58 protein-coding genes and 2 pseudogenes (1 of these 60 only partly in view) are annotated in these 57,519 nt (G+C 52.1%); 23 read left to right on the top strand and 37 right to left on the bottom strand.

Annotation, left to right across the window (positions count from 1 at the left end):
• Positions 1-1,505 carry the 3' portion of a putative virulence factor gene (locus BIY29_RS11930; protein WP_121575345.1) on the top strand. The gene continues 961 nt to the left of window position 1, outside the view, so only the last 1,505 of its 2,466 coding nucleotides appear in the window; its start codon lies beyond the left edge, outside the window; the stop codon is at positions 1,503-1,505.
• A gap of 127 nt (positions 1,506-1,632) precedes the next feature.
• On the opposite strand, the gene xopAK is transcribed toward BIY29_RS11930, so the two are convergent.
• Entirely contained in the window at positions 1,633-2,322 is a 690-nt protein-coding gene (gene xopAK, locus BIY29_RS11925) for a XopAK family type III secretion system effector (RefSeq protein WP_121575344.1), read from the bottom strand.
• A 413-nt stretch (positions 2,323-2,735) separates the two neighbouring features.
• Here xopAK and BIY29_RS11920 point away from each other — a divergent pair, with 413 nt between their 5' ends.
• Together BIY29_RS11920 and uspE are read left to right on the top strand one after the other, a co-directional pair.
• Complete coding sequence (locus BIY29_RS11920) at positions 2,736-3,488, top strand: FNR family transcription factor (protein WP_121575343.1); 753 nt, start codon at positions 2,736-2,738, stop codon at positions 3,486-3,488.
• Positions 3,489-3,611: 123 nt separating this feature from the next.
• Positions 3,612-4,568: a universal stress protein UspE gene (gene uspE / locus BIY29_RS11915; protein WP_121575342.1), complete on the top strand. Its 957-nt coding sequence runs from the start codon at positions 3,612-3,614 to the stop codon at positions 4,566-4,568.
• Between the two features lie 66 nt (positions 4,569-4,634).
• Here uspE and pntB read toward each other — a convergent pair whose 3' ends face one another.
• On the bottom strand, positions 4,635-6,023 hold the full coding sequence (pntB, locus tag BIY29_RS11910; RefSeq protein ID WP_121575341.1) for a Re/Si-specific NAD(P)(+) transhydrogenase subunit beta: 1,389 nt from the start codon (positions 6,021-6,023) through the stop codon (positions 4,635-4,637).
• Between the two features lie 10 nt (positions 6,024-6,033).
• On the bottom strand, positions 6,034-7,563 hold the full coding sequence (gene pntA / locus BIY29_RS11905) for a Re/Si-specific NAD(P)(+) transhydrogenase subunit alpha (protein WP_121575340.1): 1,530 nt from the start codon (positions 7,561-7,563) through the stop codon (positions 6,034-6,036).
• A 632-nt stretch (positions 7,564-8,195) separates the two neighbouring features.
• Here pntA and ydgH point away from each other — a divergent pair.
• Entirely contained in the window at positions 8,196-9,146 is a 951-nt protein-coding gene (ydgH, locus tag BIY29_RS11900; RefSeq protein ID WP_121575339.1) for a DUF1471 family protein YdgH, read from the top strand.
• An 83-nt stretch (positions 9,147-9,229) separates the two neighbouring features.
• Here ydgH and kdsA read toward each other — a convergent pair whose 3' ends face one another.
• From kdsA to hemA, 6 genes are read right to left on the bottom strand one after another with little or no spacing between them, the layout of a single operon-like run.
• Positions 9,230-10,084 (bottom strand): 3-deoxy-8-phosphooctulonate synthase, encoded by an 855-nt coding sequence (gene kdsA / locus BIY29_RS11895; RefSeq protein WP_121575338.1) that lies wholly within the window; start codon positions 10,082-10,084, stop codon positions 9,230-9,232.
• 50 nt (positions 10,085-10,134) lie between these two features.
• Positions 10,135-10,944 (bottom strand): invasion regulator SirB1, encoded by an 810-nt coding sequence (sirB1, locus tag BIY29_RS11890; RefSeq protein ID WP_121575337.1) that lies wholly within the window; start codon positions 10,942-10,944, stop codon positions 10,135-10,137.
• A gap of 2 nt (positions 10,945-10,946) precedes the next feature.
• On the bottom strand, positions 10,947-11,363 hold the full coding sequence (locus BIY29_RS11885; protein WP_121575336.1) for a SirB2 family protein: 417 nt from the start codon (positions 11,361-11,363) through the stop codon (positions 10,947-10,949).
• Positions 11,360-12,205 carry a peptide chain release factor N(5)-glutamine methyltransferase gene (gene prmC, locus BIY29_RS11880; protein WP_121575335.1) on the bottom strand — a complete coding sequence of 282 codons (846 nt, stop codon included), beginning with the start codon at positions 12,203-12,205 and terminating at the stop codon, positions 11,360-11,362. The genes BIY29_RS11885 and prmC overlap by 4 nt, the downstream gene beginning before the upstream one ends.
• Positions 12,205-13,287 (bottom strand): peptide chain release factor 1, encoded by a 1,083-nt coding sequence (gene prfA / locus BIY29_RS11875; protein WP_121575334.1) that lies wholly within the window; start codon positions 13,285-13,287, stop codon positions 12,205-12,207. Before prfA ends, prmC begins: the two co-directional genes overlap by 1 nt.
• Positions 13,288-13,321: 34 nt before the next feature.
• Positions 13,322-14,578: a glutamyl-tRNA reductase gene (gene hemA, locus BIY29_RS11870; protein ID WP_121575333.1), complete on the bottom strand. Its 1,257-nt coding sequence runs from the start codon at positions 14,576-14,578 to the stop codon at positions 13,322-13,324.
• Positions 14,579-14,791: 213 nt separating this feature from the next.
• Here hemA and lolB point away from each other — a divergent pair, with 213 nt between their 5' ends.
• From lolB to prs, 3 genes are all read left to right on the top strand, one after another.
• Complete coding sequence (gene lolB, locus BIY29_RS11865; RefSeq protein WP_121575332.1) at positions 14,792-15,415, top strand: lipoprotein insertase outer membrane protein LolB; 624 nt, start codon at positions 14,792-14,794, stop codon at positions 15,413-15,415.
• 3 nt (positions 15,416-15,418) lie between these two features.
• Positions 15,419-16,291 (top strand): 4-(cytidine 5'-diphospho)-2-C-methyl-D-erythritol kinase, encoded by an 873-nt coding sequence (ispE, locus tag BIY29_RS11860; protein WP_121575331.1) that lies wholly within the window; start codon positions 15,419-15,421, stop codon positions 16,289-16,291.
• A gap of 148 nt (positions 16,292-16,439) precedes the next feature.
• Positions 16,440-17,387, top strand: a complete 948-nt coding sequence (prs, locus tag BIY29_RS11855) for a ribose-phosphate diphosphokinase (protein ID WP_009112736.1) — start codon at positions 16,440-16,442, stop codon at positions 17,385-17,387.
• A gap of 153 nt (positions 17,388-17,540) precedes the next feature.
• Here prs and ychH read toward each other — a convergent pair whose 3' ends face one another.
• Entirely contained in the window at positions 17,541-17,810 is a 270-nt protein-coding gene (gene ychH / locus BIY29_RS11850) for a stress-induced protein YchH (RefSeq protein WP_121575330.1), read from the bottom strand.
• A gap of 319 nt (positions 17,811-18,129) precedes the next feature.
• On the opposite strand from ychH, the gene pth reads away from it, so the two are divergent.
• Together pth and ychF are read left to right on the top strand one after the other, a co-directional pair.
• Positions 18,130-18,717 carry an aminoacyl-tRNA hydrolase gene (gene pth / locus BIY29_RS11845; protein ID WP_121575329.1) on the top strand — a complete coding sequence of 196 codons (588 nt, stop codon included), beginning with the start codon at positions 18,130-18,132 and terminating at the stop codon, positions 18,715-18,717.
• A gap of 130 nt (positions 18,718-18,847) precedes the next feature.
• Positions 18,848-19,939, top strand: a complete 1,092-nt coding sequence (gene ychF / locus BIY29_RS11840; protein WP_121575328.1) for a redox-regulated ATPase YchF — start codon at positions 18,848-18,850, stop codon at positions 19,937-19,939.
• A 76-nt stretch (positions 19,940-20,015) separates the two neighbouring features.
• On the opposite strand, the gene BIY29_RS11835 is transcribed toward ychF, so the two are convergent.
• Positions 20,016-21,149: an MFS transporter gene (locus BIY29_RS11835; RefSeq protein WP_240630111.1), complete on the bottom strand. Its 1,134-nt coding sequence runs from the start codon at positions 21,147-21,149 to the stop codon at positions 20,016-20,018.
• Positions 21,150-21,208: 59 nt separating this feature from the next.
• Positions 21,209-21,337 (bottom strand): hypothetical protein, encoded by a 129-nt coding sequence (locus BIY29_RS20860; RefSeq protein WP_276310290.1) that lies wholly within the window; start codon positions 21,335-21,337, stop codon positions 21,209-21,211.
• A gap of 74 nt (positions 21,338-21,411) precedes the next feature.
• Here BIY29_RS20860 and BIY29_RS11830 point away from each other — a divergent pair, with 74 nt between their 5' ends.
• The gene (locus tag BIY29_RS11830) at positions 21,412-21,801 is read left to right on the top strand and encodes an ArsR/SmtB family transcription factor (protein WP_121575326.1); all 390 of its coding nucleotides are present in this window, start codon (positions 21,412-21,414) and stop codon (positions 21,799-21,801) included.
• Between the two features lie 103 nt (positions 21,802-21,904).
• Here the strand turns inward: BIY29_RS11830 and BIY29_RS11825 are convergent, their stop codons facing one another.
• From BIY29_RS11825 to nifL, 4 genes are all read right to left on the bottom strand, one after another.
• Positions 21,905-22,429, bottom strand: a complete 525-nt coding sequence (locus tag BIY29_RS11825) for a nitrogen fixation protein NifQ (protein WP_121575325.1) — start codon at positions 22,427-22,429, stop codon at positions 21,905-21,907.
• Positions 22,429-23,826 carry a nitrogenase cofactor biosynthesis protein NifB gene (gene nifB, locus BIY29_RS11820; RefSeq protein ID WP_121575324.1) on the bottom strand — a complete coding sequence of 466 codons (1,398 nt, stop codon included), beginning with the start codon at positions 23,824-23,826 and terminating at the stop codon, positions 22,429-22,431. Before nifB ends, BIY29_RS11825 begins: the two co-directional genes overlap by 1 nt.
• 152 nt (positions 23,827-23,978) lie before the next feature.
• Complete coding sequence (gene nifA / locus BIY29_RS11815) at positions 23,979-25,565, bottom strand: nif-specific transcriptional activator NifA (RefSeq protein ID WP_121575323.1); 1,587 nt, start codon at positions 25,563-25,565, stop codon at positions 23,979-23,981.
• 4 nt (positions 25,566-25,569) lie between these two features.
• Positions 25,570-27,054, bottom strand: coding sequence for a nitrogen fixation negative regulator NifL (gene nifL, locus BIY29_RS11810; RefSeq protein ID WP_121575322.1), 1,485 nt, complete (start codon positions 27,052-27,054; stop codon positions 25,570-25,572).
• A 333-nt stretch (positions 27,055-27,387) separates the two neighbouring features.
• Between nifL and rsxA the strand changes: the two genes are divergently transcribed.
• The 8 genes from rsxA to BIY29_RS11770 are packed head-to-tail and all read left to right on the top strand — an operon-like array spanning position 27,388 to position 33,121.
• Positions 27,388-27,966 carry an electron transport complex subunit RsxA gene (gene rsxA, locus BIY29_RS11805; RefSeq protein WP_121575321.1) on the top strand — a complete coding sequence of 193 codons (579 nt, stop codon included), beginning with the start codon at positions 27,388-27,390 and terminating at the stop codon, positions 27,964-27,966.
• A gap of 9 nt (positions 27,967-27,975) precedes the next feature.
• A complete protein-coding gene (locus BIY29_RS11800; protein ID WP_121575320.1) occupies positions 27,976-28,518 on the top strand; it encodes an RnfABCDGE type electron transport complex subunit B in 543 nt (180 codons plus the stop codon).
• Complete coding sequence (gene rsxC / locus BIY29_RS11795) at positions 28,511-29,956, top strand: electron transport complex subunit RsxC (RefSeq protein WP_121575319.1); 1,446 nt, start codon at positions 28,511-28,513, stop codon at positions 29,954-29,956. Before BIY29_RS11800 ends, rsxC begins: the two co-directional genes overlap by 8 nt.
• Positions 29,950-30,921, top strand: a complete 972-nt coding sequence (locus BIY29_RS11790) for an RnfABCDGE type electron transport complex subunit D (RefSeq protein WP_121575318.1) — start codon at positions 29,950-29,952, stop codon at positions 30,919-30,921. Before rsxC ends, BIY29_RS11790 begins: the two co-directional genes overlap by 7 nt.
• Position 30,922: 1 nt before the next feature.
• Positions 30,923-31,573 carry an electron transport complex subunit RsxG gene (gene rsxG / locus BIY29_RS11785; RefSeq protein WP_121575317.1) on the top strand — a complete coding sequence of 217 codons (651 nt, stop codon included), beginning with the start codon at positions 30,923-30,925 and terminating at the stop codon, positions 31,571-31,573.
• On the top strand, positions 31,566-32,306 hold the full coding sequence (locus BIY29_RS11780; protein WP_121575316.1) for an electron transport complex subunit E: 741 nt from the start codon (positions 31,566-31,568) through the stop codon (positions 32,304-32,306). The genes rsxG and BIY29_RS11780 overlap by 8 nt, the downstream gene beginning before the upstream one ends.
• Positions 32,303-32,563: an RnfH family protein gene (locus tag BIY29_RS11775; protein WP_121575315.1), complete on the top strand. Its 261-nt coding sequence runs from the start codon at positions 32,303-32,305 to the stop codon at positions 32,561-32,563. Before BIY29_RS11780 ends, BIY29_RS11775 begins: the two co-directional genes overlap by 4 nt.
• Positions 32,564-32,593: 30 nt before the next feature.
• Positions 32,594-33,121, top strand: coding sequence for a flavodoxin (locus tag BIY29_RS11770; RefSeq protein WP_121575314.1), 528 nt, complete (start codon positions 32,594-32,596; stop codon positions 33,119-33,121).
• A gap of 488 nt (positions 33,122-33,609) precedes the next feature.
• Here BIY29_RS11770 and nifM read toward each other — a convergent pair whose 3' ends face one another.
• From nifM to nifH, 16 genes are all read right to left on the bottom strand, one after another.
• Positions 33,610-34,470 carry a nitrogen fixation protein NifM gene (nifM, locus tag BIY29_RS11760; protein WP_170158926.1) on the bottom strand — a complete coding sequence of 287 codons (861 nt, stop codon included), beginning with the start codon at positions 34,468-34,470 and terminating at the stop codon, positions 33,610-33,612.
• Entirely contained in the window at positions 34,454-34,900 is a 447-nt protein-coding gene (locus BIY29_RS11755; RefSeq protein WP_121575311.1) for a nitrogen fixation protein NifZ, read from the bottom strand. The genes nifM and BIY29_RS11755 overlap by 17 nt, the downstream gene beginning before the upstream one ends.
• Positions 34,897-35,244, bottom strand: coding sequence for a nitrogenase-stabilizing/protective protein NifW (locus BIY29_RS11750; protein ID WP_121575310.1), 348 nt, complete (start codon positions 35,242-35,244; stop codon positions 34,897-34,899). The genes BIY29_RS11755 and BIY29_RS11750 overlap by 4 nt, the downstream gene beginning before the upstream one ends.
• Positions 35,245-35,258: 14 nt before the next feature.
• A complete protein-coding gene (nifV, locus tag BIY29_RS11745) occupies positions 35,259-36,404 on the bottom strand; it encodes a homocitrate synthase (RefSeq protein WP_121575309.1) in 1,146 nt (381 codons plus the stop codon).
• A gap of 17 nt (positions 36,405-36,421) precedes the next feature.
• The gene (nifS, locus tag BIY29_RS11740; RefSeq protein ID WP_121575308.1) at positions 36,422-37,612 is read right to left on the bottom strand and encodes a cysteine desulfurase NifS; all 1,191 of its coding nucleotides are present in this window, start codon (positions 37,610-37,612) and stop codon (positions 36,422-36,424) included.
• Between the two features lie 11 nt (positions 37,613-37,623).
• Positions 37,624-38,496: a Fe-S cluster assembly protein NifU gene (gene nifU, locus BIY29_RS11735; protein ID WP_121575307.1), complete on the bottom strand. Its 873-nt coding sequence runs from the start codon at positions 38,494-38,496 to the stop codon at positions 37,624-37,626.
• A 35-nt stretch (positions 38,497-38,531) separates the two neighbouring features.
• Positions 38,532-38,849, bottom strand: coding sequence for a hypothetical protein (locus BIY29_RS11730; RefSeq protein WP_121575306.1), 318 nt, complete (start codon positions 38,847-38,849; stop codon positions 38,532-38,534).
• A 150-nt stretch (positions 38,850-38,999) separates the two neighbouring features.
• Positions 39,000-39,458 (bottom strand): NifB/NifX family molybdenum-iron cluster-binding protein, encoded by a 459-nt coding sequence (locus BIY29_RS11725; protein ID WP_121575305.1) that lies wholly within the window; start codon positions 39,456-39,458, stop codon positions 39,000-39,002.
• Positions 39,446-40,846 carry a nitrogenase iron-molybdenum cofactor biosynthesis protein NifN gene (nifN, locus tag BIY29_RS11720; RefSeq protein WP_121575304.1) on the bottom strand — a complete coding sequence of 467 codons (1,401 nt, stop codon included), beginning with the start codon at positions 40,844-40,846 and terminating at the stop codon, positions 39,446-39,448. Before nifN ends, BIY29_RS11725 begins: the two co-directional genes overlap by 13 nt.
• Positions 40,847-40,861: 15 nt before the next feature.
• Complete coding sequence (gene nifE, locus BIY29_RS11715; protein WP_121575303.1) at positions 40,862-42,238, bottom strand: nitrogenase iron-molybdenum cofactor biosynthesis protein NifE; 1,377 nt, start codon at positions 42,236-42,238, stop codon at positions 40,862-40,864.
• Between the two features lie 184 nt (positions 42,239-42,422).
• A complete protein-coding gene (locus BIY29_RS11710) occupies positions 42,423-43,748 on the bottom strand; it encodes a Fic family protein (RefSeq protein ID WP_121575302.1) in 1,326 nt (441 codons plus the stop codon).
• A 102-nt stretch (positions 43,749-43,850) separates the two neighbouring features.
• Complete coding sequence (locus BIY29_RS11705; protein WP_170158927.1) at positions 43,851-44,516, bottom strand: NifB/NifX family molybdenum-iron cluster-binding protein; 666 nt, start codon at positions 44,514-44,516, stop codon at positions 43,851-43,853.
• 30 nt (positions 44,517-44,546) lie between these two features.
• A complete protein-coding gene (gene nifT / locus BIY29_RS11700) occupies positions 44,547-44,768 on the bottom strand; it encodes a putative nitrogen fixation protein NifT (RefSeq protein WP_121575300.1) in 222 nt (73 codons plus the stop codon).
• A gap of 58 nt (positions 44,769-44,826) precedes the next feature.
• Positions 44,827-46,392, bottom strand: a complete 1,566-nt coding sequence (gene nifK, locus BIY29_RS11695; RefSeq protein ID WP_121575299.1) for a nitrogenase molybdenum-iron protein subunit beta — start codon at positions 46,390-46,392, stop codon at positions 44,827-44,829.
• A 59-nt stretch (positions 46,393-46,451) separates the two neighbouring features.
• On the bottom strand, positions 46,452-47,900 hold the full coding sequence (gene nifD / locus BIY29_RS11690; protein WP_121575298.1) for a nitrogenase molybdenum-iron protein alpha chain: 1,449 nt from the start codon (positions 47,898-47,900) through the stop codon (positions 46,452-46,454).
• Between the two features lie 10 nt (positions 47,901-47,910).
• Positions 47,911-48,795 (bottom strand): nitrogenase iron protein, encoded by an 885-nt coding sequence (nifH, locus tag BIY29_RS11685; RefSeq protein ID WP_121575297.1) that lies wholly within the window; start codon positions 48,793-48,795, stop codon positions 47,911-47,913.
• A gap of 307 nt (positions 48,796-49,102) precedes the next feature.
• Between nifH and BIY29_RS11680 the strand changes: the two genes are divergently transcribed.
• The 3 genes and pseudogenes from BIY29_RS11680 to BIY29_RS11675 all read left to right on the top strand — a co-directional run.
• A complete protein-coding gene (locus BIY29_RS11680) occupies positions 49,103-50,323 on the top strand; it encodes a M20 peptidase aminoacylase family protein (RefSeq protein ID WP_121575296.1) in 1,221 nt (406 codons plus the stop codon).
• Positions 50,324-50,360: 37 nt separating this feature from the next.
• The gene (locus tag BIY29_RS20225) at positions 50,361-50,531 is read left to right on the top strand and encodes a hypothetical protein (RefSeq protein ID WP_170158925.1); all 171 of its coding nucleotides are present in this window, start codon (positions 50,361-50,363) and stop codon (positions 50,529-50,531) included.
• A gap of 11 nt (positions 50,532-50,542) precedes the next feature.
• Positions 50,543-50,821 (top strand): annotated as a pseudogene (locus BIY29_RS11675) (serine hydrolase domain-containing protein); the annotation flags it as partial.
• Here BIY29_RS11675 and BIY29_RS11670 read toward each other — a convergent pair.
• A pseudogene (locus BIY29_RS11670) lies at positions 50,809-51,138 on the bottom strand (POTRA domain-containing protein); the annotation flags it as partial. The pseudogenes BIY29_RS11675 and BIY29_RS11670 overlap by 13 nt on opposite strands.
• Positions 51,139-51,283: 145 nt before the next feature.
• On the opposite strand from BIY29_RS11670, the gene BIY29_RS11665 reads away from it, so the two are divergent.
• A complete protein-coding gene (locus tag BIY29_RS11665) occupies positions 51,284-51,955 on the top strand; it encodes a GntR family transcriptional regulator (RefSeq protein ID WP_121575295.1) in 672 nt (223 codons plus the stop codon).
• Between the two features lie 98 nt (positions 51,956-52,053).
• Here BIY29_RS11665 and BIY29_RS11660 read toward each other — a convergent pair whose 3' ends face one another.
• Complete coding sequence (locus BIY29_RS11660) at positions 52,054-52,980, bottom strand: LysR family transcriptional regulator (RefSeq protein WP_121575294.1); 927 nt, start codon at positions 52,978-52,980, stop codon at positions 52,054-52,056.
• 143 nt (positions 52,981-53,123) lie between these two features.
• Here BIY29_RS11660 and BIY29_RS11655 point away from each other — a divergent pair, with 143 nt between their 5' ends.
• Entirely contained in the window at positions 53,124-54,500 is a 1,377-nt protein-coding gene (locus tag BIY29_RS11655) for a M20 family metallopeptidase (RefSeq protein WP_121575293.1), read from the top strand.
• Positions 54,501-54,596: 96 nt separating this feature from the next.
• Here BIY29_RS11655 and BIY29_RS11650 read toward each other — a convergent pair whose 3' ends face one another.
• The 3 genes from BIY29_RS11650 to BIY29_RS11640 form a co-directional block, all read right to left on the bottom strand.
• Positions 54,597-55,418 (bottom strand): MetQ/NlpA family ABC transporter substrate-binding protein, encoded by an 822-nt coding sequence (locus BIY29_RS11650; RefSeq protein WP_121575292.1) that lies wholly within the window; start codon positions 55,416-55,418, stop codon positions 54,597-54,599.
• Positions 55,419-55,543: 125 nt separating this feature from the next.
• Positions 55,544-56,656 carry an o-succinylbenzoate synthase gene (gene menC / locus BIY29_RS11645; RefSeq protein ID WP_121575291.1) on the bottom strand — a complete coding sequence of 371 codons (1,113 nt, stop codon included), beginning with the start codon at positions 56,654-56,656 and terminating at the stop codon, positions 55,544-55,546.
• Between the two features lie 255 nt (positions 56,657-56,911).
• On the bottom strand, positions 56,912-57,519 hold a 608-nt coding region (locus BIY29_RS11640), incomplete at its 5' end, for an aminotransferase class III-fold pyridoxal phosphate-dependent enzyme (RefSeq protein ID WP_121575290.1).

Raw genomic sequence — 57,519 nt, 5'->3', positions numbered from 1 at the left:
AGGCTGAACTGACGATGCTGGCTGCCGAATTGCTGATCCCTTTGCATTCTCCTACTCGTGAAGCGCTGTTTGAGCAGGTCGATATTCTGGATTTTCCCGGTTTCGGTGATACGCCAGAGTTAGCAGACCAACAGCAGACGGAACAACAAGGGAAAATTGATATTCATCCCCTGGCGCATACGCTCTTGCGGGCAAAGCGCGCTTATCTGCTGGAACGTTACACCGATAATCAGGAAATGAATTTGCTGATGGTGTGTACCGCCGCAGGCAAACGCTCCGATGTAAAGGCCGTAGGCAAGGCATTGGATTACTGGGTTAAACAAACTCAGGGCGAAAACGCACAGGTTCGCAGCCGTCGTAAACCGGGATTGATCTGGGCTGTAACCAAGTTTGATCGACGCATTACGCACGGGCAAAACCACGACGCCGCTGTGCAGCGTTATGTCGGCAACCCCGGTGATGCTTGGGGCACAATGCTGGCAATGGATAAACGGGGCGTAAGTCGTATGGCGGCCTGGCTGGGTACGGAAGTTCACCGCGAAGTGAAACTTGGGCGTATCAGCGAACAACTGAGCGAAATCCAGCGTGAACTGGGTGATAACCTGCTGGGCAATTGGTATCAGCCAGCGGGTACAGATGATCCGGCAAAAAAACAGCGTATCGCTGAAACCCTGCTTAAATCATTGCAAACCCGCACCGGCGTACATGGTGAGTTGCTTGAACGCTTATTGCCTTCACGCGACGAACTGCGCCGCCTCTATCTGAAACAGCAGGTTAAACCAGGTTATGGCAATTACCATCAGGATGCAGACGAACTTGGCGCGCCGTTAACCGGTTCTGAAACTTTTGGCATTGGGATCGAAATCGATCTGTTTGCTGACGAGCCGATCGAGCTCGATCAGCCCACCTCGCCTGTTCAGGCGCTCGATCATGGTTATGAAGCGGAATATGCCCACAATGTTTATCGATATTGGATAAACCATCTGCGCAGCCTGCCGGAAAACGCGCCGTTGGTAGATCTATTGGGAGTAGCTAAAGCAACCATTGAAACGCTGGTGGAAGAACTTATTACCGCGAGTATTCGGTTGAATATAGAAGACGCGCTGGTCGGTATGTTGGTGGATACTGAACAGTTGGGCGTACATCGTGAAAGTAAAGCAGACCGTCAGGTGTCGCGTGTTCTCACTGTGCTGGGGGACTTTGTAGCCTGGCTGGGATTTCAGCAGAGAGATGAAGCGCTGCGCCCTGCCAGCCGCATCAATCGTGGTCACAAAATTTTCGCCAAGCCTGAAAAACAGGCCGTGAATTGGGGTGCATCACAGCGGCTAACCAAACTGGCGCTCACGCCGACCAACAACACGGCCTTTTATATTTATGACTGGCTGGTCGGTCTGAATGAAATGATTGTACAAAATGCGGGATATTCTGCCGGACGTGAAGTCAGTACAGCGCAACGTGAACAATTGGCCGTCATATTGAATTTGATTAAGCCTGCCGAAAAATGAAACCCGGTATTCTCCGGTTGAAAACCGGAGAATACCCTGGCAAAAACCATACTTTGTTTTCGATAATTCACTGTGTTTATTGGGGAACAGCCCATCAGATGTGCTACCACTCTTCGAACTACTCTCCTCAATCCGAGTCGAAAAGCCCCTCAGTGCTGAAATAAATGTGATCTGGCGTCATCAGCAAATTGACATGGTCATCAGCATTGATATCCTCGCAAATATTAGGGTGCAACCGCACACCCTGGATATTAAATTCATGACGTAGCGAGAGCATAATTCTTTCTTTTTCCGCAGTGCTTAGTTGGGGATCTGCTGACATTGCGCCGCCGATAAGATACATTTTTGAACAACGAGCCCCTTGCGCATCCATTTTATTCCTTAATTCCTGTAAGGCTTCAGCAGGCTCTTTGTCAATTCCCGTATAGTGGCTGACACCCAGGATTATTTCATTCTGTCCAGTCATCCCTCTGGCGCATATCCCGATGCACGTGGAGAGTCCTTGTGTCCCGATCCAATCGAAACCATCACGCGAGGTGTTGATTACTTCACATTCATCCAGATCGACACTCTTAATCTTTTTTCCTTGTATATTAGGTAATTGTGATTCATCGACTTCCTGTATTTCACGGGATGAGAAAAGATCTACATACTGCCTTTCCAATTGACGAAAAGGTTCGGTATCTCGTTGGGTCAGTCGTGATGAATCAGAATAGTTTCCACTACACGGTTCCGCATCGGAGTGATCACTCTTTCCATCAACGGAATCATAAGCGGTATTTCTCAAACTATCAGAAATAGTGAGATTAACGGGCATGTTGCAATATCCTCATATTAGATAACTATCTCCCGTGGCAGAGATAATGTTAATTTAGTCGGCATAGAGCATTTAAAAAATGCTGTAGTGGCTAATAGTTTTAGTGAACAGAACAACCTCATGGAACAGGTTTGGCTGGAAACTATCAATGGATAAGTTGGTTTTATAAAAAATTGGTTCCAGTAAAAAACTGAGGAATTGGCACGAGTGCCGTTCCATGAATCTGCGCCAGAAAAAGCCTGTAACGCTAGTTGCGGATGATTTAATTGTTAAAACGTACATTTATTCAGGAATGACGCAAAAGCTATAATTAGCTCACTATTTATTGGTGTGTTAGAAGGCTTACCGGACTTATCACGAGCGATAAAAGCTGTTAAAATTGACCAATATCAATTATCGCCTGAGCAAAGTTTATGATACCGGAAAAGCGAATTATCCGACGCATCCAGTCCGGCGGTTGTGCGATCCACTGCCAGGATTGCAGCATCAGTCAACTCTGTATCCCATTTACTTTAAATGAGCACGAGCTTGATCAGCTCGATAATATCATTGAAAGGAAAAAGCCTATCCAGAAGGGACAAGCTCTGTTCAAAGCTGGCGACGAATTGAAATCTTTATACGCTATCCGCTCCGGTACGATTAAGAGTTATACCATCACCGAACAGGGTGATGAGCAGATAACCGGCTTTCATTTAGCAGGTGATCTGGTCGGCTTTGATGCCATTGGCAATGCACAACATCCCAGCTTTGCTCAGGCGTTAGAAACATCAATGGTGTGTGAAATTCCATTTGAAACGCTGGACGACCTTTCCGGGAAAATGCCAAATCTGCGTCAGCAAATGATGCGCCTGATGAGTGGTGAAATTCGTAGCGATCAGGATATGATCCTGCTGTTGTCGAAGAAGAATGCAGAGGAACGTCTGGCGGCGTTCGTTTATAACCTGTCCCGCCGTTTTGCCGAGCGTGGTTTTTCTCCCCGCGAATTCCGATTAACCATGACCCGTGGTGATATTGGTAACTATCTGGGGTTAACGGTAGAAACCATCAGCCGTTTGCTTGGCCGTTTTCAGAAAAGCGGGATGCTTGCCGTGAAAGGTAAATACATCACCATTGAAAATGTTAACGCGCTCTCCGAACTTGCTGGCGCCTCTGTGAATAAATCCTAATCTGTTGCCGGATCGGTGAATATCTTATTTTATCAATCCGGCCTTCATCATCTGTTGTCCAAAGCGATTCCATTGGGTACTCTTAATTTACAGACTGTGAATTAACAGCTGTTTGGAGGACCTATGGCAAAGTATCAGAACTTACTTGTAGCTATTGACCCGAATCAGGATGACCAACCAGCGCTGCGTCGGGCGGTTTATCTGGTTCAGCGACTGGGCGGTCGTATCAAGGCATTTCTGCCTATTTATGATTTTTCTTATGAAATGACCACCCTGCTGTCTCCAGACGAACGGACGGAGATGCGTCAGGGCGTAATTCAGCAGCGTACCGAATGGATTACGGAACAATGCAAATATTACCTTGATGCGGGCGTATCGATAGACATTAAAGTGGTCTGGCACAATAAGCCATTTGAAGCCATCATCCAGGAGGTCATCGCCGGGCAGCATGACCTTTTACTGAAAATGGCGCATCAGCATGATCGATTGGAAGCGGTTATTTTCACGCCCACCGACTGGCAGCTATTACGTAAATGCCCTTGTCCAGTGTGGATGGTCAAAGATCAGCCCTGGCCGGAAGAGAGCCGTGCGCTGGTTGCCGTCAACCTGTCCAGTGAAGATCCTTATCACGACCCCCTTAATATCAAGCTGGTATCAGAAACGCTGGAGTTGGCTGAACAGGTTAATCAAACTGAAGTTCATCTTGTCGGGGCTTATCCGGTCACCCCGATTAATATCGCGATTGAACTGCCTGATTTTGACCCCGGCGTCTACAACGACGCGATTCGCGGGCAGCACCTTATTGCCATGAAAGCATTGCGCCAGAAATTCAATCTGGATGAACGTGTAACGCATGTAGAGAAAGGGTTGCCGGAAGAAGTTATTCCCGACCTGGCGGAACATTTACAGGCGGGAGTCGTGGTGTTAGGGTCACTTGGCCGAACCGGTCTTTCTGCCGCATTTATCGGTAATACGGTGGAGCATGTGATTGACCACCTGAAGTGCGATCTGCTGGCGGTTAAACCGGATGATTTTGTCTCTCCTATTATTCTGGAAGAGGAAGACGATGATAAAAAATAGTATTAGCCTCTGAATAAACAAAGGGGCGACAATCGCCCCTTTGTTTCGTTGGTATCAAACCCGGTATTACAGTGCTTTCAGAATCGCTTCTACGCTATCTTTGGCATCACCAAATAACATCTGCGTATTTTCTTTGAAGAATAAGGGGTTCTGAACACCGGCATAACCCGTATTCATAGAGCGCTTAAACACGATGACGTTCTGTGCTTTCCACACTTCCAGCACTGGCATCCCCGCAATCGGGCTGTGCGGATCTTCCTGCGCTGCCGGGTTCACTGTGTCATTCGCACCAATAACCAACACGGTATCGGTGTCGGTGAAATCATCATTGATTTCATCCATTTCCAGCACGATGTCGTAAGGCACTTTCGCTTCGGCCAGCAGAACATTCATATGGCCCGGCAAGCGGCCAGCGACCGGGTGGATGCCAAACCGGACATTAATACCTCGGGCACGCAGTTTAGCGGTGATATCATGTACCGGGTATTGAGCCTGCGCTACCGCCATGCCATAACCAGGAGTGATAATTACCGAAGTCGAGTTCTTGAGTAAGTCAGCGACCTCTTCTGCTGAAGCCTCGCGGTACTCGCCCATTTCCTCGCTTTCACCTGTGGAAGAACCATCAGTACCAAAACCACCGGCAATCACACTGATGAAAGAGCGGTTCATTGCCTTACACATGATGTAAGACAGAATCGCCCCGGAAGAACCCACTAACGCGCCGGTTACAATCAGCAGGTCATTGCTTAACATAAAGCCTGCGGCGGCGGCGGCCCAACCGGAATAGGAGTTCAGCATGGAAACCACAACCGGCATATCGGCTCCGCCGATGGAAGCGACCAAATGCCAGCCAAACACCAACGCAATCGCCGTCATTAACAGTAAAGCAATAGCCTGCAATGCCACACTGCCGGTATTAACAAACACCAGAAGCAGCAGGAAAGACACGAGCAGCGCCGCCAGATTCATTTTGTGGCGGTGAGGCAGCATCAGCGGCTTGGATGAAATGATGCCACGCAATTTGCCAAAGGCGACAATCGAACCGGTAAAGGTTACCGCACCAATGAAGATACCCAGAAAGACTTCCGTCAAATGGATATTCACCATCACCGGATCGGTAATTTCACCATGATCAAGAAAGCTGTTAAACCCGACCAGTACGGCGGCAAGCCCCACAAAACTATGGAGAATGGCAACCAGCTCTGGCATTTCAGTCATTTCGACTTTACGCGCCAGATAGACGCCGATCGTGCCGCCAATCACCATGGCAACGATAATCCAGCCAATGTTCCCGGCATCAGGCCCCAGGATTGTGGCGATCAGCGCAATCGCCATCCCGACAACGCCGAAAATATTCCCCTGACGGGAGGTTTCGTGCTTGGACAAACCCGCCAGACTAAAAATAAACAAAATCGCGGCAACAATGTATGCAGCTGTCACTAATCCACCAGACATATGTTACCCCTTAGTTTTTGCGGAACATTTTCAGCATACGCTGAGTGACGGTGAAACCACCGAAAATATTGATGCTGGCAATTAATACGGCAATAAAGGAAAAGAAAGATACCCAACCGCCGTGACCAATTTGCAACAATGCCCCTACAACGATAATGCCCGATATCGCATTGGTTACCGACATTAATGGCGTATGCAACGCATGACTGACATTCCACACCACGTAGTAACCCACCACGCAAGCCAGAGCGAACACGGTAAAGTGTGACAGAAACTCTTTAGGCGCAACATTTGCCAACCATCCAAACAGCAGGATCGCAATCGCAAGGAAAACATATTTCTTCCACGGCGAAGCAGGCTTGGCCTCTTCTTTAGCCGCAGCAGCGGCAGGTTTTGCCTGTTGTGGTTGGGCAGAAACCTGAATCGGCGGCGCAGGCCAGGTTATTTCACCATTCTTGATTACCGTTACGCCGCGAATGACGTTGTCTTCAAAGTCAACGTCAATCTCGCCATTCTTCTCTTTGCATAACAACTTCAGCAGATTAACCAGGTTGGTTCCGTAAAGTTGGGAAGACTGGGTTGGCAGGCGGCTGGGTAGATCAGTGTAACCGATAATTTTGACGCCGTTTTCCGTTACCGTAACCTGATCGGCAACGGTTAGCTCACAGTTACCCCCCGTTTGCGCGGCCAGGTCGACAATCACGCTACCGGATTTCATGCTCAAAACCATATCTTCGGTAATCAGACGCGGCGCGGGTTTTCCCGGAATAAGCGCAGTGGTAACAATGATATCCACTTCTTTTGCCTGTGCGGCAAACAATTCCATTTCCGCTTTGATGAACGCTTCTGACATGACTTTGGCGTAGCCATCACCGCTGCCGGCTTCTTCTTCAAAATCAAGCTCCAGGAACTCGGCGCCCATACTTTTGACCTGCTCCTTAACTTCAGGGCGAGTATCAAAAGCACGCACAATAGCACCCAAACTTCCGGCCGCGCCGATAGCGGCCAGACCGGCAACACCGGCACCAATAATCATGACTTTGGCAGGCGGTACTTTACCGGCCGCCGTAATCTGTCCGGTGAAGAAACGGCCAAACTCATGGGCGGCTTCTACAATGGCACGATAACCCGCAATGTTTGCCATTGAGCTGAGTGCATCCATGGACTGGGCACGGGAGATACGAGGAACCGAGTCCATCGCCAGTACCGTAACCTGACGGGCCGCCAGTTTTTCCAGTAACTCAGGGTTTTGCGCAGGCCAGATAAAGCTGACGATTGTACTCCCCGCTCGGGTAAGCTCAATTTCATCTTCGAGCGGCGCATTGACCTTCAGGACAATGTCCGATTGCCAGACTTCTGTGCCCTCTGCAATTGACGCTCCAACCTCTGTATAAGCCGCATCGTCAAAACTGGCAAGTTTCCCCGCCCCACTTTCTATCGAGACCTCAAAGCCAAGTTTCAGCAACTGTTCAACCGTTTTCGGCGTTGCTGCAACCCGTGCTTCATTGGTCAACCGTTCTCTTGGAACACCAATTCGCATACTGATTCCCTTTTTCGCTTATTTTTAACGAAGGTTATTATAGTCACCCCACCGGTAATATGAATCAGCCGAGACTTATTGCACCCTTATTTGTTCCCGACGAATTTGTCACTCGGTTGCCGCGTTACAAGGCTCATTAATGAGCCTTGCCCGTAAAGGGCCAACGCTTTGGGTTGTTCATGTCCTACAACGAACTATTTCGGGTATATCTCTTTAAGCAAATTCACATATAACCTACTGAAAATGTGATCGATGATCCATACATAAAACGAATTTCATATAAAAGCCGAGTTATCATAGGCATTACGCGCTCTTTTTGGTCAGAAATCACGCTTACCTTGCTCTTTTGTAGCATTATTATTGAAGTATTATTCTGGGCTATTTCACAAAAATCATGTGTTACGGGCTTGTTAATACACACAACCTATATAAATATCCCTTATAAAGGCTAAATAATCATTAACCGTTATTATTAGCGGTTTTCCTTATCCCCTCAGCGAAAATAACTTCGGCGTATATTTTAAAATGCTAAAGCGTGAAGGTTTATTCCGTGCGATAATCGGCGGCTATTCTGTTACATCTTGATTGCTAAGTACGTTGTAAAACATATGCGTCAGGCGAAAGGATTTATTATGAAGCTGAAAACCACTGTTATTGCCTCCACGTTACTTTCATTAGCTGCATTTTCAGCACAGGCAGCGCAGGAACTCACGCCAGAGCAGGCTGAATCATTACAGCCATTTGAGCGTATTACCATTATGGGCCTTTTTAACACCATCAGCGACGCGGTCGCCGCAGCGTCAAAGCGTGCGGATAAACACGGTGCTGACGCTTTTTATATTCAGGGAATGACAGATGTGAACTCCCGCGGCAACCTGAACGTCACCGTCGATCTCTATCATAAAGATGCGCCTAAAGTGAGCAAAGAGATCAAATACCGCACCTTTCGTGGCATTAAAGAACTACCGAAAGATGTCGCCCACAGTCTGGAGCCATTCGATACGGTTACCGTAGGGGGGCTCTTCCGCAGCCAACCAGACCTGAATGATGCCATTGCCAAAGCGGCAAAAGAGAAAAATGCAGACGCTTTCTACATTGTACGTCAGGTTGATACTAATTCCGATGGCGGCAATCAAACGGCAACGGCCTATATCTACAAAGCCGATGCGCCAAAACGTCAGGTTCAAAGTACCGACCTTATTCCTGCCGATTCTGATGCCGGCAGAGCTGCCTTAGCCGCAGGCGGCGCCGAAGCGGCCAAGGTTGAAATTCCTGGTGTTGCCAATTCAGGCAGCCCAAGCCGCAATATCGGTAATTTCTTTGAAACACAGTCATCAAAAGGTGGCCGCTACACCATTACGCTATCGGATGGCACTAAAATCGAGGAATTAAATAACGCGACTGCTGCGCAGATGGTGCCATTTGATTCGATCACCTTCCGCGGAAATTACACCAATATGACCGAGGTATCTGAAGCCGTCGCCAAACGTGCCGGAAAAAAAGGCGCCAAGTATTATCACATCACCAGGCAGTGGCAAGACAAAGGCACCAACATGACCATCAGTGCTGACTTGTACAAATAACGGTAACGATAAAGACAAAAAACCCGCGATATGCGGGTTTTTTTACAGCGATGATAAACTGATATCCGCCTGGTATTTATCGCTTAGTTGCTGGTATCCAGTTCAGGGAAACTTTTTACCAGCGAGTCAATGGCTTTAATCTGTTTCAGGAACGGTTCCAGCTTATCCAACGGCAGTGCGGAAGGGCCATCACATTTCGCATTAGCCGGATCGGGATGCGCTTCAATAAATAACCCCGCCAGCCCTACCGCCATACCCGATCTTGCTAACTCTGCCACCTGAGCACGACGGCCTCCAGACGCTGCGCCAAAAGGATCGCGACATTGCAACGCATGAGTGACATCGAAAATTACCGGCGAACCGTTAGAAACCTGTTTCATGACATTAAAGCCAAGCATATCCACAACCAGGTTATCGTAGCCAAAGTTGCTGCCGCGATCGCACAGAATCACCTGATCATTGCCGCCTTCGATAAATTTATCGACGATATTGCCTATCTGCCCCGGACTGACAAATTGTGGCTTTTTCACATTAATCACCGCGCCGGTTTTCGCCATGGCTTCAACCAGATCGGTTTGACGAGCCAAAAAGGCGGGTAACTGAATCACATCAACGACATCAGCAACCGGCTGTGCCTGATGTGCTTCATGCACGTCAGTAATGATTTTTACACCAAAGGCCTGCTTCAATTCCTGAAAAATCTTCATCCCTTCTTCCAGGCCAGGTCCACGGTAAGAATGAATGGAAGAGCGGTTGGCTTTGTCAAACGAAGCCTTGAACACATATGGAATACCCAGCTTCTGCGTTACCGTAACGTAATGCTCGCAGATACGCATCGCCAGATCACGTGATTCAAGCACATTCATGCCACCAAACAATACAAAAGGCAGATCGTTGGCGACAGGGATATCCCCTATCTTGACCACTTTGTTCGTCATGCTTTTACCTTAATGTCGGATAAATCAACGTTAAAAAAATTAAAGATGCATTAATGCAAAATGATGTGTTTTTGCTCTATTGAGTGAATCTGGACTTTGATCATTTCACTCACCGGATCTTCCGGGCATTGCTCAACAAAATAGCTAAGATCGGACAGCGCGATATGGTCACAGTCCAACTGAGCATAAATCAGACCGCGATCGCGGATTTCATACGGGTCCTCAGGATCAAACTGCAACACCGCTTCACTGGCTCTCAAGGCCAGCTCCATCTGCTTTTCTTCCATCAGGGCGACTTTCAACGTATCCAGCATTTTACGTACAATCAGCACATTCTCAGCTTCATCAAGGTCTTCATCCATCAACTGTGATGAAGGGCCAATATTGCCTTTAAGCCACACTTCCAGTACATGTTCACTCAAGGTGTCGCCATTTAATGGATTGATCAACCACATTTCTTCATCCAGCCAGTCAGCGCGTAAAATTAATTGGGTCGGGAAAATGACCGGCATCAGTGGAAGCCCAAGCTCATGGGCGATATGCAGGAAAATAATGCCAAGAGAAACAGGCATCCCCTGCCGGGACTCCAGCACTTTATCCAGCCACAAAACATCAGTAAGCCGATAAACGCCGCTGGCCCCGCCAAAACCCCAGGTGTGAAAGAAAAGCTCAATGAGTTTCTCAAGTTGCAGATCCTGTTCAAGATCATCGGCGATAACCGCACGGGCATCGTCAACTAACTGTTGCAGATTTTTCCGCACATCCTGGGCGGGAAAGTCACGGCGAATAGCCAGTGAAACTAATACGATACCTTCACTTAACAGTGAACGATTGAATTCAAAATCAGCAATAGAACTCATAGTTATTCCATCAGCAGCGGTAACTTAGTAAGCGAGATCTGCATAACCAGATAAAAACATACTAAGGCAAGTATAAATGCCAGCCATCGCACATTCTGGCTGCGTTGACGTTTCCCCAGGGCAATTGAGCCAAGGAGGATATAAATAATAACGCCAAACAGTTTTTCCGTCAGCCAGCTTTGCTCTGCGGTAAACGGATAGACGTGGTTAAGGAAGATCAAACCGACACCGCTGAGTAATAATAAGGTGTCATTTATATGCGGCAGTATCTTAACCCAACGTTGCCGTAACATGGGGGATTGTCGGCATAACCAGAAAAATCGCAAAACAAACAAAAAAATGCTGGCGCCGATGGTCGCCATATGCAGATAGGCAAATCCCAAAAAGAGTGCCACTCGAGTTTCCTCCTGAATAATCATTTATCTAGCGCTTTTGGCCATTGCCCCAACGAAACGCGATCGTTGCTTCCATAATCCTGACAGGTTTCTATCCGTTCAAACCCTCTGTCACGCAGCAGTTCACGCACTGCCGCACCCTGTTGCCACCCATGTTCCAGCAATAACCAGCCGTCAGGCAGTAAATGACCGACAGCGTTTTCAATAATAAAACGCAGGTCTGCCAATCCTTCCTCGGCGGCCACTAATGCACTGGCTGGCTCAAAACGAACATCCCCCTGGGACAGATGCACATCATCGGCGTCAATATAAGGCGGGTTACTGACGATAAGCGCGAAACGTTCTTGCGACAGTGATGAAAACCAGTCACTCAATAAAAAACGGGCATTGGTAATGCTCAGTTGATCGGCATTATGTATCGCCAGATCGACAGCGTCCGGCTGGATATCCACGCCTGTCACCCGACAATCCGGGCGCTCACTGGCAAGCGCCAGCGCAATCGCTCCCGTGCCGGTGCCTAAATCCAGTATAGAAGACGGCCTGGATGGCAGGCGTTGCAACGCCTGTTCAACCAGACACTCAGTATCAGGACGTGGGATCAGCGTGGCAGGCGATACCGAAAGAGACAGCGACCAAAACTCGCGTTCCCCTGTCAGATAGGCGATGGGTTCGCCATTAATTCGCCGTATCAGTAATTCATCCAATTGCTGTTGTTCGGCGTCTGTCAGGAGGGTTTCACCGAACGCCAGCAAAAATGTTCGCCCTTTGCCGGTGACGAAGCTCAGTAATACTTCCGCATCCCGCTTCGGATTTCCCCCCGTCGCCAGGCGTTCAATGGCCGATGTCAACCATGTTTGGTAGTTCATTACTCTTGCTCGGAAAGCGCAGCAAGCTGGTCAGCCTGATATTCCTGAACCACAGGTTGAATCAGCATATCCAGTTTACCTTCCATTGCCTCATCCAGACGGTAGAGCGTGAGGTTAATGCGGTGATCGGTCACCCTTCCCTGTGGGAAGTTATAGGTACGAATACGATCCGAGCGATCGCCGCTACCGAGCAGGTTCCGGCGGGTAGAGGCTTCTTCCTGCTGGCGCTTGTGCATTTCCGCCGCACGGATTCTTGCCCCCAGCACCGACAATGCCTTCGCCTTGTTCTTGTGTTGGGAGCGTTCATCCTGACATTCAACCACAATACCTGTCGGCAAGTGAGTAATACGGATAGCGGAATCGGTGGTGTTAACATGCTGTCCACCGGCGCCCGATGAACGGAACGTATCGATACGCAGGTCGGCTGGGCTGATCTCTGGCAGTTCGGCTTCCGGTATTTTCGGCATGACCGCCACGGTGCACGCCGAGGTGTGAATACGCCCCTGCGATTCGGTCGCGGGAACACGCTGTACACGGTGGCCGCCGGACTCAAATTTGAGCTGGCCGTAGACGCCATCACCGGAAACTTTTGCAATCACTTCTTTATAGCCGCCATGCTCACCCTCGCTGGCGCTCATGATTTCAACCCGCCAACGGCGGGTTTCGGCGTATCGGCTGTACATGCGGAAAAGATCGCCGGCAAAAATAGCGGCCTCATCCCCGCCAGTACCGGCCCGTACCTCAAGGAAACAACCACGTTCATCATCGGGATCTTTCGGCAACAGAAGTACCTGAAGTTGCTGCTCCCGCTCTTCACTGGCGATTTTTGCCTGTTTTAACTCTTCCTGAGCCATTTCGCGCATTTCCGCATCATCCAGCATCATTTCTGCGGTTTGTATGTCTTCCTGTATCTGCTGCCATTGTTGGAAACAGCGAGTAATATCAGTGAGCTGCGCGTATTCGCGGGACAACGCACGAAAGCGGTCCATATCAGCGACCACGCTCTGCTCACCGAGTAACGCCTGAACTTCCTCATGGCGTTCTTGTAACGCTTCCAGTTTAGCAACAATAGAAGGCTTCATGCGGGCTGTTAAATCCTGTTAATAGAGATGAATGCTAGTCCAGCCCAAGGCTGTCACGTAAAATTTGTAAACGATCAAGATCGCCGTCGCGAGCGGCCTGTTGAAGAGATTTGGTAGGAGCATGGATCAAACGATTGGTTAAGCGGTGCGTCAACTCCTGAATGACCGCTTCAACATCATTCCCCTGCTGGATGGCCGCAAGTGCCCTGGCCGTCATTTCCGCACGCAGTTCATCTGCCTGAGCCCGGTAATCACGAATGGTTTCGACCGCAGATTGCGCTCGCATCCAGGCCATAAAGTCAGAGCTTTCCTGCTGAACGATCGACTCTGCCTGAATGGCGGCGGCTTTACGTTGAGCAAGATTGTGCTGAATGATGGCGTGTAAATCATCAACGCTGTAGAGATAGACGTTAGGCAATTTGCCGACTTCCGGTTCAATATCACGCGGGACGGCAATATCCACCATCAACATTGGCTGATTGCGTCTTGCTTTCAGCGTTCTTTCCATCATTCCTTTTCCAATAATCGGTAATGTGCTGGCGGTTGAGCTTATCACGATATCAGCATGAACAAGCTGTTCATCCAGTTCAGACAGCGTAATTACCTCAGCCCCCACCTCTGTCGCCAGGGCCTGAGCACGTTCGTGGGTGCGGTTCGCAATCACCATGCGATGCACCTGATGCTCGCGAAGGTGACGGGCAACCAATTCGATGGTCTCCCCGGCGCCAACCAATAATACATTAACGTCGGCAAGGGACTCAAAAATCTGGCGCGCCAGCGTACAGGCGGCAAACGCCACAGAAACCGCACTGGCGCCGATGTCCGTTTCGGTACGCACCCGCTTGGCCACAGTAAATGATTTTTGGAATAACCGCTCCAGCTCACCAGACAGGGAACGTCCGCGCTGTGATTCTGCAAACGCTTTTTTCACCTGTCCCAGAATCTGAGGTTCACCCAATACCAGTGAATCCAGACCGCTGGCAACCCGCATCAAATGGCTGACCGCAGCATTGCCCTGATGCCAGTACAGACTGTTGCTGACATCATCAGGATTCAGCTGATGGTATTGACACAACCACTCAATCAGTTGCTCACGCTGGATTCCCTGTTCTTCAACACTAAGGTACAGTTCAGTACGGTTACATGTAGACAGCAGCACGCCGCCTTGCACCATAGGTTGTTGCAGCAGGCTATTCAGGGCCTGCCCCAGCGCATCCGGCGAGAAAGCAACGCGTTCCCGCAAAGAGACAGGCGCAGTTTTGTGATTAATACCAAGCGCGAGCAGGGTCATTGAACAATTCTTGAGTAATACCGATATTAGTATGGGTTTCGACTGAATCGCATTCTACTTGATGCCGGGAAGCAAGAAAAGCGACAGCGCACGTTGCTCTCCATCCGAGGTATATACTCTACAGTGAAAAACGACAAACGTTGACGCTGAACAGCAAGCCCGTTAGCGTGACCATACTGTGATACTAAATCTGATTTATAGGAACTGAGCGACATGCCACTAAATACCGCCCGTTGCCTGCGGCTCCTGCCGTTAGCCAGTCTTCTGCTGGTTGCCTGTAGCCTTCACCAGCCCCCTTCTCCGGGCAAAAGTCCGACATCGCCAGAGTGGCAACGGCACCAGCAAAGTGTACAACAATTGAGCCAATATCAGACACGCGGTTCCTTTGCCTATATCTCTGATAGCAAAAAACTATATGCCCGTTTTTTCTGGCAGGAGTCATCATCGCAGCGTTATCGTCTGTTGCTGACCAACCCGCTTGGCAGCACCGAGCTGGAACTGAATGTACAGCCAGACAGCGTACAGATTACTGACAATCAGGGTAAGCGCTATGTTGGCAAAGATGCCGAATATATGGTGCAACAACTGACGGGTATGGCGATCCCGCTGAATAATCTGCGCCAGTGGATTCTGGGCTTGCCGGGAGAAGCGGACGATTTCTCCCTCGACGATCAGTATTTGCTTAATAAATTAACCTATCGTCAGGGTAACCAAAACTGGACCGTAAGCTATCAAAGTTACAACCGGAAGGTTAATCCGCCATTACCAGAGAACCTTGAACTTACGCAGGGCGAACAGCGTATTAAGTTAAAGATGGATAACTGGACGGTAAAATAACCCATGCTGCCCAACTTTATTGAAAAATGGCCCTCTCCCGCCAAACTGAATTTATTTCTTTATATTACGGGGCGTCGTGCTGATGGTTATCACCTGCTGCAAACATTGTTTCAGTTTTTGGACTACGGCGACACGCTGACAATCGTTCCCCGTCGGGACGACAACATTCACCTGCTCACACCGATAGACGGCGTTGATAACCAACAGAATCTGATTATTCGTGCCGCACGGTTGTTACAGCAGTATTGCGTAAACCATGATATACGCCCCGATATCTTTGGTGCAGATATCCGCATTGATAAACGTCTGCCGATGGGGGGGGGACTGGGCGGAGGTTCATCCAATGCGGCCACGGTGCTGGTTGCGCTTAATCATCTGTGGCAGTGCAATCTGGATACGGATGTGCTGGCTGCCCTCGGCCTGCATCTTGGCGCCGATGTTCCGGTATTTATTCATGGACATGCCGCGTTTGCTGAAGGAGTGGGTGAGAAGCTGACTCCCGCCTCTCCAGCAGAGAAATGGTATCTGGTGGCTCACCCTGGGATCAGCATTCCCACCCCGCTGATTTTTGGCGATCCCCAGTTAAAACGGAATTCTCCAGTCCGCTCTTTAGAATCGTTATTAAAACAGACCTTTGTCAATGATTGTGAGAGTATCGCAAGAAAACGTTTTCGTGAGGTTGAACAGCTACTTTCATGGCTGCTAGAATACGCCCCGGCGCGCCTGACCGGAACCGGTGCTTGTGTGTTTGCTGAGTTTGACACCGAGCCCAAAGCCCGTCAGGTGCTTGACCAGGCCCCGGAATGGTTAAATGGTTTTGTGGCGCGAGGTGTTAATGTCTCTCCGCTGCAACGCTCACTTTCCGGGCAATTTTAAGTTTTGATAGCCAACTGCCTGCTTTCGGCCGTGTTTTATCAAACTTAATTCATACACCCGTATGCATATTGTGCCTGTTGTTGCGCCCCGCTCCCGGATATCATAGCGGGTACAATATTTCTCTGGACGCAAGCCTGAGGTTCTTCTCGTGCCTGATATGAAGCTTTTTGCTGGTAACGCCATCCCGGAACTAGCACAACGTATTGCCAACCGTTTGTACACCAGCCTGGGCGACGCCGCTGTCGGTCGTTTTAGCGATGGTGAAGTCAGCGTGCAAATTAATGAAAATGTACGCGGTGGTGATATTTTCATCATCCAGTCCACCTGCGCACCCACCAACGACAACCTGATGGAACTGGTTGTTATGGTTGATGCTTTGCGTCGCGCTTCTGCGGGACGTATTACCGCCGTTATTCCTTACTTTGGCTATGCTCGCCAGGATCGCCGGGTGCGTTCCGCCCGTGTGCCCATCACTGCCAAAGTGGTTGCCGATTTTCTTTCCAGCGTCGGGGTTGACCGCGTACTAACGGTAGATCTGCACGCAGAACAGATCCAGGGCTTCTTTGACGTTCCAGTTGATAACGTTTTCGGTAGTCCGATCCTGCTTGAAGATATGCTGCAACAGGATCTGGAAAATCCGATTGTGGTTTCTCCGGATATTGGAGGTGTCGTCCGCGCCCGCGCCATTGCCAAACTGTTGAATGACACCGATATGGCGATTATCGATAAACGCCGCCCCCGCGCCAACGTGTCTCAGGTGATGCATATCATCGGTGACGTTGCTGGCCGCGACTGCGTTTTGGTTGACGATATGATCGATACTGGCGGTACGTTGTGTAAAGCAGCGGAGGCGTTGAAAGAGCGTGGCGCCAAACGCGTGTTTGCTTATGCTACACACCCGATTTTCTCCGGCAATGCCTATGACAACATCAAGAATTCAGTGATTGATGAAGTTATTGTCTGCGATACCATCCCATTGACAGACAAAATCAAATCGCTGCCAAACGTCCGCACCCTGACCCTCTCAGGTATGCTGGCCGAAGCGATTCGCCGTATCAGCAACGAAGAATCCATCTCTGCCATGTTTGAGCATTAATCGTTTTTAACCCGTATTTGGTTGCCGACGATAGATGAATAAAGCCACCTGTAAAAGGTGGCTTTATTGCATAAATAAAAAGCAAGTTGATAAAAACCCGCCATAGCTACTACGGCTACAGCGGATTTTAAAATTCAGTCCAGATATCTTGAATTATGAATGGCGCTGACGCTGACAACGCTTATCAAAATGTTTTACCCACCAGTAACGATCGGCCACTTTTTCACGGCCACTTATACGTGCACCAGCCAGCCAGGAAATAGCGCCAGCGAAAATAGCCACCAAATCAACATAGGACATAAATTGCGGCAGATTCAGTTCTGGGAACTGGCTGATGATTGAATAACCCACCCCACCAATCATCAAAAACATACCAATACCCATCAAAAAATTACCCAATTTGGCTGCACTTTTACGTTTCACCTGTTACCTCCAGAAAACTCTGTGGATGAATGGGACTCCTTTGTGTTGATGTAATTATAGACAATACTGGTCGGATGATTGCGTGAGTGATCACAGATAATAGAGCAAAATGTAATATTTTTTTACGTTTAAACAAATAAATACACAAATGATTGAATAATAACTAACCGGTATTAATTATTCGCTATTGCAGATCGTCATGCTGATATTTGGCGATCAACCTGCCCTATGTGTAAACTAGCGCACTTCTATCGCTTATTTAATCACGCTGCGTTGTTTCGGTGCGACATCGATACAGCGCGTAATCTGGAATATTATCGTGAGTAGCATTAAGTTAATTGTTGGCTTGGCTAACCCTGGCGCTGAATATGCCGCCACTCGTCATAATGCGGGCGCCTGGTATGTTGACCGTCTGGCTGACGCTCACCGCTCACCGCTAAAAGAAGAAAACAAATTTTTTGGTTATACCTCACGCCTGAATCTGGCCGGACAGGATATCCGGTTATTGGTTCCCACTACCTTTATGAACCTGAGCGGCAAAGCCGTAGCGGCCATGACCACATTTTACCGTATCCAACCGGATGAAATCCTGGTTGCACATGATGAACTGGATTTATTGCCGGGCATTGCCAAACTCAAATCAGGCGGTGGACACGGTGGGCATAATGGATTGAAGGACATCATCAGTAAACTGGGAAATAACTCCAACTTCCATCGTTTACGCATTGGTATCGGGCATCCGGGAGACAAAAACAAAGTCACCGGCTTTGTGCTGGGGAAACCGCCAGCCAGTGAGCAAACGCTTATCGATGACGCTATTGATGAAGCCATTCGTTGTACCGAAATTCTGCTGAAAGAAGACATGGTGAAGGCCATGAACCGCTTACACGCGTTCAAAACGGCATAATTCACCGTCTGATGCGGATGGCGGATCGAGATAAATCGTCATTCCGTGTATAATCAGCCGGAATATTTTCATTCTGACAGGAAAATGATAGTAATTTCCTGATTAATAAGTCATTTAAGGTGATATAAACATGGGATTCAAATGCGGTATCGTCGGGCTGCCAAACGTCGGTAAATCCACTCTGTTCAATGCATTGACCAAAGCCGGTATCGAAGCGGCCAACTTCCCGTTTTGTACCATCGAACCGAATACCGGTGTGGTGCCAATGCCGGATCCGCGTCTGGATAAACTGGCCGAGATTGTCAAGCCGCAGCGTATCCTCCCCACGACCATGGAATTCGTTGATATCGCCGGGCTGGTGAAGGGCGCATCCAAAGGCGAAGGCCTGGGTAACCAGTTTCTGACCAACATCCGCGAAACGGAAGCTATTGGGCACGTAGTGCGTTGCTTTGAAAACGACAACATTATCCATGTTTCGGGTAAAGTTAATCCGGCTGACGATATTGATGTTATCAACACAGAACTGGCGCTGTCCGATCTGGATACCTGTGAGCGGGCTATTCATCGCGTACAGAAAAAAGCCAAAGGCGGCGATAAAGATGCAAAAGCCGAACTGGCAGCGTTAGAGAAGTGTCTGCCGCAGCTTGAGAATGCGGGTATGCTGCGTTCATTGGATCTGAGCGCGGAAGATAAAGCGGCTATTCGCTACCTGAGCTTTCTGACGCTGAAACCAACCATGTACATTGCCAACGTTAACGAAGACGGTTTTGAAAATAACCCGTATCTCGATCAGGTTCGGGCAATTGCCGCCGCTGAAGGTTCGGTTGTCGTGCCGGTGTGCGCTGCGGTTGAATCCGATATTGCCGAACTGGATGATGAAGAGCGCGACGAGTTTATGGCTGAGTTGGGGCTGACTGAACCAGGTCTGAACCGTGTTATCCGTGCCGGTTATGAATTACTGAATCTGCAAACTTACTTCACCGCCGGGGTGAAAGAAGTCCGCGCCTGGACCATCCCTGTCGGCGCGACGGCCCCGCAGGCCGCAGGTAAGATCCACACCGACTTTGAAAAAGGCTTTATTCGCGCACAAACCATTGCTTATGAAGACTTCATCACCTACAAAGGCGAACAAGGGGCTAAAGAAGCCGGCAAAATGCGTTCGGAAGGCAAAGATTACATCGTAAAAGATGGTGATGTAATGAACTTCCTGTTCAACGTCTAACGGTTTTTTCAGATCTCAGGAGCGCTCAATGGACTGAGCAGGCCTTTTTAAATCAATGGCTTGCCAAAAACATGGTCTACTGAGCGTTCCTACCCCAGGTTCGGTCTCTTGCTTGCCGCATGGCCCAGGCGCCGCCGACAAGTGCAGTGAACGTAAGCACCAGCGCGAACAGAGTGGCCCCCGACGCCAATCCCACCGCATCCATCAGATAGCCCGTCGCCACCGGCAGTATGCCAGCCGGTATGTAGCCACCAATGTTGAGGACTGCGTTGGCTTGCGCACGATGGCTGTCCGGGACATGCAGGCCGATCAGCGTCAAGCCGCCCAGTTGCCCCAGCCCTTGCCCAGCGCCCGCGAGCAGTGCGGACACAACCAACACCAGCGCCAGCGAGGCATGGATGGCCAACACCAACCCAACCATCGACAGTACCGTCGCCGCCGTGCTGGCGGCAAAGATGTGCGCTATCGGCCATCGGCGCACCGCGAACTGCACGCCGGTGGCGGTGAGGAACATCGCACATGCCATTCCACCGGCCAGCAGTGGGCTGCGCACGTCGAGCAAATGTGACAGCAGCGAAGGCCCCAGCGCCAATACGAAAGACGTGGCGCTGATGCCGGGGCCAAAAGTGGCAATGCCGCAGGCGACCTGTCGGCGGTTGGCCTGCGGCACTGTGGGCAGGCGCAGCCGGACGGAGCCGGACGCGATCGGACGACGCAGCGGCAACCACCACACGATGCCCAGCGCGCTGAACAGTACCAGTGCCTCGATGCAGAAGATAGGCATCACCGGCTGCGCCAGACTTTGTGCAAGCCCCCCCGCCAGCAAAGGCCCTAGCCCAGCGCCCAGCACCATCGCCACCGAAGCCAGAAGCGCCGCCAGTCGCTTGTGTTCGGAGCCGCCCACATCGACCACCGCAGCCATGCCCACTGATACGATCACGCCCACAGCGATACCAGCCAGAAACCGGCCTATCGCCAGCATCGTGATCGAGGTGGCTGAGGCGAACAGCAGACACGCCACCAGGGCCGCGAACAGCCCTGGGATAAGGACGAACTTGCGTCCGTAGCGATCGGATAGCTGGCCGGCGATCAGCAGCGTTCCCAGCAAACCTGCAATGTAGAGCGCGAAGATGACTGTCAGCATACCCGATGAGAACCCAAGCTGCTGCTGCCAATGCACATACAGCGGCGTTGGCGAGTTGGACAGCATGAACACGGCCGTCACCACCCAGGCGGCGGCCCAAAGGCCGGTCGGCACAGGCGCGGCTTTCATTGGGAAGCCCTCTCACCTTGTTGCACATAAGCGCAATACGCCAGGGCATAGGCGGCCAGTGGCTGTTCGGCCTGCACGTCGAACACCTCATCGGGATGGGCGACAATAACCAGAGAATTGGACACAATAGACTCCTGTACGAGATTTATTGTACTATACTCTAGTTCGATAAATCTCGTACAGTTGCTACAATCAGCCCATGAACACCGTCAGAAAAACCAAATCGGTTGCGGTTGGCGGCGAATCCGCCGACCTGCCCGATCCATTGCCGGAACCGGATATCGCAGACCTGCGCCTTGAAACCATTCTGGGCGCATTGGCCGATCCCTTGCGCCTGACCATCGTGCGCAAGCTGATGCTGGAAGCGCAGGCATATGATCATCCATGCGGCTGGTTCGGGTTCGACCGCCCCAAATCGTCGCTGACTCACCACTTCAAGGCGCTGCGCGAAGCGGGGGTGATCCGCCAGCGACAGTATGGGCTGGAGCGGCGCAGCCGGCTGCGTAGCGAAGACCTCGAAGCGCGCTTTCCGGGACTGCTTGCGCTGGTTGCCAGTTGGCAGCCTCCACCTGGCAAGAAACAACGGTAGCGGCTTAACTGTTCCAAGTTAGCCAACGGACTGTTCGCGGCAATTCGGGATCAACGCCGCTTGGCGGGCTACCCGCTGGCTACCAGCCAGACAGCAAACAATATCAAACCTCAGGCGAAAAGCAGAAATCTATTTCGCTACAGCTTTCACAGGAAGGAGAACGGCAGATCAATTCGCCTTCCTGAGCGAGACAAATCTGGCGGTAGAAAAACTTTTTCCAGCGCATGTTTTTCACGTTCATGCCAATCAGCGGCTCAAAACAGGTTGTCATTAATTCGCGCAATTCCGCTCGTGACGCCAGCCCTAAATCCTGCCACAGATGATTAAACCCCATTGATGCACTGGCGATTAACCCGTGCATCGGGGCGGCATCCTCAGCCATGTATTGCAAAAGCCAGCGTGCAAGCTGTTCACACTCCTGACGGCGTGGCATTAACAGCTTGCTCAGTAGTTCATCCTGCTGGCGTAAATGCGGCGGACGGGCCATGTCGGATAATCCTACCCGCAGCAGCAGGCGCTGCCAGGCCGCGTTATCCAGATTCATCTGCGTCGGAAACCGGGCCAGGCCGCGCAGATGATTGTCGACCAGATAATGCATCCATACATCCGGCGTCTGAACACGGGTCATTATGCCACCCCCTTCCGGCCAACCTCCGGCTGAACGCGCTGGGCCTGCCATTGCTCAAGCGTTTCACGCACCGGTTGCCAGGCGCCGTTGACATAAGGCTCTATCCCCTCGGACTCCAGGCGTTGCCAGGGTATCAGGCCGATACGGGCGCAAAAGACGGCTTTTACATCAGATAGTAGCCCGATAACCCGCTCGATCCGATCTTCCGGTTCATCTTCCCCGCAGTCATCATGGCCCTGGCAATAGCGTTGGGTAAAACGCTCGCCCAGAGGAATGATACCGGCTCTGGAAATGCTGAAGATATGAAAGCGATCTACATGACCAAAATGCTGATCGATCACATCACCCTTACTGGTGGCCACCGCCACCAGACAGGCATCCGGCTCTTCAGACTCACCTTGCGAGGCAATACTGGCCTGAATACTTGCCCGGCGAAACAGTGAAGGCAGCAGCGGTTCAGGCTGTTCCGGTAACGACGATAGCGGGAATTCCTGACTGCGATCGTCACCCAACATGCCAATCGCATCGGCCCGGCATTGATGGCAGTGCGCCATCTGCGGCATATGACGCCCACACTGGCTGCGCACTTCGCCCAGCTCATCCGCATTGGGTTCGCGTACCCCTTCCAGACCAAACCGTGTGCCGTGTTCAGGCCTGGCAATCAGCGGCATAACGTTGTGCAGCACGGCGCCCCATTGACGGGCCTGTAAACTGACCTCATTCAGATGCGCGGCGTTGATGTCCGGAATCAATACTGAATTAACCTTCACCATGATGCCGCGTTCGGCCAGTTTGCGGATGCCCTCGCCCTGCCGCTCGATCAGCAGGTCGGCGGCAATGCGCCCGTACAGCTTATCCCCCTCGTACCACAGATAGGGGTAAATTTTTTCGGCAATCACGGCATCAATCGCATTCACCGTCACGGTAACGTGGTCGACACCGACATCGATTAATCGATCGACCACGTCAGGCAGCATCAAACCGTTGGTCGACAGGCACAGTTTGATATCAGGCATTTCCGCTCGCAGCCCTTCCAGCGTTTTGAAGGTGCGGGCGATATTGGCCAGCGGATCGCCAGGGCCGGCAATACCGATAACCGAAAGCTGGGGGATCTGAGAAGCCACATACCTGGCTTTGGCTATCGCCTGTTCTGGCGATAACAGCTCAGAGACAACGCCAGGGCGGGACTCATTGCTGCAATCATATTTGCGGTTGCAGTAATTGCACTGAAGGTTGCAGGCTGGCGCCACCGCCAGATGCATACGTGCATAGCGGTGATGCGCCAGCGGTGAGTAACACGGGTGGCGGGAAATTTTATCCGCCTGTAAAGGTGTGAAATTTGCCGTATTCATTAACCCGCATGATCGCTTGCCTGAAAATGATGCGTTGTTTGCCATATGCTTAACCCCGGTAATGAGCGAACCTCACTTCATTTTCTGCAAACGCCATGCCGGGCGAATAAAATCAAAAATTATTCTTTAACAGATAGTTACAACCCACACCTACTGCTTCATAGCTGACATTGTCAGACAATGTATTGAATGCGACATTAAATACGCTGCATGTTGATATTCATAATCTGAATGCGATAAGCCACCTGCCGGGGGGTCATGCCCAGTAAACGGGCTGCTTTGGCCTGAACCCAGCCGGTGCGCTCCAACGCCGCGATCAGCCGCTGCCGCTCATCCTGAATATTTTCTATGCATGAATCGCTACCGGCGCTGTTTAGCGCGTCGTTGGTTTTATTGCGATTAAACGGCATCAGGGAATTTTCTTTGTAGTTGAACAGGATCACATCACGGTCGATCAATCCGTCCTCGGCCATGACCGCCGCCCGCTCCAGACAGTTCTCCAGCTCGCGCACGTTGCCCGGCCAGTCATAATTCATCAGCAGCCGGAGCGCACCCTCACTGATATGCAGTTCCCGCCCTTGCCGTTTGCTCAGTTTGGTCAGCAGAAACTGCGCCAGATCCTGTACATCCTCAAGCCGCTCACGCAACGGCGGCAGGAAAATCGGCATCACATTCAGGCGGTAATAAAGGTCTTCGCGGAAGTTGCCTGCGCGCACCTCTTCCTCCAGATTGCGGTTGGTGGCGGCGATAATACGCACGTCCACATGCAGCGTCTCGTCTCCGCCTACCCGTTCCATTTCGCCTTCCTGTAGAATGCGCAACAATTTGGTCTGGAACGATGCACTACTCTCGCCAATTTCATCCAGAAACAGGGTGCCGCCATCCGCCAGTTCAAAGCGCCCTTTACGCTGTTTAACCGCGCCGGTAAACGCGCCTTTCTCATGGCCGAACAGTTCGCTTTCCAGCAGTGAATCAGGTAAGGCTGCACAGTTGAACTTTACAAATGGCGTACCGGCGCGCGGTGAATTGTAGTGAATGGCATTGGCGATCATCTCTTTGCCGGTGCCGCTCTCGCCGCGGATTAACACCGTGGTATCCCAGCGTGACAACTGACGCATCATGTCGAAAATGTGCCGCATCGGCAGGCTCTTACCGACAATATTGTCAAAACCGTACTGCTGCTGGACTTTTCTTCGCAGGCTATCACGCTCGGTGCGAAGCGCTTCGCTTTCTCCGTTGGCATGGTTGACCAGGCGTACGGTTTGCGCTATCAAATTCGCCACCATTTCCAGAAAACGCGTGCTGGAAGGCAGGCGGTCTTCATGCAACTCCATCGGCTGCGCGGCTAAAACCCCCAATGGCATTGCATCCGGCCCCGGAATGGGCACACAGATAAACGGCAAGGCGTAGTCATAAAGGTTAAGCCTGTCCAGAAAACGCGGATCGTCCGATACCCTGGGTAAAACCAGCGACGTCCGTTGGCTCATCACCGAACCTAAAATACCTTCTCCCACCCGATAGCGAACACCCCGCCCGCCTTTGATGACCTGCGTATCCGCCCCCTGTAATGCTTCAATGAACAGCGACGAGCGATCTTTATCAAACAGGCACACCATGCCGTATTGCATAAAGGCGTGATCGTGCAGCGCCTGAATCATTGCCTCCAGCGTGTGTTGTAAATCCAGCGAATGGCTGAGTGCCACACTGATTTTATGTAACGCGACAACCTGTTGCTGAAGGTCTAAGCGGCGAGTAACACGTTCTGTCGTCGGAAAATGAGCCATTTCTTCATCTCCCCAAAGTGTCGGTATCGGTGAGGTAAAAGCCATCAAGCGGCAGGGCAAGCGTCATCCGCGTTATACCCGATGACATGTTCTCTATGCTGACCGTGCCGCGCAGTTGCGACATGATCATCTGGATCAGGCGTAGTTCCATACACTGTCCGGTTGCCAGAATCTCCACCATAGGATGCGGAGTATCCTGTGCCGATGTCGGCAGGTTATCGCAGACGGAAAAACACAAGTGATGACATTGTTGTCGCGCCCGAATTTCGATCAGCCCCTCACCCTGTTCTTTTCCCGATAGCGTCAGGCAACGATCGAGCCACAGACTGAGCGCAGTAAGAACCAGCGTCCGCTGAACGCGCAGCGTTAAATCCGGTGAAGAACATGACCAGACCAACTTACCGATATTGCGCAGGCGATATTGATAAAGCTCCACCAGATCAATCATCATGCCAGCCACCGGCCAGCTATCCGGCAATTCATGATGCATAGAGGGGCGACAAGCCGTCAGCCGCGATACCGCCTCTTTGCCTTCATTCCAGGCAGCGCGCAGGGCGACACTGTCGGCATCAGGATGCAGCCGCAGCGCCGCAGACAGCATATTCAACGGGCAACTAAGTTGGATCAACGCCGCATCCAGCGTTTCCCGGATCGCCGCCATCATCTTATTAACATTAATTTGCCGTTCGAGCTGGGTGCGCCGCTCCTGGGTCATTTGCCGCTGCTGTTCCGTGCAATCGACAATGACGACCAACTGCCGGGGGGGCGCACTGTCGGTAAAATACAGGCTGGCTTCCTCATTAACCGCGTGCAGCGGCCAGCAACTTACCGAAAGCCAACGCTGCGTCCCGCGTATGGTAAGCGGCAACAGGGTGGCAGGCTCTGAACGGTTCAAACAATCCAGCAACACCAGCGGCTCCTGCCCCTGGCAGTCGGCAGCGAGGGTTTTGTAGGCCAGATTATCCATCACGATGTTTTGCTGACTGTCCACCACCACTACGGCTGCCGGAATATTATTCAGCACGGCGGAAATCAGCGTCATCTGGTTACGTACCCGCTGCGCCAGCGCGTAGCGCTCGCTGATATCCTTGTGCATACCGAGATAATGTTCTATTTCACCCTGTGCGTTGACGATGGGTGAAATAGTGACTTCCGCCAGATAAAGTGAGGAATCGTTACGCCGGTTGATAAGTTGGCCGCTCCAGGCATTGCCGGCGGTGATCGTTTCCCATAAGGATTGATAAACCGATCCCGGCGTCTGATGGCTGGAGAGTAGATTGTGATTGGCGCCAATCAAGGTTTGCAGCTTATAACCGCTTAGTTCAGCAAACGCCGGATTGGCGTAAACAATGATTGCCTGTGGATCGGTAATGGAAATAGCCACCGATGATTGCTCAACAGCAGTGTGAAATACCGCCGAATGCAATCCTTTCCCCCCCAAAGATGATGTAATCAGTTGCACATCATCCAAGACTAATGATGAACTCATCCGGGCCCCTCCGGTTTGCATTGCGGATTCTGTCAGCTTCATGACAAATTGTCAGATTGCAGGACAGCCAGCGAACGACGCGAAATAACCATAAGAAAAGTGCAAGATTCGTTCCTTATGAAAGAAAAAACGCATAAACCTTGATCTTGATGAGGGTTTTGGCCCTATCAGGCAGATTTCTCCCTGTTTGTGACAGGAATCACATCGTGGATGCTTATCAGTTTGCTCATTTTTGGCGCAAATCCTTGCACTCTCATTGCACATTCCCTGACCGATTAACATTGGCATGGCTTTCGCAATACCCCTGTGGTTATCACGACGTCAGGGGGATAAATGAAAGAGATACTGTTGATCATGTTGACCAATATTCTGGTCAATAACGTGGTACTGGCGCGATTTCTGGGGCTTTGTTCCTTTATGGGCGTCACCAATCAGGTTCACGCCGCTATCGGTATATCTATTGCTACCACCGTAGTGATTACTCTGGCCGCCGGACTGAGCTGGATGGTGGAATCCTGGCTCCTGATACCGCTCGGCCTGGAATATTTGCGCCTGTTATCGGTCATTCTGGTGATTGCGTCACTGGTTCAACTGATTGAAATGGTGATTGCGAAACACAGTCCGGCGCTCTATCGCACGCTGGGTATCTTTCTTCCGCTGATTACCACCAACTGTGCCGTGCTTGGTGTGGCGTTGCTGATACTTCAGGAGCGCCTTAGTTTTACCCATAGCGTGCTGTTCGGGTTCAGCGCCTCACTAGGGTATTCGCTGGTGATGGTCATCTTTGCCGGTTTGCGCGAACGGCAGGCCAGCGCCTTGCCGCCGCTGCTGTTTAAAGGCACCCCGCTCAACTTTATTACCGCCAGTATTCTGGCGCTGGCCTTTACCGGCTTTGCCGGTTTGTCATCATAAGGGGCAGCGATGCTATTACTTTCCTTACTCGCCATCCCGTTCATCTCCGCGATGATCGGCGCATTGCTGGGATATGCCGCAATCTACCTGAAAATAGAAAGCGACCCGCTGGTCGAGAGCATTGTGGCGATACTGCCAAGCGGACAGTGCGGTCAATGCGGTTACCCCGGTTGCCGGCCAGCCGCTATCGCCATGGCCAATGGCGAAGCCGCCGTCACTATCTGCGCACCTGGCGGAAATAGGGTTGCCCAGCGCATAGCCGCTTTAATGGGGATAAATCTGGATGACAATGCGGCTCAAGGGCCGATGGTGGCGATGATCGCCCCGCAGGCGTGTGATGGCTGTGGTCGTTGTTTAAAACAATGTGCTTTTGATGCGATCATCGGGGCAACCCGTCAGTTGCACGGCGTACTCAGTGAAGACTGCACCGGATGCGGCGCATGTGTCACCGCCTGTCCTAACCATTGTATTCAGCTTTATGCCGATCCTTATCTTACCCCCACCGTCGCCAAGCCGGGTTTACCTTTACGGCAGGAACCTGATTATGCTTAAAGCCCTCACGACGCCTCACGGCGGCATTCGCCCTTACAGCCACAAATCATTAACCCGTGATCTGGCGATCCGTCCGCTCGACACGCCGGACAAGCTGATCCTGCCGTTGCGCCAGCATACCGGGGCCTCTGCGCTGCCAGAGGTGAAGGTAGGTGACACCGTCACGCAAGGTCAATGCCTGGCCCGGCCATTTGGCCGCATGTCTGCGCCGCTGCACAGCCCGGCGAACGGGATTGTGACCGAGGTGGTTCCCGGTGAGGCCGGTTATATCCGGTTGCGTGTTTTAGCCTCGCCTGCGAAAACCATACGGCTGGAAACCACAGAAACGCTGCCCGCAGAACAAATGCTGTCATTAATTGCGCAGGCCGGCATTGTGGGAATGGGGGGCGCGATGTTCCCGGCGGCGGATAAAATCCGGCTGGCTATGCGCCATGAGATTAACTATCTCATCATCAATGGCGGCGAATGCGAGCCGTATATTACCGCCGATGAACGCATGATGCAGGAGCAGGCCGAATTTCTGATCGGCGGTATCCGCTATTTACAGCAGTTGACCAAAGCCCGTCATGTCTACATCGGCATTGAAGACAATAAAAGCGAAGCGATCCAACGCCTTGACCGCTTGTGTCAGGATGAGGCGGATATCGATGTGGTCGCCCTGCCGTCGCTCTACCCGATGGGATCGGCCAAGCAGTTGATTGAAGCGGTTACCGGCCAGCAAATCCCGTATAACAAGCGTTCGCCTGAGATGGGCGTGCTGGTGCAAAACGTCGGCACCTGCATTGCCATTTTCCATGCCATCCGCTTTCGCCAGCCGCTGACTCACCGGGTGATCACCGTCAGCGGTCGGGCAATTGAACAGCCCGGCAACCTGCTGGTGCCCATCGGCACCCCGATAAACGCCATTATCTCCGCTTGCGGCGGCATGAAAAGTACGCCAGCCAGGATCATTCTGGGGGGGCCGATGATGGGCCGCGCCACCACCGATCTCAACGCGCCGATCACCAAAGGCACCAGCGGCCTGCTGCTGCTGACCGAAGATGAAATTCCCCAGCCCAACGCCAGCGCCTGTTTACGCTGTGGCCGTTGTGTAGATGCCTGCCCGATGGGGTTAGCGCCATTAGCCATGCTGGCCGAACTGAAAATAGATGCGCTGAACAACGCACGGGATCTGGGGCTGAACAGTTGTTTGCTGTGCGGCTCTTGCTCATGGGTTTGCCCCGCCGTGCTGCCGTTAACCCAGTTTTTTGACTGGGGACAACAGCAGCTCAAACTGGAGCAACGTCAGGAGCAAAAAATACAGCGCACCAGCGCCAACAGTCTGCGCCGACAGGCGCGCCTCGCCCGTGAAGCGGCGGAAAAGGCTGCGGCGAAAGCCGCCAGGCCATCTCGCCGCCGGACTACACCAGATGCGCCGATGGAGGGTTCCACATGTTGACGTCACCCCACGTCCATCAGGGGCTGAGTACCCAAAACCTGATGGTCAAAGTTAATCTGGCGCTGATGCCGGTCGTGCTGCTGGGTATCATCCAGTTTGGCGCCCCGGCGCTGATGCTGATGTTCACCAGTATTGTTACCTCCCTGCTGTGTGAAGCGATTTGCCTGCGGATAAATCCGGTGGCGCTCGGTCATGTTTTTGACGGCAGCGCGCTGTTGACCGCATTGCTGTTTACCCTCAGTCTGCCGCCCCATGCCCCGCTGTGGCTGGGCGCATTCGGTTCCGCCATCGCCATCCTGCTGGGTAAGCATATCTATGGCGGGCTGGGGCAAAACCTGTTCAATCCCGCCATGCTGGCGCGTGTGGTGGTGTTGATCGCCTTTCCGGTGCACATGACTCAATGGGTGGTGCCCACGGAATTCTGGCATGGCGCGGTGTATTCCCTGCATACCGATGGTACTACCAGCGCCACGCTGCTCGGCGCGTTTCGGGAACACGCGCAGGCGCCTTTTTCGCTGGAAAATGCCCTGATAGGCACCCACAACGGCAGTTTCGGCGAAACCTCCACGTTACTACTGGCGTTGGCCGGATTATGGTTATTGCAGCAACGGGTTTTCAGTTGGCATGCGCCGGTCGCTATGCTGGTTGGCTGCCTGCTGCCCGGCATGGCGCAATGGCTTATCGCGCCGCAGACGATTTTGCCGCCAATGGCGCAGCTCACCACCGGCGGGTTAATGCTGGGGGTGGTTTTCATTATCACCGATCCGGTTACCGGCCCCGGCAGCCCGCGAGGCCGTTTGTATTATGGCGCGCTGGCCGGACTGCTGGTCTGGGCGATCCGCAGCTTTGGCAACTATCCCGAAGGGGTCGCCTTTGCGGTGCTGCTGGTTAATGCCATCACACCATTGATTGATAACTGGACTCGCCCTCGCGCTTACGGTTACCAAACGCAGAAGGAGAAATAACATGGCCTCTGCCTTTTACCGCGGGCTGCGCTGGCCGCCACGCAGCCACCCGATAAACCTGAGTTTACTGCTTGGCACCTTTACCCTGTTGATAAGCCTGATGATCGGCGGCGTTTGGTGGGCGACCTATAACGAGATTGAACTACGCCATCAGGAAGACACCCAGCGTCAGCTTTCAGCCGTTTTCCCCTCTGAGCTGCATGACAATGCTCTCAGCAGCAGCGAAGTCACCCTGACAGTAGAGGGGAAACCGGTGCGGGCTTATCGTGCCACGCAACAAGGCCAACCGAGCGGCGTGGTGATGTTTGGCGCGGAAAGAGGTTATAGCGGCGTCATCAACCTGTTGATTGGCATTAATGCCAACGGCGAATTGACCGGTGTGCGCACCATCTCCCACACCGAAACGCCCGGCCTGGGGGACAAAATCGAACTGAGTCACGGTGACTGGATCCTGGGGTTTACCGGTAAATCGCTGCAAAACACCACCGAGAAACAGTGGCATGTCAAAAAGGACGGCGGTGAGTTTGATGCCTTCACCGGCGCCACTATTACCCCAAGAGCCGTGGTAAAAAGCGTGCATCAAACGCTGCTGTTGTTCCAGCGCCACCGTGCGCAATTGCTTGGCTTGACGGAGGAAAACCCCCATGAGTGAAATTACCGCGACGGCGCCGATAGCCCGCCCCGCCTACCGGGACATCCTGGTCAGCGGGATCTGGAGCAATAACATTACTTACGTACAGATCCTCGGATTGTGTCCGTTGATGGCCGTCACCACCACGGCAACCAATGGTTTAGGGATGGGGCTGATGACCACTGCGGTGCTGGCGGGGGCGAATCTGCTGGTGTCGATACTGCGTCATATTACCCCGCATGAGATCCGTATCCCGATATATATCCTGATCATCTCCAGCCTGGTGACGCTGCTTGATCTGTCGATGAATGCCTGGATGCACGATCTGCACAAAATTCTCGGGCTGTTTATCCCGCTTATTGTGGCGAACTGCGCCCTGCTTGGCCGGGCAGAATCCTTTGCCGCCCATAATCCGCCATTTGCCGCCACGCTGGACGGCATGGCGACCGGATTAGGCTTTACCCTGGGCGTAACCTCAATGGGCGCCATCCGCGAAATCATCGGCAGCGGCACGTTGTTCAGCGGAGCGGAACAACTGCTGGGGCCGGCATTCCATTTTCTGGAAGTCCATCTGTTGCCGAACTATGACGGTTTCCTGCTGATGCTATTGCCGCCAGGCGGTTTTGTGGTCATGGGATTTGTACTGGCGGCAATCCGCGGCGTTAAAGTGTTGCGCTATGGCCGCGACGTATTGAAGAAAGAGTCATCTGGCGGTTCAGGCTGTGGAGCCGGATGCGGAGGTTGCCACGGATGAAATTCACCATAGCCCACGCCAGCGGTGACGAAAACCGCCGTGTCGAGATGGAGATGCCTGAACCTGTCACCCTGCGGCAAGCCTTTCTGGCCTCACCGCTGGCAGTCCTGTATCCCTGGCTGGATCCGGACAAGCACCGCATGGGAATTTATGGCCGCCTTTGTTCCCCGGACAGCGAAATTCATGAAGGCGATCGGGTAGAAATCTATCTGCCGATTGAACGTACCGCTGGTGAGGCGGATGACGATGACGCGTAGTTTAACGGCCCTTTTCAGGAGATCTAAACCATGAGCACTATCGGCATTTTTTTCGGTACTGACACCGGTAAAACCCGCAAGGTTGCCAAACTTATCAAGGAAAAGTTGGGCGATCGGGCGGACGAACCGGTAAATATTAATCGTGCGTCATTAGCGGATCTGCTGGCTTATGACATTTTGATTCTTGGGACTCCCACGCTGGGCGACGGACAGCTTCCCGGTCTGGAGGCGGAATGTATGAGTGAATCATGGGCTGAGTTTGCCGATGAATTGGCAAACGCCGACCTGAGCCGGAAAACGGTGGCGCTGTTCGGCCTCGGCGATCAGGAAAGCTATCCCGACGCCTTCGTCAACGCGCTGGGCGAGCTGTATGACATTGTCCGTGAAGCGGGCGCGACGGTTATCGGCACATGGTCAACGGAAGGTTACTCGTTTACGGAATCCGCCGCGCTGGAGGGCGATCGCTTCGTCGGGCTGGTACTGGATCAGGACAATCAGCAGGATCTGACGGAACAACGCGTCACCCAGTGGGTCGGTCAGCTTCAGGCGGTGTTATAACGCGAATCGGAGCAGGTGCGAATAATGAAAATGGAGGTTGCTGACAAAGTAGCCTGTAAGCCTGAGATACACGGGCCTAGCGTACCGAGGGGCGCTCAGGCGGTTTACGCCGCTACGCCCCCTCAGCACACTCTCCCTGATAATGAGCTTTGTCAACAGCCTGAATGCCGACCACCCCAGGTGGTCGGCATTGTTTTTAACAAATATATTTTTTAGCGAATATATCGTCTTAATAACAGGGGATTTCGCAGTAGATGTTTGAACAGACTGACGCAGGAGCATTGGGATTAGCACAGACATAGATGGTGGAAATTGCGGAAGCGAATGCGGAAGATGGCAGAGTCAACAGCAATGCTGATGCTATGGTGCCTTTGATTACGAAAGATTTGAACTTGTTCATATTTCAATGATCCTTATTGTTTAGGCGTGTGGAGTTCAAATCTTAGGTATTCGCAGAACATAGTCGGTTCCCAACAGGGGGGAAAGCATCATTGCTCGATCAACGCCGTCAGCCATTGGCGCTGATAGTATTGGCGGCGTTTTTCCCTCCATTGCTGACGGATTCGCGCCAGCGCATCTGCTTTCGGCAGTTCACTGGTGGGCCGCATCGCCTCGCACCACAATATATGCAGGCCCATCGGGCTTTCCACCACCGGGCTGATATCGTTTACCGCAAGAGAAAATAACCGGCTATCCAGTGCCGGATATAATACGCCACGGCTAACCCAGCCAAGTTTTCCCCCTTCCAGCGCCGTCGGACATTCAGAAAATCGGCTGGCCAACCGGGGAAAACGACGCGGATCGATCAGCAAACGGCGTTGCAGCGTAGTGATACGTTCAGTAACCGTTACCCTGTCACAACCCGGCTGTGAGTCATCGAGCACTAGCAGTATATGATGCGCCAGGCGCTGTTCCGGTTGCTGAAAACGATGGATATTGTGTTGATACCAGTCATCAATTTCCCGTTCACTCACCTCCGGCGCCTGATTCGCTACCTTCTCCAACATTGCGGTCAGAATACTTTCGTGGGTTAGCGCCTGTAACAGCCCTGCCTCATCAATAGCGGCCTGTTTCAATGCGTCATTCCAGGTTTGTTCATCATCGAAAAAGGTACGCAGCGCATACTGTACCGTCAGAATATTTTCTTTATCCGCCCGGATGCCCTGCTGTTCCGCCTGCTCACGGATGGCGGCTTCCAGCCGCCATTGCCGCGCCAGTTTTTCTGCGAAAGCCAGCTGTTGCTCCGCGCTCAGTTGCCAGGGCAGGCAATGATACAGCGTAAGGGCAAGTTTAAGCTGGCAATAGCGCTGCCACATCGTCAGCACATCCGTATTACAGGTCGTCATCATCAATCGCCTGCAGGGCATGTTCCGGCACCTGTAACAACCTACCGCCAAACAGCACGATAAACTGCATGGGGTGCACTTCTCTTTCAATACCCATTACCTGACCGACATCTCCCGCCTGTACGCGGATTTGGTGGTCGGTTGCCAGCATCATGGCGGCGCAAACCCAGTCACCGTATTGAAAAGCGCCATCGATCCACGGCGCCGAGGCCGGTATCAATTCATGCTCCCGGCAGCCGACGATACGGTCACTATCCAGAAAATGGATCTGATAAATAATATTGTCCTGCAAAAAAGTTCCCCACTCCCGCACATATCCCACCGTGCCACGCCGTACCAGTTGCTCACCGCGCATCATATTCGGGAAAGTGCCGTCATTGCGCACGGTACGGATCACCCGTACCGCTTCACCAAACTCGAACCGGGGTTTCATTTGGCGTCTCCTTCATCCAACCACAGCCAGGGGATAAAACAGCGGGCAGTACGCTGATATACTTTCAGTTCCGAACGTTCCCGCAGTTCACCGCCGACAACGTGCAAATAACTCTCCCTCAGCATCAAACGAACTTGTTCAAGCCGACATTGCTGGCGCTGCTGTGGTGTGATATCCGGCTCATCATGGGGTTGATAGCGCCGCAGACGAAGGTTGAAAGCATGCAGAATATGCAGATGTTTAACCCGCACGCTCTGTTCATCAAACGGAATGGCAAAAAACCGCAGAAAATCTTCGGCACTCTCCAACTGGCTTACACCCGGCAGTTCATCAAACCAGTCCATACTCCTTCCCCCTTTCAGACAACGTTAAGCGTTCTGAGCGGTATTTCAGTTACCCCTTGATAAAGAAGGCATAGTTCATCGGGGGTGGGACTGCGTTTATCGGTTTCGGCAAACGCTCGCAATGCCTGCTGGATCAGCGGAATTTGCATGTCGCTCACCGGCAAACCAAGCTGTGAAAAGACCGCTTCCAACGCCCGCCGACCTGAATGTTTTCCCAATACCAACTGATGTTCTCGCCCCAGTAATTGCGGCGGAAGGCTCTGATAACTCTCAACGCCCTGCAATAAACCCGCTACGTGCACGCCCGACTCATGGGTAAATACCCGTCCGCCGACCAGCGGCTGCCGGTAAGGTACGCTTTCACCGGCGGCCATAGCAACCTGCTGGCACAGGGCTGGCAGTTGCCGGGTATCAATAGGCGTTTCGCCTGATTGAGTATGCGACAACCCCAACACCACCTGTTCCAGCGCGGCGTTGCCCGCCCGCTCACCCAATCCCAGAACGGTGGTACTGACGTGAGTGGCCCCGGCGCGAACCGCCGCCAGCGTGTTTGCCGTCGCCATGCCAAAGTCGTTGTGAGCATGAATCTCCAGCTCCCCCGGCCAATACCGCCGTAGCTGTTGAATCCGTTGCATGGTCGAAAACGGATCGAGTAATCCCAGGGTATCGGCAAAACGTATCCGGCTGGCGCTCGCTTTGCTGGCCACTTGCGCCACCGCGGCCAACTCTTCCTCACTGGCGCGTGAAGCATCTTCGCCGCCGACACAGACTTTAAGCCCTTGCGACCGGGCAAATTGGATCAGTTCACTGAGTCGCTGCAACATTTCCGGCCACGCCAGACCGACTTTGAACCGCCGTAAACAGGCGGAAACCGGCAATGAAATATCCACCCAATTCACCCCCAGACACACGGCCTGCCGAATATCGTTTTCATTCAGCCGACACCAGGCCATCAGCGTGGTATCCGGTAATGCCTGCCGGATACGATAAATGCGGGCGCACTCTTCTTCGCCCATAGCAGGCGTGCCGACCTCCAGTTCAGGCACCCCCGCCCGCGCCAGCGACTCGGCAATCGCCAATTTTTCACTGGCGCTGAAAGCCACACCGGGGCTTTGCTCGCCATCACGCAATGTAGTGTCATTAATGATGATGGTTTTCATCGGCTGATTCTCCCCGGTTAACCCCAGGCCGGTGTGAACTCACCCGGTTTTCCCTGCTGCCAGTAGGGCGACAGCGCACGTAATCTGTCGATCACCGGCGGGATCTGTTCGAGTACGTAGTCGATCTCTTTTTCACGCGTATAGCGCGACAGAGAAAAACGGATACTACCGTGCGCGGCGGTATACGGAATGTTCATTGCCCGCATGACGTGGGACGGTTCCAACGAACCGGAGGTGCAGGCGCTGCCGCTGGAAGCCGCAATCCCCGCCTGATTCAGCATCAGTAAAATGGCTTCCCCTTCAATAAACTCAAAGGCGATATTGAGCGTATTCGGGGTACGCGGTTGCCCCGCCCCCATCACCCGCGTACCGGCGATCGTCTGTAATCCGGCTTCCAGTTGGTCACGCAGAGGGGCAATGCTCGCACTCATCATCGGCAGATGGATGGCCGCCAGCTCACTCGCCATGCCCATCCCCACGATGCCGGCAATATTCTCGGTTCCCGCCCGGCGGCCACGCTCCTGATGTCCGCCGCGCAGCAGCGGACGAAAGCGCGTACCCCGCCGCAGCCACAGGCAACCGGTGCCTTTCGGACCGTGAATCTTGTGCGCCGAACAAGAGAGCATGTCGATGCCGGAGTCAGCCACCGACACCGGGATTTTGCCCAGCGCCTGAACCGCATCACAGTGAAACAAAATGCCCTGTTCATGAGCAAGCTGCGCCATCTGTTCCACCGGAAACAACACCCCGGTTTCGTTATTCGCCCACATTACGCTCACCAGCGCGACGCCGTCATGCAGCAAGGCGCGGTAGCGCTCCAGATCCAGCGCCCCCTGTTCGTTTACCTCCAGCCGATGAATTTTATAGCCTTGCCGTTCCAGGTGTTCGCATACTTCCAGCGTGGCCGGGTGCTCTACCGCCGTGGTGATAATTTCACGTCGGGCGGGAAAGGCCTCCACGGCGGAGAGAATGGCGGTCGAGGTCGCCTCCGTCGCGCAGGACGTGAAGATAACTTCACTGTCGTAACGGGCGCCCAGCAGGCTGGCCACCTGCTCACGCGCTCTGGCCAGCGCACGGCGGGAGGGTTCACCAAAGTCATGAATCGACGACGGATTACCGTACTGATCCTGCAAAAACGGCAGCATGGCTTCCAGCACCATCGGATCCAGGCGGGTGGTGGCATTGTTATCCAGATAGATAGGTTTCATATGCGTGCTCCTTAGAAATCTGAAGTCTGGAGAATTACCCCGGCGGAGACCGGCGTATCCATAACGACGCGGATAAAATAACCCAGCCGCTCCAGCAATTTCTGTTGCAACCAGCCGAGCGTCATATCCGTCATCATGCAGCCATTACAGCTACCGGACAGGGTGACGCGCACTTCATCATCGGTAACATTGACCAACGTGATCTCGCCGCCATCCATTTGGATATGGGGCCGCAACCCAGCAATGACGTCCTCAACCGCCAGCCACCGTTCGTTTTTCTCTTTCCTCTCATCCACCGCCGTCGGGTTTCCGCCCGCCGCCGCTAAAATAGTGCTCAACACTTGTTCAATTTTTTCATGACACGCCGTACATCCACCGCCCGCTTTGGTGTAATGGACAACCTCTTCCAGCGAGGTCAGCCCGTTGGTCAGCACGGCACGCTTGATTTGCCCTTCGTCAACGGCAAAGCATTTGCAAATCAGCGCCCCCTCTTCATGATCATCTTCCAGCGTTTCCCCTCGATAGTTGGCTATCGCCACCCGCAAGGCTTCCTGCCCCATCACCGAACAGTGCATCTTCTCTGGCGGCAATCCATCCAGATAATCGGCGATTTCCCGGTTAGTCACCCGTGAGGCTTCATCCAGCGTTTTGCCGATAATCAGTTCGGTCAATGCTGAAGAGGATGCAATAGCGCTGCCGCAGCCAAAGGTTTGGAAGCCTGCTTCCTGAATGACTTCACTGCCAGGGTCAACCCGTAACATCAGCCGCAGGGCATCACCACAGCTAAGAGAACCGACATCACCTACCGCATTCGCCTGCTCAACCACACGGGCATTACGCGGATGAAAGAAATGTTCTTTTACCTTCTCAGAATAATTCCACATGCTCTCTACACTCCCGTTTGTTACGGCTGATGATCTTATAAAGTTGCCACCTCGCACGCCCCGTCTTCACACCGGCACCGCAGCGGCTGAAACTCCACCCAGACACCTTGCGTATCAGAGCTGATGCGCGCCTGATCCAACTGCTGCCAATGTTGCGCAGAGGCGAATAGGCGTAATCCTGCGATGTCGTGGCATTCGTCGCCGGGTAATGCCTGCGCCCGCCAGACCATCTGCACTGTCCAGCCCCGGCAGGCATCCCCCCTGACCGCCAGCGCCAGCCCTGCGGTGGGTTGTCCACGCCGCTGCTGGCGTTGTCTGAGCTGGTTTAAGGTCGTCGCATCGATATGGATCATAGATTGGCTCCTGTGCCTGACAGTTATCATGGAGCAAATGTGATGCCAGTCACAAAAACCTGTTTTATCAGTGAGATAGCGCAGAGAGTTATTGTTGCGCTGTTGCATAAACGCCGGTAATTGTCGGTTTTGTCGCACAGGCGACAAGCCTTACTCCTCCTCGAACCACCCACTTTCCTGCATCATGGCATCGAAACGGTTGCTGTCTTTTTTACGCAGGGATTTTTTGACCCGGCAGTCAGAGCACAAGGCTTGCGCATCAGCCAGCAGCATGGCGATCGGGGTGTTTATCTGCACATTGACCGCCCGTACCCCAATCCCCAGCAACTGCCTGAATGCCGTATCGCCGATGGCCGTGCAGTACAGGGTGAAACAGCCCTCCACCGCGCTGATACGGCTAATGAGTTTGTCTTCGCTATGTCCGTGAAACACTTTGAAATCAGCGACTTCCAGCAGTTGTACTTCATCACGGCGCACGCCATAAATTGCGATACGCGGCGAGGAGCCAAAATGCTGATCGACCACGCGCAAATCGACGCTGGCGAACGCGATGCGAATAATCCAGCTATCGGCAGAGGGGATCGCCAACTGGCGGGTTAAATGTCGCATGGCCGTATCTCCATGACGGATCCCTGCGTAACCGCAGACGGAAACGTCTGCTTCAGGGGAGAGTGATAAACCGGGAGTGGGTGATGCGCCTGACGCATGGCATTCGCCAGCTCAAACAAGGTATCGCGCATACCGCCATAACCCTGGCGCAGACGACGAAACTCACCGAGGCGATCGAACAGCGGAAAACCGATACGTACCAGCGGCAGATGGTATTTCTGCGCCAGTGACGCCGCGTGAGAGTTAGCGAACAGGATATCTACCATGTGACGTTGTAACTTATCATCGACATCCTCCAGATCGCCAATTTGTACTTCAGTTACCGGCAGTGAAGATAAACCGGGTTGGTTCGCCGGAGCGACCACGCATTCAGGCCGGATCCCCTGGCTGATGGCGAAATCCAGCCAGGCCGCTAGCAGATCGCCCTCTGCCGCAATCGCCAGCCGCTTGTCCTGCAACCAGATATGGGTATCAATCATGGCGTCCTGCAACTGACCGCGCTGACGTGCGATCCAGGCGGGCACCTCACGAGCGGATAGCTTATGCAGGTGATCAATCAATACGTCGCACTGATCTAACGTCATCAAATGCGGTAGCCAGAGTGATGGCGTATGGCTGCGTTGTTCCAGCAGACGTGCGGCCCGCTGTAGCGATACACCGATGGCGATGGTTGACGCGCTCTGCCCCATCTGTTCCAACATGCGTACTGGCGTTCCGCCCTGAGTCAAGGCGGAAAAATCTCCTTCTGCCAGATGACCGTCCAGCGACCCGGCAAGATCGGGCAGGATGATAGGTTGCAGGCCGAAAGCCTCGACATAGCTGCGGATCTGTTCATGGTCGCCGGGCGTCAGCATATGCCCCAGCAGCAGATTCACCCGTTTTTTGCGTATCACGCTGGCGGTCGGGGATGTTGGCACGCACTGTTCAATCACGCTTTCCAGCACGGTGGCATAACCGTTTTCCATCGATCCGTAAAAGTCCGGTGAACTGGCGGCGACCACCGTGACAGACTGATATTTAGGATAGATTTCTCTGAACTGGCGTAACGCAAAAGCCAGATCCGCCCCCTGCGCTTCCGACAGGCCGGTACTCAATACCACTATCACTTTCGGGTTATGGCGCTCACACAGTAATGACAAGGCGGCAAGTATGTTGTCGTTCGACCCCATAATGGTGGTGACCGGATCCATAGCCGTGGTTTGCAAGGGGATGGGATCGTGAAAATGCTGAATGAAAAACACCTTAGCAAAAGCACTGCACCCCTGTGCGCCATGAACCAGTGGAATACACCCTTCCAGCCCCATGCTGGCCAGAATTGCGCCCAGCGGTTGCCCGCTTTTAATCGGACTGGTCGCCAGCGGTTTTATCGATTTCAAAACCTGAGCCATTGAATTTCTCCTTCCTCAGATATGCCAGGGCGCCCGGCGATTTACCTGCGGCCAGATTGGGCTTTCTAGCGTCAGGCAAAGTTGACGGGCCAGTGCGACAATGCCCTGATAACCGGCAAAGGCATGTTCCCGTTCTTGATTGATATCCAGAAATGGCAGGCGAGCTTTGTAGGCGGTATACATGTTGCGCCCGCCGGCAATCATGATGTCGGCGTGGTAACGATAAGCGGTATCCAGCAGCAGACGGGCGTTGCCGTCCTCCAGCATGATGGCGTCATCCCCCATTAGTTCGCGGATCCGCGCTTTATCTTCTTCTGTGGATTTTTTGGTGCCGGTCGCCACTACCTCCAGGCCTAAATCCTGCAAAGCTGACACCACCGACCAGGATTTCACGCCGCCGGTGTACAGCAAGGCGCGTTTGCCCTTCAGGCGCTGACGATAAGGTTCCAATGCCAGATTGGCGGCCTGTTCCTGCTGTTCGATGAGTTTTTCGGTTCTTGCCTGCAAATCCTTATCGTTCAGCATACCGGCCAGCGTTCGCAGCGAACAGGACATCTCCCGCACGCCGTAGAAACTGCCTTCAAACCAGGGGGTGCCGTAGTGCAGTTCCAGATGACGGGCCACATTGATCAGCGCACGCGAACACACCAGCATATTGACTTCGGTGCGGTGCAGTGTCTGAAGTTCGGCGAAGCGGGCATCGCCGGAGAGGCTGCCCAGTACGCGAACCCCTAACTGATCCAGCAACGGCAGCACATGCCAGAATTCACCGGCAATGTTGTACTCGCCAATCAAACCAATGCTGTGCCCCTGCGCCGCCGGGATGGCGAAATCCGCCGGCCAGGGGGCGGGTTCGCGCTGCCCAATCACTTTTTTCGCCATAATGTCACCCGCAATGCGGTTGCCAAGATTCTTGCTGCCATAGAACCCGGCGGCATCAATGGCAATCACCGGAATATGATTGACCTGCTCCGCCGCCCGGCACACCGCCTCAATATCGTCCCCCTCCATAGCTGGTACGCAAGTGTTGTAAATAAACACCGCTGCCGGGTGGTAGCGCTCAACGATATGGCGCACGGCATGAAACAGACGCCGTTCGCCGTGCCCCATGATCACATCCTGCTCGCTCATATCGGTGGTAAAGCCCAGCCGGTTAATTTGCGGCCCTGAACTATGGCTGCCGCGGTTATCCCAGGAACTGCCGGCACAGCCAATCGGGCCGTGCACCAGATGGGCAACATCCGCAATCGGCAACAGGGTGATTTGTGCACCGTCAAACGCGCAGCCTCCCGCTGCTGTACCGGGTTTTGGCGCGCTACAGCCGGATTTGTGACCGCCATTATGATCGCAGGCAGGCTGATCCATTAACGCCACAATTTCACTCTTTCTCATGACTCGCCTCAGCACGGTTTATGTGACTCCATAAACCCTGCTGCAATTGGCGCGCCAGATATTAATTGATTGATTTATATTGAATTATCATTGTAGATTGTGCGACAAAAGCGACAATGGTTGTCGGTGGGGGGGATAAAAAAGGTTGCCTACCGCGCCAGTCAGCGCGGTATATGCCCGGCAATCATGTTTTGTCACTTTCACGGAGCATTTTTTGCCCAGCCTTTTCCGCCCATTCCTTCAGTTTATTTACTGAAGAAGGAGCCTGGTAGACAAAGCCTTTTCCATCCTTAACTGGCCTAAGCAGGCCTTTATCCTTCAGGCTGTTAAGTCTGGCGCGAGCAGTATTATCAGAAATGCCTAATCTATCCTTAATGTTTCCGGCACTAAGCAGCGATCCAGGCGCATTTAACGCAATGGCCATGATGTCCAACTCGCCTTTGGCCAGAAGAAGGTTGTTTTCAACAAACATCACCAAGCGGCGGCGTTCGTTGTGTAGGGTTTCTATTTGGGTTGCAAAGTCTCTTACCGCACGCAGGACGATATCGCACTGATAAGCGATAAAGTAGGTGAGATCCATGTCATCGATTTCAGTGTACAGATACGATATCCCATACTTTACTGGTGCCGCTTTCAAAAGTTTGCTGATAGAAATGTAGCGGAATGCGGTGTAGCCTTTCTTTATCATATGGTAATAGAAAAGCCCCCTGGCCGTCCTTCCGTTACCGTCATTGAAGGGATGAATGTAACCGATCGCGAAGTGCATAATGCAGGCAACAACAAGAGGATGGTGTTCATCTTCGTCCAACCTGATCACCAGTTCACATAAGTTGTCCAACATGCCAGCGATCAGATGAAACTCTGGCGGCGTGTGTACTATTTCGCCGTCGCGACCTCCCACATATACGTCATTATTATCCCGCAGCAAGCCGGGTTGGTATTTGTCATCGTTGATGTTTTGACATGCCAGCAGATGGATATCGAGGATGTCTGCGGTAGTGAGCGGGGTGTCGCCCATGCTGGCAATATGCGACATAAGACGCCAATTACCCATGATCATACTTTCATCTTCATTGCGCGGCGGGCGGGCGACCGCCAGAAGTTCCCTGGCGACACGCGACGTGGTGGCGGCGCCTTCCAGTTGACTCGAAGAAATCGCCTCTTCCATGATCAACTGTGATACCAGATATGTCGTTGCATCCTCTGGCAAGGGTTCCCCGTTATGACCAAAAGCGAATTTGTCGACCAGAGACATAGCTTTGGTAATCTGTGGTGTGAGATTGAACATTGCCGGTTGCCCGGCAAGCTCAATTATTTGGCCGGTGCTGGCACGTTTCATTTTTAGGGCTGCCCAAACCTCCAGGCGCAGGTCTTTATCGTGCAGACGTCTGGCAATCTCATCAAAATGAAGGTAGCGTTTGTCGTAGACCGTGTATTCTTTGAGGATGTCGATCATCCTTTCAGCCGTCAAAAAACTTTTGTCGATGTGAGGCGGTCTTAATAATTTCATCGCAAGAAATCTCAAAAATTAACTTTTTTGAGTTTAGTTGCGGTGAGTGAAAGATGCAATGGCGAGCAGTCTGAGGCTCTGTGCAGAGCCTCATTTTACCGGTTATAAACCGAACTGTCGCTGTTGCAGCGGATTGTCTTTCCCCAGCCGTTTCGCCAGCCAGGGCGGCATCTGCTCGGTAAGCATCTTTTGCAGAGCCTGTAATTGCTCGTCAATGGTGGTTGCCGTCGGCACCTTGATCGGATGGATATTATGCCGGATCACTTTGGCCGCCGCCGGCCCGCCAATCGACTCGCAAAACAGCAGGTGGCAATCAGTCAGCAGGCGCAACCTTCCTTCATTGCCGTCCTCCCCCTCCTGAGGTTGATAACGGCGTAATCCACTGAGAAACGGCCCTTGCTGATCCCAGGCGTAAATAAAAAACAGACGGCACTGACCAAAATGTCCGTTAACCGTCAGACCGTTGCTGGAAGCAAATGCCACCTGTAACTGCTGCCCTTGCCTGCGCGCAGACTGTTCGGTCAAATGAGGGGGAAGATTGCCGTGCAGGTAATCCATGATTTGCTGCCAGCGGGCAACGGTGAGTACGCTGTTATCAACGGGTAAATGGCGGGATAGTTCATCAAGCGACAGCGCGGACAGACGCTCCAGCGTCAGGGCCTCGTCGCAGGTGGTTTCCAGCCAGTTAATTAACGTTGCGGGTGCAATTTCCGGCAGCAGTTGCGCCAGCGCAAATAGCCGCCAGAAAAGTAAATCGTCCCGAGTCAGGCTCATGAGCATCTCCGGTATTTATCGTGATCAATCGTTCGCTTCACATTTTTTGGCACGTAAGGTGACGGGGAACGCGGGTTTTGCCGTTAACGGCGTGATAAACCAGTCTTGTCCCCCTTCCAGTTGGATCCGCCCGCCCCAGCAGTCGGGCTGGTCGAATTCCAGAAACGTGACTCTGGCTTCCAGATCTTTTTTGGCGATATAACAATGCATACCGTCAGCGCGCTGACGGAGAATGATGTTGGCCATACGTGCTCCCGTGGATCAAAAAAAACCGCGCTGCACCCAGGTACAGCGCGGCATACCGTTAGCGAACCAGGTCATAACCGTAATCGGTTTTACCCAGCGCCATCGTGTCGCTATCGAGTTTTTCCAGTATGGCGTTCACCAACGTGGTCAGCATCGTCATGGCGCCCTCATAACCCCAGGTGGTCGCCCGGTGCAAATGGTGGCGATCGAAAATCGGGAAACCAATACGGATCAGCGGAACTTCAAACTGATCGCCTTTGGCTTTGGTATCACGCTGAATAAACTTGCCGTAAGAGTTGCCAATCATAAAGTCCGGCTGGCGGGTGAACATCAGCGAGCGGAAATGCCACAGGTCGCAGTTGATAAACACTTCGCTGTCCTTGCCATAGGGTGACGACGCCAGCAGTTGATTCATTGCTTTCTGCCAGCGCTTGGAACCGTTGTGGCACAGGATCACCGCCGGTTCACAACCCAGCTCCATCAGGAAGCGGGTTAATCCCATCAGAAAGTCGGGGTCGCCATAAATGCCGAAACGTTTACCATGCAGCCAGGTATGGGAATCCAGCATCATATCGACCACCCGACCGCGCTCAAGCGCCAGTGCCTCTGGAATGGGCTTCCCGGTTAATTGGCTCACGGTCATCAAAAAGTCGTCGGTGCCTGCCAGCCCCATTGGAACCGCAACCTCGGTGGCAGGCTGCTCCCAGTCGTCCTTTACCACTTTTTTGGTTTTGACCAAATGCCAGGGTTGCAGCAACAGCGTATCGATGGCATTAGGCGCATCACGCATTTCGGCTTGCGAGGTGCCGCCTGAATACAGCCGATAGTGACCATCAGCCGGGGTATCCAATACCTCTGAGGGATCGGACAGCAGCGAACACGGCACATCCATTTGCGCCATCATGCGTTTCAGCACCCGAAAATTACCGAGGTAGGTTTCAAAGCCGGTGACCAGATTGATTTTGCCGTTGCTGCCGACCTGATATCCCTCAACGCCTTGCGTAAAGGTACGGGCAAAGCCTTCGAACATATTATCCCAGCCGGTAATGTGACTGCCGATAAAGCTGGGCGTATGGGCATACGGCACCGCAATGGCGTCGTCCACAAAGCCATCTTTTTTGGCATTACTGATAAAGGCCTGTAGATCATCACCGATAACCTCCGCCATGCAGGTGGTGGAAACGGCGATCACCTCCGGTTTATACAAAGCGCTGGCGTTCTGTAGTCCCTGGTTCATGTTGTTATTACCGCCGAACACGGCGGCATCTTCGGTCATCGAGTCGGAAACGCAGGCCACCGGCTCTTTAAAGTGACGGTTGAAATAAGTGCGGAAATAGGCGACGCATCCCTGGGAACCATGCACATAGGGCAGGGTTTTTTCAAACCCCAGCGAACAGAGCACCGCTCCCAAAGGCTGACAGGCTTTCGCCGGATCGACCGTCAGCGCTTCACGCTGAAAATTGAGCGTTTCGTATTCCGGGGTGGTGGTCCATGCAAAAACCTCCTGTACACGTTCCTTGCTATGTACTTCTTCCAATTCGCTTTTGCTGGCGAATAACGCCTGATATTCCGGTTGTTCAAACAGCGGATAACAGGCTTTTACTTTCTCGGTATTCTGGCTCATCGTATTCTCCTCCCGCGCCACAAATCGGTGAACTGACGGGACAAAAGGATCTTCAGGCCTCAGGCGGATTTCAGCCAGGGCGCCGTTAATTGCTTCCAGCAGGGGTTGTTCAGCGTCATGTCCATATCGCGGGCAAAGATGGCAAAACCGTCATAGCCGTGATAAGGGCCGGAGTAGTCCCAGGAGTGCATCTGTCGGAACGGCATCCCCAGCTTCTGGAACACGTATTTTTCCTTGATCCCCGATCCCACCAGATCCGGTTTCAGCCGCTTGACAAACTCTTCCAGCTCATAGGTGCTGAGATCGTCAAACAGCAGCGTTCCCCCCTTCAGATCGGGTATGGTGCGGTCATAGTCGTCGTTATGGGCAAACTCATACCCAGCCGCCATGATCTCCATACCGAGATCTTCATAAGCGCCGATAACATGACGCGGGCGTAATCCGCCGACGTACAGCAACACTTTTTTCCCTTCCAGCCGTGGCCGATATTTGGCGATCACCGCCTCCGTCTGCGCCTGATAGCGGGCAATCACCGCTTCGGCGTTGGCCTGAATGGCGCTGTCAAACTGGCTGGCGATTTTGCGTAGCGACGCTGCAATCTGCGTCGGCCCAAAGAAGTTGTACTCCATCCACGGAATGCCGTATTTCTCTTCCATATGGCGGGAGATGTAATTCATCGAACGGTAACAGTGCACCAAATTGAGCTTCACTTTGGGCGTGTTTTCCATTTCCGTCAGCGTGCCGTCGCCAGACCACTGGGCGACCACCCGCAACCCCATCTCTTCGAGCAAAATACGGGAAGACCAGGCGTCGCCGCCGATGTTGTAATCGCCGATAATGGCGACGTCATACGGCGTGGCGGCAAAGGGCTGATCGTCGCGGGTGGGCAATACCCAGTCGCGGATCACGTCATTGGCAATGTGATGCCCCAACGATTGCGATACCCCACGAAATCCTTCGCAGCGCACCGGGACTACCGGCTTGCCGATCGCATCTTTAGCGTCCCTCGCTACCGCTTCGATATCGTCGCCAATCAGCCCGACCGGGCATTCCGACTGGATGCTGATCCCTTTGGTCAGCGGAAATAGCAGCTCAAGCTCATCAATCAGCTTGCGCAGCTTTTTATCGCCACCGAAAACGATGTCTTTTTCCTGAAAATCCGAGGTGAAATTCACCGTGCCAAAGCTGTCGATACCGCTCATCCCGGTGTAATAATTACGCCGCCCGGCGCGGGAATATTGACCGCAGCCAATCGGCCCGTGCGAGATGTGCGCCATGTCTTTGATCGGCCCGAAAACCACCCCTTTCGAACCCGCATAGGCGCAACCGCGCACCGTCATCACGCCCGGTTGGGATTTGCGGTTGGAAATAATGCATTTACCGACCGACTCCATCCCCGGCTCAACGGTCATGATGTGTTTGGCGCGCTCTTTGCGGGTTTTATCGGGAAAGACCTCAAGCACTTCCTGAATCAGCGCCTGATTCTGCTGTATAAGGGTGTCTGTCATGTGATGATCCTCAGGCGGACTGCGCCTCTTCTGCCGCGGTTTTACCGATAATGGCTTCGTCTTCTTCATCCAGAATGCCGAATTCCATCAACAAGGCTTCCAGCTCATCCATAGTGACCGGCGTCGGGACAACCATCTTGGTGTTGTTGACTATCTTGCTGGCCAGCGTGCGATATTCATCGGCCTGTTTGCAGGTCGGATCGTATTCAATCACCGTCATACGGCGAATTTCGGCACGTTGTACGATGTTATCGCGGGGTACGAAGTGAATCATCTGCGTGCCAAGTTTGTCGGCCAGCGCAATGATCAGTTCATCTTCACGGTCGGTCTGACGGGAATTACAAATCAACCCGCCCAGACGTACCTTGCCGGACTTGGCGTATTTCACAATCCCTTTGCAGATATTGTTGGCCGCGTACATCGCCATCATTTCGCCGGAGCAGACGATGTAGATCTCCTGGGCCTTGTTTTCACGAATCGGCATGGCGAACCCGCCGCATACCACGTCACCCAGTACGTCGTAGAACACAAAATCCAGATCGTCCTCATACGCCCCCTCTTCTTCAAGAAAGTTGATGGCGGTAATGACTCCTCGCCCGGCACAACCAACGCCTGGCTCCGGGCCGCCGGATTCGGCACAGCGCACGCCGCCATAGCCAATCTGCAATACGTCTTCCAGCTCCAGATCTTCCACAGATCCCACTTCGGCGGCCATTTCCATAATGGTGTTTTGCGCCTTGGCATGAAGGATTAAACGTGTTGAGTCGGCTTTTGGATCGCAGCCGATAATCATTACTTTCTTACCCAGTTCGGCGAGCGCCGCCACCAGATTTTGCGTGGTGGTGGACTTACCAATCCCGCCTTTGCCATAAATCGCACACTGACGTATTGCCATGGTGTATTCCTCTTTCACAGTGAATGTCCCTGTTTATATTGCAGGGGACATACCAGCCGCATAAAATAGGTTAACTAAATGAAAAATAACCATAAATTACATTAAAATTTCAACATGCCACGGGGGATTAGGTACAATAACGTGACTAATTGTTGTAAAGAAGACAAAGGCGACAGGGGATATTCAGGCATATAAGAGGTGAAACGTGGTCATGATAATCCGCTATGAAATATAACCAGACGGTATTTATCTTAGAACCGCCCTTCAACTACCTTTGATTTTATTCATCATAAAATGGCTTTTCGAGATGGCTGAAAATATCCACTGTCGTGATGCTCTGCTCGACCAACAACTCATTACCTGGCGACGCGAGTTGCATCAATACCCGGAACTTTCCAATCAGGAACACCAAACCACCCTCAAGATTACCCAGTGGTTAAAACAGAGAAACATTCGCTTACTGCCGTTGGCGTTAACCTCCGGCGTTGTCGCTGAACTGGGTAACGGCCCCGGGCCGATCGTCGCGCTGCGCGCTGATATTGACGCTCTGCCCATCGACGAACTGACTGATGTCGGATTCCGCTCTCAGCATTCGGGGGTGATGCACGCCTGTGGTCATGATTTTCACGCGGCGGTTATGCTGGGAGCCGCCTGCTTATTGAAAAAATGCGAACAGAAGCTGCCGGGCAAAGTCCGTATACTTTTTCAACCGGCAGAGGAGGTGTCTACCGGCGCACAGCAGCTTATTCAGGCTGGCGCGTTAAATGACATATCCGCCATTTTCGGCTTACATAATGCCCCTGAATTACCGGCGGGTACTTTTGCCACCCGTAGCGGCGCGTTTTATGCCAATGTTGACCGGTTCACTATCAGCATAACGGGTAAAGGCGCCCATGCCGCCAAACCCGAAGAGGGCATCGACAGTATTGTTACTGCCTGCAATATCGTTAATGCCTTGCAAACCTTACCCAGCCGCAGTTTTAGCTCGCTTGAATCACTGGTTATCAGCATTACCCGGATTCAGGGCGGGAATACCTGGAATGTGCTGCCGCAAACGGTAGAACTGGAAGGTACGGTGCGCACCTACAATACCCGGATTCGGGAACAGATCCCCGCACGTATTGAGCAGTTGATTAATGGTATTACCCTCGCCCTGGGGGCAAAAGCGCAGTTGGACTGGCAGCCGGGGCCGCCCTCCGTGGTTAATACACCCTACTGGGCTGATTTCAGTAAGAAAATCGCCCAGGATGCGGGTTACCAGGTAGAAAACGCCGAATTACAAATGAGTGGTGAAGACTTTGCGCTTTATCTTCAGCAGGTGCCGGGAACCTTTGTCAGCATTGGTTCGAATAGCGAGTTCGGGCTGCATCATCCACAATTCAACCCGGACGAAAGCGCGATCCCTCCCGCTGCCCGTTATTTTGCACAACTGGCTGAAGCGGCATTACACCAACAGGAAGCGCTGAATAATGCCTCTCACCCCACCGCACAGCATAACGATCGGCGCAGCAAAAATATCTCTGTATAATGCTGGAGTCTTATACTATCCGGCGTGAAGCATCATCATGAAAAGAAAACGTATCCTGATTCCTTTGATTATACTGGTGTTGTTTATCCTCTATCTCAACCGTGATGCGCTTAATCCTTTTGCGCCCGACTGCAAAAATATTCCGGCTGGCACGCCCAAACCCGAGCAATGCAAGGTGAAAGTGGTGGCGCCGGGGTTTGAGATTTAAAGGAGCTAACGATGTCATCGACTATTGGATCAGCATCTCTTGATGGAAACCTGCCCACCCGCGTAAATACCGTAATTGATCAAGCTATTGCCGAACAACGCATTGTCGGCGCCGTGGTTATTGTTCGCCATTAGGGTAACCGCGTATATCAGGGGGCTGCCGGTCTGGCTGACCGGGAAACCGGACGGCCAATGACAGAAAACGCGCTGTTCCGCCTGTCATCCATCAGCAAACCGATTGTCGCTACGGCGGCGATGGTGTTGATAGCACAAGGCAAACTTGGGCTTGATGAATTTTCAAAACTGATGTTTACGGTCAGCGGTATCTGCTTTTTACGGGTTAAATTCACGATGGAATAACCCGGCTTGCTTCCTGGAAGAATTTCAATGCTCACCTGTTGCGTTGGCATCCGGTTGAGCTGTTCCATTCCCTGTTCAATATCCCGGAGATTTAGAATTTCACCTTCCATACCGGGAAATACGTGACGTAAAACCTGCTCTGATTGATTATTAACATTAATGTATTCCAGTCGACCTTCCAGAATGTCGATCTGTAATATCCCAGTGGATAAATCCTGCTCACTAATAAAAGCCCGACTGGTGATATACCACAGTCTAATTATCGAGAGTGTTTAAAATCTTTACCCAATCATTTTACGTTGTAATCACTGCTTTCCACATAGCGTTCTTGATGCATCATATTGTATATTGAACATTCCGGGCGGCGCTGACGCCCTTCTTCCGGGGGAATGCGTGAACTATCCTATTGGTCAAATCAACCACAGCTATCTTGGCCCCAGTGTTTATGCCATGCTGCGAGAAGCATTAATTGTCGGTCGGCTAAAGCCGGATGACCGCCTGCGTATCCGGGAACTTGCCGCGCAGGTCGGCACCAGCGTAACGCCGGTACGGGATGCCATCTTGCAGTTAGCGAAGGAACAGGCTCTGGTGTTAAAAACACCACGCGATATTCGCGTGCCGCAATTAACCACAGAACAATTTATCGAAATCCGCACCCTGCGGCTTTCGCTGGAAGGAACCGGAGCGGAACACGCCGCCAGATTGATTACCCCCAAAGATCTCCAGTGCATTGAAAACAATATCCAGCGCAACCGGCAGGCGATTAAGGAAAAAAACCTCAGCGCAGCCTTGCAGCTCAATAGCGAATTCCACTTATTGTTGGCGCAGGCGGCGCAGATGCCGCTGCTGACGCAGTTTATCGGCAGCCTGTGGATGCGCACCGGGCCATTGATTGCGCAGGCTTATGCACATTTTTCGCTGCAAATGGCCATTGAGCACCATCAGGAAGTGGTGGCCGCGTTGCGCCAGCGCGATGGTCAGGCCGCCAAGCAATCCATTCAGCGCGATATTCTGGATAGCAGCGAAACCATGCTGGCGTTTATTGCCGTTGAACAGCAGGATTAACCTTCCCGCCGGTAAAAAAGCAGGATACCCAACCCCGCTACGGGACGAAGTATCCCTCATATAAAAGAACAGAAAAGTGAACCCGTCATGACACAGGTTCATCCCTCTGCCACATTATTCAGGTAATAGGCTTCACCTTGCCGCATTTCACTTATCATAAAATCAAGAAACATCTGCAACGGTTCTGCATGTTGTTTGCCGGCTAATGTTTGTATCTGCAACGAACGTTGGTCAAGCTGTTTAATACTCAACGGCTTAAGGCACACGGGTTCCTGTAAATATTTATACATAACAGAATAGAAACTACAGGCGGCCACAGCCAGCGGGGTATTCAGAGCATAATAATAGAGCGTGGTAAAATTATTACAGCACAGCGTAGGTTCCAGAAAGGTTCCACTCATACGGCAAGAAAGATCGAACAGTTGTCGCAGTGTGGTGGAAGGTTCTGGTAACGCGAGCGGAAAATCATGTAAATCTGACAGTTGAATCTGTTTCCCCGCCAGTGGATGCTGATCGGACATTAACAACATTAGCGGAGCAGGCAGCGATACCCTAACATCAACCCCCTGCTCCGGCGCCAACGCAAATTGCAATGCAATGTCCACCTCACCGTTGCGGATCATCTGGGAAACCTGCATTGCTGAACCCACTTTAAGATAAAATGTTGTATCTGCGTTGTACTGCCGAAAGCGGGAAAAGAGCGTCGGCAGTAGATCAAATGCCATGCCTTCAGTACAACCAATCCTCAACAGTGTACGACAGCTTTCTTTCAACCCCTGGATTTCCGCCACCGCCAAATCCATATCCATCACGCTTTTACGCACATGGTTTTCCAGAATTCGTCCAGCGTCATTAAGCACCATACCGCGGGCATGACGTTCAAACAGCGGTACGCCAATGCGCTCTTCCAATCGCTGAATTTGACGACTGATGGCCGAAACCGCCACAAAAAGATGCTCGCTGGCGGCGCTAAGGGAACCGGTAGTCGCCACAACCAGAAAATAACGGATTTCGGAACTGTGCAGCTTGATAATGATTAGTCCTACGCAAGAAAGGGTATAAGGTTTATATTAAAAGCAAAGCTTGGTTGCAAATTTTATTATTGCTGCAATGCTTATCCTTCCTTTATATATCCGTTATTTCTGCTCGTTATCCGGTAAGGAACGTCATGACCCGTGCAGATATTATCCAAAGTGCCTGTGACCGTTTTGATTGCGGCGATTTTAAACATATTCTGGCCCGCCGTATCGCCTGTCGCAGTGAAAGTCAAAACCCGGACAGACACGCCATACTGCGCACCTATCTGGAAGACGAGATCCGCCCCCCGCTGGAGTCCATGGGGTTTACCATCACATTGCTTGAACACCCGGCTTACCGCCATGTTCCCTTTCTGATTGCCGAACGAATCGAGCATCCCGATTTACCGACCTTGTTGTCATACGGACATGGCGATGTGGTGTTTGGCGATAAGGAGAAGTGGCGTGAAGGCTTGTATCCCTGGGTGCTGGCGGAAGAAGGTGACCGCTGGTATGGCCGTGGCAGCGCTGACAATAAAGGCCAGCACACGATCAACCTGATGGCGCTTGAGCAGGTTTATCAGGCCCGTGGTCATCAATTGGGATTCAACTGTAAGCTGTTGTTTGAAATGGGCGAAGAGATTGGTTCGCCAGGGTTGGCCGATATCTGTCAGCACTACAAACAGCAACTTGCCGCTGATATTTTCATTGCTTCTGATGGCCCCCGTCTTAATGCCGAACGACCCACATTATTTCTCGGTTCACGAGGTTGCGTTAATTTCCGCTTGAGTATTCATGCCCGTAAACAGGCTTACCATTCAGGAAACTGGGGTGGTCTGTTAAGTAATCCTGGCACACAATTGGCGAACGCGATCGCCAGCCTGGTAGATGGGCAGGGACGAATACGCATCGAAACCCTGTTGCCGCCGCCGCTGACGCCATCAATACAGCGTATTCTCAGTTCTGTCGCCCCAGGGGGGAATGCTGACGATCCTGAAATCGATATCGGCTGGGGAGCCGAAGGGTTCACACCCGCCGAGCGTTTATTTGGCTGGAATACATTGGAAGTCCTCTCTTTTATTACCGGCAACCCTGACAAACCGGTCAATGCTATTCCTGCCGAGGCAACAGCCATTTGCCAACTGCGTTTTGTAGTGGAGACCGACTGGCAACAGTTGGCCTATCATGTTCGCCAGCATTTGGATAAGCAAGGCTTCAGTAACGTGGAAATTGAGATACTTAATGCTTCTCCTGCCACCCGCTTCGATCCAGAAGATCCGCTGGTGACCTGGGCGCTGGAACTGATGCAGGATATCACCGGCAAGCCGCCGGCGTTGTTACCCAACCTGGGTGGCTCATTACCCAATACCGTTTTTGCCGATATTCTTGGCTTGCCCACATTGTGGATCCCGCACTCTTATCCTGCTTGTGGGCAACATGCGGTTAATGAACACCTGCTGAAGTCCGTAGCGCGTGAAGGATTGGCCATCATGACCGGTCTATTTTGGGAATTGGGGGAAAGGAGGTAACAAGGGTATGAAAATGAACACAGCCTACTAAGCGACGCGATATCATGCGTGAGGCCAGAGGATAGAAATATCTGGCCTCGTCACATCTTTATCGGTTTACTTTGCCTGTGCGGCTTTCATCCATTCAGGTTTTTGAAATGCATGAAACATGGAATCTTGGTTATCAAAGAACGCGGCAAACTGTGGTGATTGCACCGCGGCTTTCAGGTCATTGGCAAAGGGCTTATCGGCATCCTCCGCACGCACTACAATCATATTTTTTAAATCTTCCGGCAAAACATCCAACTGGATCGCATCAGACAGATTCAGCCCGGCAGCGATAGCAAAGTTAGCGTTGATCAACGAACCGCTCACACCACCCAATGCCCGTGGCAACTGCGCCGCTTCCAGGGGTTTGAATACCAGCCCTTTAGGATTTTCGGTAATATCCCGCAGTGACGCCTTAGTCGGGGTAATTCCCGGATTGATCTTAATCAGTCCATATTTTTGCAAAAAATCCAGCGATCGGGCCAGATTGGAGGGATCGTTAGGCAGGGTAATCACATCCCCCTCTTTCAGTTCATTCAGCGAGCTTACTTTATTGGAATAAAAACCCATACTGGCAGTCGGTACGGTAATTATCTCGGCAAGTTTCAATCCCTTATCCGCACTAAATCTGTCCAGATAGCGGCGGTTTTGAAACAGGTTGGCATCAATGCTTTTATTCGACAGCGCCAGATTAGGCTGGATATAGTCACTGAACTCCCGCACCTTAACCTCATACCCTTTCTTCAACAACTCTGGTTTAATCGCTTTCGTCACCATATCGCCATAAGGCCCAGGCGAAACGCCAATGGTAATTTCTTTCGTTTGTTCCGCCGCCAAAGTCTGCGATATTCCCAGCACCAGCAATAATGGAATGATTTTTCTTAATATCATCATGGCGTTCCTATCTATCCTATTTATACTCGTCATACTTCAATTAGAGTTTATGTGGTGTTTTATTGTTAGTTTGGAACCGTGTACCTTATGTTTTTCCCTGGGGTTTGAATAATTCGTTTTGCTTAAAATGAAAATGTTTCCTGTCCGTAACAATACTTTTCATACAGTATGGGATTGATATCGAATCCAATACCGGGTTTATTCGGCACTTCTACGCAACTGTCTCTATCTATTTTCACCAAGGGCAACATAAAATCCTCATGCCAGTAGCGGGAAGAAGGTGGAATATCATGAGCGTAGACAAAATTTGGCAATGTAGAAACGGCAATATTGTGCGCTTTTCCTACCGCCGTATCTAACATACCGCCGCACCACACCGGAATACCATGTTCCTGGCAATAATCATGAATCAGCCGGGTTTCAGTGATGCCGCCGACACGGGCAACCTTGATATTGATAATTCTGGCACTGCCAAGTTCAATCGCTTTGCGAGCATCTTCAACTGAAGCAATACTCTCATCCAGGCAAATTGGGGTGGTAATGGCCGCCTGAAGTTTGCGGTGATCGACGATATCGTCATGTGCCAACGGTTGTTCAATCATAAGAAGATTGAATTTATCGATACGTTTAAAGAAATCGATATCATCCAGCGTATAGGCTGAATTGGCATCTGCCATCAGCGTGATATCACCAAATGCCTGACGGAGTGCCAGGATATAATCGTAATCCTGACCGGGCTTTATTTTTATCTTTATCCGCTTATAACCCTCACGGAGAAAGCCATCGACGACATTAACCAATTTATCCGGCGTTTCCTGAATACCAATACTGACGCCTGCCTCAATTTTACTTCTTTTACCACCAATTGCCTGGTGCAACGGAATGCCTTTAATTTTGGCATAGACATCCCATATTCCACCTTCAATTGCTGCCTTGGCACAATTATTTCGCTTAACCGGTGAAAAAATATCTCTCACCTGTGAAGGATGCTGAATATCTCCGGCCTGCTTAATCATGGGAATAAGAAAATCGCGCATAATGTGCCAGGCAGTCACATTGGTTTCTTCGTTATAAAATGGCAGAGAGATGGCAGAACAGTCGCCGTACCCAACCTGCCCTTCGGAATACACTTCAGCAATAGCGAAATATTTTTCCGTCTGAGTGGCAAAGCTGGTCGTAAATGGCGTTTTCAACGCCATTTTCATTTTCCGCAACACAATTTTATCGATTTTCATGACATATTCCTGCTGCTGCCCTGAATGTGGCGATATATCCGCATTAATGGCGCTGATAATCGTGCTGAAAAAGTTTATTTAATTGCCTTATTATCTGCTCTGCTCTTAGCTAAAAAAACACTTAAATATTTTTATAAATCAATTAATAAAAGATACTGACCATTCAAATTAAATAGAAATAAGCATTGCGTCAATGATAAAAAAAGCAAATTACCTTTCCATTTTTTAGCAATGGCCAGGTGCCTTTTGCTTCTTTCACCGTCCACTCTTTATCCCCAGTGACGACAATTTCAACACATCATTCAGCGTGTTCAAAAACAGGTCGGCGTGTTCTTCCTGGAACACCAGCGGCGGACGGATTTTGAGAATATTGGCAGACGGGCCGGTGGCGCTGATCAAAACACCACGCTGGCGCATCTCATTTACCACCTTTGCCGCCGACTCGCTGGCGGGCGCTTTATTCTGACGTTCAGTGACCAGTTCCACCCCAATAAACAGACCGTAAGCACGAATATCGCCTATCAACGGAAATTCCTGCGCCAGTTGATCCAATCCCTGATGCAGATAGCGCCCAACCCGCCGTGCATTTTCCTGTAATTTTTCTTCCCGGATAACCCGCAGTACCGCATGTGCAGCCTGACAGGAAACCGGGTTACCACCAAAGGTATTGAAATAGCGCACGTCGTGGCCGAAAGCATCAAACAGCGCGGAACGCCCTACCAGACCGGCGATCGGATGACCATTTCCCATCGGTTTACCGAGGCTGACCAAATCCGGCACCACGCCGTGGCGGACAAATCCCCACAAGGTTTCCCCGGTACGGCCAAACCCTGGCTGGACTTCATCGGCAATGACCCCCCCCC

Origin of the sequence: Brenneria alni (genome assembly GCF_003666245.1) — a bacterium.
Taxonomy (GTDB): Bacteria; Pseudomonadota; Gammaproteobacteria; order Enterobacterales; family Enterobacteriaceae; genus Brenneria; species Brenneria alni.
This window is presented reverse-complemented; position numbering and strand designations above follow the sequence as displayed.

Excerpts from the sequence above, each read along its gene's own strand:
- xopAK (WP_121575344.1), bottom strand. The coding sequence starts at position 2,322 with ATGCCCGTTAATCTCACTATTTCTGATAGTTTGAGAAATACCGCTTAT.
- BIY29_RS11920 (WP_121575343.1), top strand. The coding sequence starts at position 2,736 with ATGATACCGGAAAAGCGAATTATCCGACGCATCCAGTCCGGCGGTTGT.
- uspE (WP_121575342.1), top strand. The coding sequence starts at position 3,612 with ATGGCAAAGTATCAGAACTTACTTGTAGCTATTGACCCGAATCAGGAT.
- pntB (WP_121575341.1), bottom strand. The coding sequence starts at position 6,023 with ATGTCTGGTGGATTAGTGACAGCTGCATACATTGTTGCCGCGATTTTG.
- pntA (WP_121575340.1), bottom strand. The coding sequence starts at position 7,563 with ATGCGAATTGGTGTTCCAAGAGAACGGTTGACCAATGAAGCACGGGTT.
- ydgH (WP_121575339.1), top strand. The coding sequence starts at position 8,196 with ATGAAGCTGAAAACCACTGTTATTGCCTCCACGTTACTTTCATTAGCT.
- kdsA (WP_121575338.1), bottom strand. The coding sequence starts at position 10,084 with ATGACGAACAAAGTGGTCAAGATAGGGGATATCCCTGTCGCCAACGAT.
- sirB1 (WP_121575337.1), bottom strand. The coding sequence starts at position 10,944 with ATGAGTTCTATTGCTGATTTTGAATTCAATCGTTCACTGTTAAGTGAA.
- BIY29_RS11885 (WP_121575336.1), bottom strand. The coding sequence starts at position 11,363 with ATGATTATTCAGGAGGAAACTCGAGTGGCACTCTTTTTGGGATTTGCC.
- prmC (WP_121575335.1), bottom strand. The coding sequence starts at position 12,205 with ATGAACTACCAAACATGGTTGACATCGGCCATTGAACGCCTGGCGACG.
- prfA (WP_121575334.1), bottom strand. The coding sequence starts at position 13,287 with ATGAAGCCTTCTATTGTTGCTAAACTGGAAGCGTTACAAGAACGCCAT.
- hemA (WP_121575333.1), bottom strand. The coding sequence starts at position 14,578 with ATGACCCTGCTCGCGCTTGGTATTAATCACAAAACTGCGCCTGTCTCT.
- lolB (WP_121575332.1), top strand. The coding sequence starts at position 14,792 with ATGCCACTAAATACCGCCCGTTGCCTGCGGCTCCTGCCGTTAGCCAGT.
- ispE (WP_121575331.1), top strand. The coding sequence starts at position 15,419 with ATGCTGCCCAACTTTATTGAAAAATGGCCCTCTCCCGCCAAACTGAAT.
- ychF (WP_121575328.1), top strand. The coding sequence starts at position 18,848 with ATGGGATTCAAATGCGGTATCGTCGGGCTGCCAAACGTCGGTAAATCC.
- BIY29_RS11835 (WP_240630111.1), bottom strand. The coding sequence starts at position 21,149 with ATGCTGTCCAACTCGCCAACGCCGCTGTATGTGCATTGGCAGCAGCAG.
- BIY29_RS11830 (WP_121575326.1), top strand. The coding sequence starts at position 21,412 with ATGAACACCGTCAGAAAAACCAAATCGGTTGCGGTTGGCGGCGAATCC.
- BIY29_RS11825 (WP_121575325.1), bottom strand. The coding sequence starts at position 22,429 with ATGACCCGTGTTCAGACGCCGGATGTATGGATGCATTATCTGGTCGAC.
- nifB (WP_121575324.1), bottom strand. The coding sequence starts at position 23,826 with ATGGCAAACAACGCATCATTTTCAGGCAAGCGATCATGCGGGTTAATG.
- nifA (WP_121575323.1), bottom strand. The coding sequence starts at position 25,565 with ATGGCTCATTTTCCGACGACAGAACGTGTTACTCGCCGCTTAGACCTT.
- nifL (WP_121575322.1), bottom strand. The coding sequence starts at position 27,054 with ATGAGTTCATCATTAGTCTTGGATGATGTGCAACTGATTACATCATCT.
- rsxA (WP_121575321.1), top strand. The coding sequence starts at position 27,388 with ATGAAAGAGATACTGTTGATCATGTTGACCAATATTCTGGTCAATAAC.
- BIY29_RS11800 (WP_121575320.1), top strand. The coding sequence starts at position 27,976 with ATGCTATTACTTTCCTTACTCGCCATCCCGTTCATCTCCGCGATGATC.
- rsxC (WP_121575319.1), top strand. The coding sequence starts at position 28,511 with ATGCTTAAAGCCCTCACGACGCCTCACGGCGGCATTCGCCCTTACAGC.
- BIY29_RS11790 (WP_121575318.1), top strand. The coding sequence starts at position 29,950 with ATGTTGACGTCACCCCACGTCCATCAGGGGCTGAGTACCCAAAACCTG.
- rsxG (WP_121575317.1), top strand. The coding sequence starts at position 30,923 with ATGGCCTCTGCCTTTTACCGCGGGCTGCGCTGGCCGCCACGCAGCCAC.
- BIY29_RS11780 (WP_121575316.1), top strand. The coding sequence starts at position 31,566 with ATGAGTGAAATTACCGCGACGGCGCCGATAGCCCGCCCCGCCTACCGG.
- BIY29_RS11775 (WP_121575315.1), top strand. The coding sequence starts at position 32,303 with ATGAAATTCACCATAGCCCACGCCAGCGGTGACGAAAACCGCCGTGTC.
- BIY29_RS11770 (WP_121575314.1), top strand. The coding sequence starts at position 32,594 with ATGAGCACTATCGGCATTTTTTTCGGTACTGACACCGGTAAAACCCGC.
- nifM (WP_170158926.1), bottom strand. The coding sequence starts at position 34,470 with ATGATGACGACCTGTAATACGGATGTGCTGACGATGTGGCAGCGCTAT.
- BIY29_RS11755 (WP_121575311.1), bottom strand. The coding sequence starts at position 34,900 with ATGAAACCCCGGTTCGAGTTTGGTGAAGCGGTACGGGTGATCCGTACC.
- BIY29_RS11750 (WP_121575310.1), bottom strand. The coding sequence starts at position 35,244 with ATGGACTGGTTTGATGAACTGCCGGGTGTAAGCCAGTTGGAGAGTGCC.
- nifV (WP_121575309.1), bottom strand. The coding sequence starts at position 36,404 with ATGAAAACCATCATCATTAATGACACTACATTGCGTGATGGCGAGCAA.
- nifS (WP_121575308.1), bottom strand. The coding sequence starts at position 37,612 with ATGAAACCTATCTATCTGGATAACAATGCCACCACCCGCCTGGATCCG.
- nifU (WP_121575307.1), bottom strand. The coding sequence starts at position 38,496 with ATGTGGAATTATTCTGAGAAGGTAAAAGAACATTTCTTTCATCCGCGT.
- BIY29_RS11730 (WP_121575306.1), bottom strand. The coding sequence starts at position 38,849 with ATGATCCATATCGATGCGACGACCTTAAACCAGCTCAGACAACGCCAG.
- BIY29_RS11725 (WP_121575305.1), bottom strand. The coding sequence starts at position 39,458 with ATGCGACATTTAACCCGCCAGTTGGCGATCCCCTCTGCCGATAGCTGG.
- nifN (WP_121575304.1), bottom strand. The coding sequence starts at position 40,846 with ATGGCTCAGGTTTTGAAATCGATAAAACCGCTGGCGACCAGTCCGATT.
- nifE (WP_121575303.1), bottom strand. The coding sequence starts at position 42,238 with ATGAGAAAGAGTGAAATTGTGGCGTTAATGGATCAGCCTGCCTGCGAT.
- BIY29_RS11710 (WP_121575302.1), bottom strand. The coding sequence starts at position 43,748 with ATGAAATTATTAAGACCGCCTCACATCGACAAAAGTTTTTTGACGGCT.
- nifT (WP_121575300.1), bottom strand. The coding sequence starts at position 44,768 with ATGGCCAACATCATTCTCCGTCAGCGCGCTGACGGTATGCATTGTTAT.
- nifK (WP_121575299.1), bottom strand. The coding sequence starts at position 46,392 with ATGAGCCAGAATACCGAGAAAGTAAAAGCCTGTTATCCGCTGTTTGAA.
- nifD (WP_121575298.1), bottom strand. The coding sequence starts at position 47,900 with ATGACAGACACCCTTATACAGCAGAATCAGGCGCTGATTCAGGAAGTG.
- nifH (WP_121575297.1), bottom strand. The coding sequence starts at position 48,795 with ATGGCAATACGTCAGTGTGCGATTTATGGCAAAGGCGGGATTGGTAAG.
- BIY29_RS11680 (WP_121575296.1), top strand. The coding sequence starts at position 49,103 with ATGGCTGAAAATATCCACTGTCGTGATGCTCTGCTCGACCAACAACTC.
- BIY29_RS20225 (WP_170158925.1), top strand. The coding sequence starts at position 50,361 with ATGAAAAGAAAACGTATCCTGATTCCTTTGATTATACTGGTGTTGTTT.
- BIY29_RS11655 (WP_121575293.1), top strand. The coding sequence starts at position 53,124 with ATGACCCGTGCAGATATTATCCAAAGTGCCTGTGACCGTTTTGATTGC.
- BIY29_RS11650 (WP_121575292.1), bottom strand. The coding sequence starts at position 55,418 with ATGATATTAAGAAAAATCATTCCATTATTGCTGGTGCTGGGAATATCG.
- menC (WP_121575291.1), bottom strand. The coding sequence starts at position 56,656 with ATGAAAATCGATAAAATTGTGTTGCGGAAAATGAAAATGGCGTTGAAA.